Source organism: Micromonospora sp. NPDC003197, assembly GCF_053590565.1.
In genome coordinates this window covers 1-52,154 of the sequence record NZ_JBSFTE010000040.1, presented here as the reverse complement: position 1 = coordinate 52,154, position 52,154 = coordinate 1, and the positions used below count along the sequence as shown (strand labels likewise).

Genomic DNA, 52,154 nt, shown 5'->3' with positions numbered 1-52,154 from the left:
CCGGGATCTGGCACAACAACAAGACCGGAGCACCCGTCACCCGATCACTGATCGCTTACGACCACTGACCAGGTTTCGGAACTACTCGTCTAGTCCTGCGGCGGCCGTAGGCCGTCGATGACGAAGGACAGCAGCCGGTCTGCCTGCTCATCGGGAACCTGGTCGCTGACCCAGGCGACGGCGTTCAGCAGGGCAAACAGGTCTGCTGCCCGGGCATCGGCACGGACGGCACCCGCCTGCCGGGCCCGGTCGAGTAGCTGTTCGCCGGCTGCGACGAGTGCCTGGCAGCCGGCGTACAACGGTGAGGTCTCGTCCTGGTAGCTGTCCATCAGGGTGGGCGCCAGGTCACGGTAGGCGGTGACGTGGATCAACATGGCACGGGACCAGAGGGTCAGGGCCGCCACCGGGGACGGATGGTCGAGCAGTTCCCGCGCCCGGTCGGTGACCCCGGTCATGCTGTCGTGCAGTACGGCCTCCAGCAGGGCGTGCCGGGTCGGGAAATGCCGGTAGAGGGTGCCGATCGCCACTCCGGCCCGCCGGGCGATCTCCTCAAGTGACGTCCCTACGCCATGCTCGGCAAAGGCGACTCTGGCCGCACCGAGGAGCCGGTCGTAGTTTCGCCGCGCGTCGGCCCGCATCTGCCGCTGCGGCGTCGGCGTCGGCGTCCCACCTGTGGTCATACACGTCCCCTTGCTAACCGGAGGCACCCTCACTATATTTCCGGAGGCCGCCTCAGTTTATCGCCTGAGGTGGCCGCCACCTATCAGGAGGGGCCACATGAACAAGATCGTCTTGGTGTCCGGAGCGACCGGACGACAGGGCGGTGCCACCGCCCGTCACCTGCTCGCCCGCGGCTGGCAGGTGCGTGCCCTCGTACGCGATCCAAACGCCCCCGCCGCCCGGGAGCTGAGCCGAGCCGGGGCCGAGCTGGCTCTCGGTGACCTTGACGCCCCCGACACCCTCCACACCGCCGTGGCCGGCGCGTACGGCGTCTTCGGCGTCACGCCCGACAACGCGGACCCGGATCAGGAGGTACGTCGAGGCCGGAACCTGGTCGACGCCGCTGCGACGGCCAACGTCGAACACTTCGTCTTCGCCTCGGTCGGAGCGGCCGAGCGCAGCAGTGTCCCCGTCTACCGGAGCAAGTGGGCGGTCGAGAAGCACATCCGCGCTCTCGGGCTGCCCGCGACGATGCTCCGGCCGGTCCGGTTCATGGAGAACCACACGATTCCGGGGCTACCCTTCGGCGGAATCGTCGACGGGGTACTCGTTCATCTCTTCGGGCCCAACACGCCGGTGCAGCTCATCGCCGCCGACGACATTGGCGTCTTCGCCGCTGCGGCCTTCAGCGATCCGCGCCGCTACCTTGGTCAGGCCATCGAACTGGCCGGCGACGAACTGACCCCGACCGAGACGGTCGAGTTGATCGGTCGGACACTCAACCGGACGCTCACCTACCGGCAGGCCACCGCCGCCGAGGTGGGGTTCAGCGACGCCGTCGTCGCGGAGTTCACTGGCGAGCAGGGCCTCTGGCGGGCGGACATCCCCGCACTACGGGAGCAGCACCCCGGTCTGCTCGACTTCCCCACCTGGCTGGAGCGTGGCGGCGCGGCCCGGATCGAGGCGCTGTTCTGACGCCGGAAGCCCGGTCGGGGACACATTGCCCCGGCCGGGCCGCCGGCCACCGTCTGAGCCGGAGTCGCCGGCCACCGTCTGGTCAGCCGCCGACGCGGATGAGCCGGGCGGAGAGGTGTGGGGCGAGGCTGTGTCCCATGGCCGCCATCTCCTGGGCGTAGAGCAGCGCGCCCTCCACAATGCCGAAGAGCCGATGCCCGCCGGTGACCTCCTTGGCGGTGCCCGTACGCACCACCGCGTCAGTGGCCAACTCGACCCGGGTGCCGGTCAGCTTGCCCAGGTAGAGCTCCATGATGCCAGTCGGGCTGGTCATCATCGCTTCGAGATCATCGGTAGCCCGGTCACCGTTCATCACCGGCCGCCACCAGCCGACCTCCCGCGCCGACTGCCGGATCGGCTGACTCTGCTCGTCCAGCAGCCAGGCCCGCGACTCGTAGAACAGGAACGGACGCCCGTCGTGACTGATCCGGATCTCCTGCGCGTAGTCGAAGTCCTCGATGGTCGGGTAGCCGCCCCGGCCCCGCCCTCGCCACACCCCGATGTACGGCAGCAGGCCGAGCAACGCCGGATGCAGGTCCGGACCGACCCGCAGGTCGTGGGTCTCCTCGAACGGGTACGGGTCGACCGGCGGCGCGTTCAGCCACGGCGGCTGCAAAGGGTTCTCTTGCGGACTCGTACTCACCAACAAACCTTCCGTTCACTCACCACAGATCATCCGTTCGCGACTGCGAATCCGCGCCGCTCAGCAACAAACCTTCCGTTCGCGACTGCGGGGCTCACTCGCTGCGCTCGCTCACTCCTCGCGCTCACAGATGCCAACCTTCCGTTCGCGACTGCGGGGCTCGCTCGCTGCGCTCGCTCACTCCTCGCGCTCACCAACAAATCTTCCGTTCGCGACTGCGGGGCTCGCTCGCTGCGCTCGCTCACTCCTCGCGCTCACCAACGCCCCCGGGACACGCGTACCGCCAGGTAGACCAGGCCGCCGGCGAGCACGCCGAAGCCTGCCACCAGCAGGCTGACGAACCCAATCTCGGTAACCATCGTCAGATCATCCTATGCTGGCCGACATGGCACGCTCTCTCGTCGTCAAGGTCACCGCTGGCGCGGACTCTCCCGAGCGCTGTGCGCAGGCGTTCACCGTCGCCGCCACTGCGATCGCCTCCGGGGTGGACGTCTCGCTGTGGCTGACTGGCGAGTCGTCCTGGTTCGCGCTGCCCGGCCGGGCCGCCGAGTTCGAGTTGCCGCATTCGGCACCGCTGGCGGAGTTGCTGCACGTGATCCTCACCAGCGGACGGGTGACCGTCTGCACCCAGTGCGCCGCCCGCCGCGAGATCACCGAGTCCGACGTGCTGCCCGGCGTACGCATCGCCGGGGCGGCGGTGTTCGTCGAGGAGTCACTGGCCGACGGCGTCCAAGCCCTCGTCTACTGATCAAACTCGGTGGCCACCCACCTGCCCGCAGATCTTGGTTGAATGCGGCCCCTGCAGGAGCCAAATTCAACCAAGGTCTATTCTCCTGCGGCTCGCGCCGTCCGCTCCGCGCCGCCTAGCCGGCGCAGCCTGACTCGGTGACCGCCACCCGCACTTCGCCGTCGAGGGCCTCCACCATGAGGCTGCGCGACCCGCTGCGATAGGCGTACCGGTCGGTCTGATCGATGACCACGACGGCGTCGGCACCGGCAAACGGGCGCAGCGCCGTGGCCAGCGGCGTGGACACCGCCCCCCGGCCGACCGCCCACACGGTGCGCACCAGGCCACTGCCCGGACACGGCGCGCTGGCCCGATCGACCGGAGCAGGTGACGACACCCCGAGCGCGGCGAGCACCCGACCCGGCTCGTCGTCGATCGGCTGCCCCGGCATCAGCTCGGCGATCTCATATCCGGTCGGCAGCGGACGACATCCGGTGCCGGTGGTCAGCTTGACCGTGCCCGGCTCGGTCAGGCCGCCCTTGATGCCGACGAACTCTCCCGCGTCGGCCCGAAGCGTGCCCTTGCTCGGCCGGATTCGAGCCCGATAGTCCGCAGGCAGCCCCTGGGCGATCCGGTCGAGCAGGGCCTGCTCCTGCGCTTCGACGGTACGGAAGACGACGTCCCGCTCCAGGGTCGCGCCGTCCCGGATCAGGCTGAGCCGGCAGCCCTGCACCAGCCGGGGAGCGGTGAGTTCGACGGCGACGTCCGGGCCGGCGGCTACGACGAGTTCCCCGAGTGCCCGGTCGACTACCTTGCTGGCCTGCGCGATGTCGCGCTGCTCGCGCACGGTGGGCTCGTCCCAGCGTACGGAGAGATAGGTGACCACAAGCAGCAGCGCGGCCCAGGCGGCAACGGCGGCGATCAGCCAGGTCCGCCGCTTCCGGTTCGGTGGCGGGGCCGGGTGACCGCCCGCCCAGGGCTGCGCCCCCTGACCAGCCATCCAAGGCTGCGCCGGCGAACCATCCGGCCACGGCTGCGCGCTCTGACCAGCCGGCCACGGCTGAGCCGGCGGTCCGGTGATCGGTGGGGGTGGCGGTGGGTCCTGGCCCGGCTGGCCGGCTCGCTCACTGGGCTCGGTCACGCCGCCATGGTGACACGTACCGGAAGCGGTCAGCGCGCGAGGGCGAGCCGGTAGCCGACTCCCCGTACGGTGTGCACCTGTGGCCCGTCCTCGACGGCCCGCAGCTTGCGGCGCAGTCGCTTCACCGCGGAGTGCAGGATTGCCGTGTCGCCGAGGTAGGCACCGCCCCAGACCGACCCGAAGAGCCGCTCGTACGTCCAGACGCCGACCGGTGGGCTGGCCAGCCGGGCGAGCAGTTCGCGCTCCAGCCGGGTCAGGGCCAGTGGCTCGCCGCGCCAGGTGACGAGATGGTCGGCCGGGTCGACGGAGAGATCGCCGAGACTCACCGGTACGGACGACGAGTGCGTCCCGTCCGGTTTGGGCGGGAACAGCATGGCTCGTAACTCGGTCAGGTCAGCACAGATCAGAACCGGGCCGAAGTCATTCAACCGTTGTACGACCCGCTCGCGCACCTTGGCGTCGTTCGACACACAGACGACGAGCGGCATATCGACACTGGTCACCGCGCTCTCCCCCCGTTGCCAACGAGCACAAGCCAACGCTCTTAGATCAAGGTAGTCAACAGCGATGTGGACCAATTTCCGACAGCAGACCGAATTACGCCCAGTTACTGATCGGATACTGATCGACCACATCCATTGATCAGCTCCACTGCGCTGCCCGAGCATGACTCCAGGCTGATGTGGGGGCCACCAGCTGTTACCCGAGAGCGCTTCCACATGGGCTGGCAGCGTCCGGACATCCCGGAGCTGCGGTCGGTGCCCCGATTCGGGGCGCCGGAACAGTGGGGAGGAAGCATGTCAAAACCCCCAGATCCCTGGAGCGCGAAGCGCTCCAGATTCTGGCGACCATTCGCCGTGGCAGCGGCCGTGGTCCTCGGCATCTCGGCACAACCGGCCATCGCCACCGCTGCCGAACCGGGCGCATCGGCGACGGTGAGCCCGCAACTCGTCACGGAATTGTCGACCAAGGGCACCACCAGCTTCATGGTCTACCTGCGCGAGCGCGGCGACCTGAGCAAGGCAGCGACGAAGACCGGCTCGGACGCCCGGGCCACCGAGGTGTTCCAGCAGCTCACCGGCACCGCTCAGCGGAGCCAGCAGGGGCTGCGGGCCGAACTGGACGACCGGAAGAGCCCGTACACGGCCTACTGGATCGCCAACGCCCTGCGCGTCGAGGGCGACAAGGCCCTGGTCGACGCGATCGCCGCCCGGCCCGAGGTGGAGCGGATCGACCACGTCCGCAGCTACAAATTGATCAAGCCAGAACCGGCGGAGGCCGCGGCCAAGGCCGGCACCAACGCCGCCGAGTGGGGCCTGACGAACATCGAGGCGCCCCGGGTCTGGAGCGAGTTCGGCGTACGCGGTGAGGGCGTCGTCGTCGCCAACATCGACAGCGGCGTCGACTACGAGCACCCGGCGCTGGTCGGCAAGTACCGGGGCAACCTCGGCAACGGCACCTTCGACCACAACTACAACTGGTACGACCCGGCCGGCATCTGCTCCAGCGCGGCCCCCTGTGACAACAACGACCACGGCACCCACACCATGGGCACCATGGTCGGTGACGACGGTGCGGCCAACCAGATCGGCGTCGCGCCGGGCGCCAAGTGGATCGCCGCCAAGGGCTGCGAGACCAACAGCTGCTCCGAGTCGTCGCTGCTCGCCTCCGGCCAGTGGGTGCTCGCGCCCACCGACCTCAACGGTCAGAACCCCCGTCCTGACCTGCACGCCGACATCGTCAACAACTCGTGGGGCGGTGGCGGCGGCGACCTGTGGTACGAGCAGACCATCGCTGCCTGGCGGGCTGCCGGGATGTTCCCGAGCTTCTCCAACGGCAACAGTGGCCCGGCCTGTGGTACCGCCGGCTCCCCCGGTGACAACCCCAACGCGTACGGGGTTGGCGCGTACGACGTGAACAACAACATTGCCAGCTTCTCCAGCCGGGGCGCGTCCAGCGTCGACGGCTCGATCAAGCCGAACATCTCCGCACCGGGTGCCGGTGTCCGGTCGAGCGTTCCCGATGGCGGGTACGCATCGTTCAGCGGCACCTCGATGGCGGCCCCGCACGTTTCCGGCACGGTAGCGCTGATCTGGTCGGCGGCACCGAGCCTGCGCGGTGACATCGCCGCCACGGAGACGCTGCTCGACGACACCGCCACCGATGTCAACGCCCTGACCTGCGGTGGCACCGTCGACGACAACAACGTCTTCGGCGAGGGCCGGCTCAACGCGTACCAGGCGGTCAACACCGCCCCGCGCGGAGCTGTCGGTCAGCTCACCGGTGCCGTCACCAACGCCGCCGGTGGCGCTGTCATCGCTGGCGCCACGGTGACTGTGGACACCCGTAGCGCCACCACCGGTGTCGACGGCCGGTACCGGCTGACCGTGCCGGCGGGCGAGCACGAGGTGGTCGCCAGCGCGTACGGCTTCGCCACCCAGACCGTCACGGTGACTGTCCCCGAGGGCGGTGCCGTCGACCAGAACTTCGCTCTGGTCGAGTCGCCGACCGTCACGGTCACCGGCAAGGTGACCGACGGCTCCGGGCACGGCTGGCCGCTGTACGCCAAGATCGAGGTGGCCGGTCGACCGGGCGCACCGGTCTACACCAACCCGGCGACCGGCAAGTACTCCTTCACGGTTCCCGGTAACAGCAGCTACAAGCTCACCACCACGGCCAACCTGCCGGGCTACCAGACGGTCACCAGTGACCTGGTAGCCGGCGCGACGGCCAAGACCGTCAACGTCGCGGTGCCGATCGACGCGGGCTGCACCGCGCCCGGCTACCAGGCCACTCTGAGCGACCCGCTGCTGTCGGAGACCTTCGACGGCACGGAAGCTCCGGCTGGCTGGTCGGTGGTGAACCGGACCACCGGCGGTGGTTGGGGCTTCGAGGACATCGGTAGCCGGGGCAACCTGACCGGCGGCACCGGCGGCTTCGCCAACATCGACAGTGACGAGTTGGGCACCGGCAAGACCCAGGACACCGACCTGGTCACTCCGGCACTCGACTTCACCGGTGTGAACGCGCCGCTGTTGCGGTTCAACAGCGACTACCGGGCGCTCAGCAGCCCCGCCGACATCGACGTCACCGTCGACGGCGGTGCGAACTGGACCAACGTCTGGCACCAGACCGCCAACCGGCGCGGTCCGGTCGTCGAAGAGGTCGCGCTGACCCCGGCCGCCGGAGCGGCGAGCGCGCAGGTGCGCTTCCGCTACAAGGGCTCCTACGCCTGGTGGTGGCAGGTCGACAACGTGCAGGTCGTCAACCGGCTCTGCACCCTGGTCGGCGGCGGTCTGGTCACCGGCTTCACCACTGACAAGAACACCGGCGCGGCGCTCAACGGCGTGACGGTGACCAGTGGGGACGCCCCGACCGAGAAGGGCACGTCCGTCGCCACGCCGGACGACCCAAACATCGCCGACGGCTTCTACTGGTTGTTCTCCAGCCAGATCGGGGCGCACCCGTTCACCGCCACCAAGTCGCCGTACCAGGCGCTGACCAAGTCGGTGACGGTCGTCGCGAACGGCACCAAGAAGGCGGACTTCGCCCTCAAGGCGGGTCGACTGACGGTCACCCCGGCCTCGGTCGAGTCGCACCAGCCGTATGGCAGCACCCGCAGCACGAAGGTGACCATCAAGAACACCGGTAGCGCCCCGGCCACCGTCGAGATGCTGGAGAAGACCGGCCAGTTCGGCCCGCTCTTCACCCGCAAGGGTGCGCCGCTGGTCGAGCACACCGTGAAGGGGATCAGCAAGACCCAGCACGGGACGGCGTACGGCGCTGCGGGCAACGTCGCCCAGGCCGCGCCGCTGGCCGACGACTCCTGGACCCGGGTCGCCGACCTCCCGGCGGCGGTCTTCGACAACGCGGCCGTGGCCCTCGATGGCAAGGTCTACTCCATCGGTGGCGGTAGCACCAGCGGCAACGAGAAGAAGATCTGGGTGTACGACCCGGACGCCAACGCGTGGAGTGCCCTGCCGGACATGCCGTCGGCGCGGGCGAAGCCGTCCGCGGCAGCGGTGAACGGCAAGATCTACGTGTTCGGTGGTTGGGCCAGCGGCGGTACGCCGGTCGCCACGGTCGACGTGTTCGACCCGGCGGCGGGCAGCTGGAGCACCCTGAGCGGGGTCACCAACCCCTCGCCCACCTCGGCGGCGGGTACGGCCGTGGTCGACGGGAAGGTCTACCTGACCGGCGGCTGCCTGGACGGCAACTGCACCGACTCCAACAAGCTGGTCATCTTCGACCCGGCCGCCGGCTCGTTCAGCACCGGTGCGAACTACCCGCACCCGGTGTCCTGGATCGCCTGTGGTGGCATCGGCCAGAACGTCTACTGCGCCGGTGGCACGGGTGAGACCGAGTACACCGACGGCTACGTCTACTCGCCGGCTTCCAACGAGTGGACGGCGCTGCCGGCGATGCCGGCCGAGCTGTGGGGCTCGCAGTACGCCGCCGCAGGTGGCCTGCTGGTGCTCGCCGGTGGGGTCACCGCCGGTTCGTCGGCGGTCTCCAACCGCTCGATGGCGTACGACCCGGCCGCGGGAGCCTGGCGGGACCTGCCGAACGCCCAGTTCAGCCGGTACCGGGGTGCCGCCGCTTGCGGCGCGTACAAGATCGGTGGTTCGCCGTCGTCGTTCGTGGGCTCCAAGGAGACGGAACTCCTCGGTGGCCTTGAGCAGTGTGACGACGCCGGTGGTGCCGACGTGGCGTGGCTCTCCACCAACCCGACCTCGTTCACCCTGGCCCCGGGGGCCAGCAAGACGGTGACCGTCAGCCTGACGGCCACCGCCGAGAACGGGGTCTTCCAGCCCGGTGCCTACACGGCCGAGCTGGGGATCCGGTCGGACAGCCCGTACCAGGCGCCGACGGTAGCGGTGAAGATGAACGTCCAGCCGCCCGCCACCTGGGGCAAGATCCAGGGCACCGTGGTCGGCGAGACCTGCGCCGGTGCCACGGTGGGGGTCAAGGCGACGGTACGCCTCAACTCGGGGGCCAACGGTTACACGCTGACCGCTGACGCCCAGGGTCGGTACTCCTACTGGGTGCCGAAGGGTAACTACGAGGTGATCGTCGCCAAGGATGGCTGGATCCCCGAGGTCCAGCGGGTGCAGCTCGACGCCGGCTTCGTGTCGACCGTCGACTTCACCCTCGAACCGGTCTCCCCGTGCGGGAACCGGGTGGGCGGGATCTGATCTGAACTGATCGGATCTGCTGCCTGAACCAGACTGGTGGCCGTCGGACCTGCCCCCAGGGTCCGGCGGCCACCACCTGTCTTGTCGGTACGACTTGAATCATCAAAACAGCTGGTTGTCGCGCCGGAGGCGGTGTAATCGGAGTGAATCTCGTCTCGCGGGAACAGGGCATTGAATGCACGGATCTTCGGGGTGTTGTCCGTACTCTGCGAATCATGACCGAGCGGCCTGCGACACCGTCCCACGCCATCGCCGAGCTACGCGCCGGCAACCAACGCTTCGTCACGGGTACGGCGATGCACCCGAACCAGGACGCCGACCATCGCGCTGCCCTGGCCAGCGCGCAAACCCCGTTCGCGGCGATCTTCGGCTGCTCGGACTCCCGACTGGCCGCCGAGATCATCTTCGATCAGGGTCTGGGTGACATGTTCGTGGTCCGCACCGCGGGGCACACCGTCGGCGCCGAGGTGCTGGGCAGCATCGAGTACGCCGTCACCGTCCTGAATACGCCGCTGGTGGTGGTTCTCGGCCACAACTCCTGCGGGGCGGTACGGGCCGCCTGCGATGCTGTCGCCACCGGGAGCAGTCCCTCGGGGTTCCTGGGGACCGTCGTGGACGCCGTCGTCCCCAGCGTCCAGCACGCGGCGAGCCAGCAGGTCCACGACGTGGACCGGATCGTGGACATCCACATCCAGCGCACCGTCGGGCAGCTGGTACGCCTCTCCGACAAACTCGCCAAGGCGGTCGCCGACGGTGAATGCGCCGTGGTCGGCATGTCCTATCAGCTCAGTGACGGCAAGGCCCGCATCGTCACCGCTGCCAGCTGACCGAATCAGGACAACCGGCTAACCCCCGCAGAAGTCGAGGGATTCCAGCGTGGGCCCGACCACCGGGGTCGCCTTGTTGCCCGCCGCGTCGGTGGCGTGCACGGTGAACGTGGCGTCTCCCTTGGGAATGTCGGGGGCGCCGGGGAGCCGAACCTCGAACCGGCCGGTTGACGAGTTGTAACTCATCGCTATCGTCCCGCTTGCCGTGCTCACCTTGCTGCGCCAGGCTGCGGTCACCTTGAGCCGGCCGGGGGCATCGGTGGCGTCGGTGACCTCGGCCGACAGCAGGGCGCTCTTGAACCTGCACCCGGTCTTCCAAATGTACGTGGCGCTTGAGGTGACTGACTTGGCAATGACCGGGGCCGTACGGTCGGCTGGCTTGGTCGACGTGGGCGGTGCGGTGGTCTTCGCCGGGGTCGGCGTGGGCGGCGACTTGGTGGTGGGGCTATTGGTGGGGTCGGCCGGCGAGGTGGTCGTGGTTCCGCCGGACGGCACCGCCGCTGATGGGGTGGCCAGCGGATCGTTGGAAGGCGTCAACGACGGGTCGGCTGAACCGCCGACAACCATGGACGGCGTGGCGGCGGACTGCTCCTCTGCACCGCAGGCACTTGTCCCGATAAGTGTCACGACGCTGGCAACCACCACAGCGACGCGGCCAGTTCTGATCGCCACCCGATGCCCCCCGGTTCGGATTGGACCTGCCCGCCTAGCCCAGCAGCGCCATCGGCGCCACCGGCCCAACCGCCACAGAAATATCGAATTTTATGGCCGTCAGAACGGATCACCAAAACGCCAGGTAGACAGCCCTGTACACCACTTCGGAGAAGTCGCACGTTCACATCCGGCACGGAGCCGTCACCGGCAGCTGACATGATCTATGTGTGACGACGACCTCCAGCGACACCGAGACGCAGCCCCGCCCGACGGCCCATCGGATCGCCTCGGTCATCACCGAGGCGTTCGCGCCGGCCGTACTGGCTGGGCTGCTGCCCCTGGTCATCGCCCTGCACGCCAGCACCAACCTGCTGGCCGGGCTCGGCTGGGCGGCCCTGGCGGTGTTCTTCTCCGCCGTGATCCCCTACGGCATCATCTGGCTCGGCGTACGGCGGGGCCAGCTCACCGACCACCACATCGGCGTACGGGAACAGCGCCGCAAGCCCCTGCTCCTCGGCCTCGTCTCGGTGCTCGTCGGGCTGGCCCTGTTGCTCGTCCTCGGTGCACCCCGCCCGCTCATCGCCATGATCGTGGTGATCTTCGGAGTGGTGCTGATCCTGGCCGTGGTCAACATGTTCTGGAAACTCAGCGGCCACACGGCGGTGGCCTCCGGCTCGGCCACCGTGCTGGTGATCGCCTTCGGTCCCGCATTGCTCGCCGCGTTCGTGATCGTCGTGGCTGTCGGCTGGTCCCGCGTCCAGCTACGGGCCCATACCCCCACGCAGGTCGTCACCGGCTTCATCGCCGGCATCCTGATCGCCGCACCGACGTACCTGCTGGTGGCGTGACGGCCCGCCCACTGTGCTTGGTGATCCTCGACGGCATCATTTTCACGATAGAGAAATCGAATTGCGGCCCCCCGCCTTGTATTGTCCGAGCAACGCAGTTGAATGCGTCGACGAGCTGGGGTTTTCCAATCTTTCACCAGCCGTCGCCACATGTTGCGAAAGACAACCAGCCGACGTTAAAAATCGAGGCTGGAGTGATCAGATGACCGATGAAACGGGTTCGACGGCGCCCCGGCGACAACTGGGCCGGATGCTACGAGCGCTCCGGGACGAATCGTGTGTCACGCTCGACGGCGCAGCGGCCACGTTGGAGTGCCCCCGGCAGAAGGTGTGACGGATCGAGCGGGGCCTCGGGGCGGTCCGTACGCCCGACGTGAAGGCATTGTGCGAGCTGTACGACGCCTCGCCCGAACTGACCGCCGCCCTGACCGCCCTGGCTACCGAGACAAAGGCCAAGGGCTGGTGGCACGCGTACGGCGACGTCATCCCCGAATGGTTCGAGCTGTACGTCGGCCTGGAATCCTCCGCATCGCTAGTACGGAGCTACGACGAGTCGTTGGTGCCCGGTCTGTTTCAGACAAAGCGCTATGCGGAGGGCATCTACCGGTTAGATCAGCCGGGCATGAGCGTTGAGGAGATGGCTCGACTCGTCGCGGTCCGACTGCGTCGACAGAGGCTGCTCACCCGCCGACTACCGCCACCACCCCAACTGGCATTCATCCTGTCCGAGGCCGTCCTGCTCCGGTCGGTCGGTGGCTCGGCGACGATGACCGAACAACTCCACCACCTGCTCAAGGCGGCCCGCCTGCCCAACGTCTCGCTCCGGGTGTTGTCGCTGGCCGCCAGGCAACACGGTGGGGCGGTGGCCGGCTCGTACGCGACAGCAAGGACCAGGCCGGCCCCATCCTCACCTTCACCCCCGCCGCCTGGTCGACCTTCCTCCACCACCTCCCCACCCCCTCTCATTGATCCACCCATCCCGTTGATCAAGAGGTTTGCGTCAGATCGGGGCGGCCCGGTGACGCAAACCTCTTGATCAACGGGGCGGGGGCGGGGACATGGGCGGGGACGCGGACAGAAACGGGACGTCGCCCGGACCTGGCTTGGTCCGGGCGACGTCCACTGTCGACAGAGAAATGTCCTAGGCGACGGTCACGCCGACCTCGTTGAAGCCGCGGCCAGCGGTGACCGACAGGTCGCCGTTGCCATGCCGGGACAGGGCGCGCAGCGTCCAGGTGCCCGGAGCGGCAAAGAACCGGAACTGGCCGGCCGGCGAGGTGACCACCTCGGCGGTGAACTCACCGGTGGAGTCGAGCAGCCGGACGTACGCGCCCGGCACCGGCTCGCCGGAGTCGATGCGTACGACGCCGGTGATGACGGTCTCCTTTGCCAGGTCCAGGCCGGCGGGCAGCGGCGCGGCCTGGTCCGGAGCCGCGCAACCGGCGGCGGTGCTGGTAGCGGAAACTGGTGCAGTCATGATCAGGCCTCCCCGGGCTCGTCGCCGAGTACGACCGGCACGCCGACCAGCGAGCCGTACTCGGTCCAGGATCCGTCGTAGTTCTTCACGTTCTGGTGGCCGAGCAGTTCCTTGAGCACGAACCAGGTGTGCGAGGAACGCTCACCGATCCGGCAGTACGCGATGGTGTCCTTGCTGTCATCCAGCCCGGCCGCTGCGTAGATTGCCCGCAGCTCGTCGTCGGACTTGAAGGTGCCGTCCTCGTTGGCCGCCTTGGACCACGGCACGCTGACCGCGGTCGGGATGTGCCCCGCCCGCTGGGCCTGCTCCTGCGGCAGGTGTGCCGGGGCAAGCAGCCGGCCGGCGTACTCGTCGGGCGAGCGCACGTCGACCAGGTTCTGCACACCGATCGCGGCGACCGTCTCGTCGCGGAACGCCCGGATGGACGTGTCCGGTTCCTGCGCGACGTACTGGGTGGCGGGGCGGGAGACCGGGTCGCTGACCAGCGGCCGGGCGTCCAGCTCCCACTTCTTGCGGCCACCGTCGAGCAGCCGTACGTCACCATGCCCGTAGAGCTTGAAGTACCAGTACGCGTAGGCGGCGAACCAGTTGTTGTTGCCGCCGTACAGGATGACGATGTCGTCGTTGGCGATGCCCCGCTCGGAGAGCAGTGCCTCGAACTGTGCCTTGTTGACGAAGTCCCGACGTACCGGGTCCTGCAGGTCGGTCCGCCAGTCCAGCTTGACCGCACCGGCGATGTGGTTGGTGTCGTAGGCGGCGGTGTCCTCGTCGACCTCGACGAAGACGACGCCCGGGGTGTCGAGGTTCTTCTCGGCCCAGTCGGCCGAAACGAGCGCGGAGTCGCGACTCATCAGTTCACTCCCTGGTGAGGATGGGTGTGAGCCAGCGCGTGAGAAGAAGATGTGTACTGGTCGCACTTCACACGCGGGACCCAACGGAATGGATCACGGGTTGTGCGACGGCGCCGCTGCCGGGCGTGGAGAAAATTTCAGAGGGTACGCAGCACAAGCAGCTCTGCCGTCAGAAGGCAGAGCGACACAGGCAGGTGGCCACGCGACACAGGTCGACCGCGCGCCGTTTGGTGAGGTGCGTCCCCATGGCCACGGAGCTTACCAGCGGTTCAGGTCACTACCCCAGGACAGACCACCATCCGGGACGCTGCCCGCTCGTCCCGGATGGTGTATGCCTTCGTCCAGGCCCCGTTGAACGGCGCGCGCCTAGGCCCCGTTGAGCGGCACGTTCGTGGCGGTCGCTCGGACGGCCAGGCCCTCCGGCTCCGGCCGTACCTCCTGCACGTCGAGTTGGAACGGCATGGCCGGCAGCGGCAGTTTGACGGAGATCTGCCGGGCGTACGACTTGATCAGTGCCTCGGCCAGCGGATTGACGGTCAGCCCTTCGACATCGAGGGTGTCGAACCGGATCGCAACCTCTCCCTGCACGATGCTCAGGTCCGCCGTACCGCGCAGCATGCGTTCCTGGCCGAGGATCTCCAGCGGTCCGGCCACGGCGAGCTTGCCGTCCTGCTCCGAGAGGCGCAGCCCGGGCTTGCCCATGAACTGGGCAACGGTGTCGTACGAGACGGTCCCGGTGCCCACCACCGTCTTGGCGGTAATCGTCCCCTGCCCGGAGCGCAGGCTGTCCAGGGGCGCATGGACGTCACGCGCGTCGATGTTGATCTCGGGCAGTCGCACGCTCTGTCCCTGGACCGGTCCTTCGGCGTCCCGAACCTTGATGGTGATCGACTCGTACTGGCCGTTGGCCACCTGGGTCAGGAACGGGAAGCCGTTCACGCTGACGTCCGGTTGGGACGAGGTGATCTGCTGCCGGGTGAGTTCCCGCTCGGCCTGGTCGGCGATGGCCCGCTCAGCGACCCCGACGGCCAACCGGTCGGCCACCGCCAGCACACCGGCCAGCACAATCAACAGAACGATCAATGTGATCAGCAGCCGGCGACCCCGCCGCCGCCGGACCGGCTGCTCCGGGTACGTCTGATAGCTGTCTGCCACGCCGCCTCCTGACTCGTCCGGTGCCACCGATCGCGACACCGTCATGTACCCGACTTCCCCGCTCCGCAACCGGTACGGATCAGAGGAAGAGCACGCTCATCGCGTACGCGGCCGGTGCCGCCAGCGCGAACCCGCCCAGTGGGCCCTGCATGTGCCGGGCGACCCACATGGTCGGCGGGTCGCCGGCCATGAGACGACCCGCCTCGGCATAGCCGACCGCCAGGTCGGTCAGGGCGGCAGCGGCTGCGGTGACCAGGCCGACCACAGCGGCACTGGTCGGGCTGAAGCCGATCAGGTATATCCCGATGATCCCGGCGGCGAGCGTGCCTGCCATCGAACCGATGACCACACCGGCCGCCCCTCGGGGCACCTGCGGCGCCAACCTGGGCACCGGCAGCACCGCGTCGGTCAGCCGGGCCAGGGTCAGGGAGACCCCGGCCGCAGTGAGGCACACGAAGATCGCTTGGGTACCGATCGGCACCCGGGTAAGCACGATGAGCGTCCCCAGCGCGACAACGCCGACCACGATGAGCAGCGTGGAGCCGAGCGAGTCGGTGACGCGGGCCCGGTCGGCGGGCCGAATGAGTTGGCCGAGCACTCCTGCGACGAAACCGCCCACCGCCACATAGCCAAGCGGGGCCAGGCCGGCGATCTCGGTCGTGACGGCGGCGATGTCGGCGATGGCCGCTGCCACGACGGCGATCCCGGCGACCAGGAACAATGCGGGTGGACGCATCGCCATGGTCCAGGCGAGAACGAAGAGGACCTGCACCCCGAAAACCACGATGGCAAACGGCACCCGCGCGCTGCCCGGGCCGGCGAGTTGGGCCCCGAAGACCAACCCGATCCCGAGCAGGGCGGCGAAACCGCCGATGGCGAGGGCCAACGAGCGGCGGACCGGAACGACCTCGATCTCTTCCTCGTCCAGCTCATCGTCGACCGGCGGCGGGCCGGGCACGAGTTCCCCCCGGGGGCGTCGCCCGACGCCGAACTCACTCCACTCGTCGTCAACCGAGTCGGATGGGTGGTCGGCCAGTCGAGGCGGACGGCCCGGCCGGGGGTCCGCTGGGCCGTGAAAGTCCGGTACGCGGCCGCGGCCGGGCGGCCCAGGCCGATCAGCAACATGCGGGCCAGGCCGGTCGCCAACATGCGGCCCGGGGCGGTCATGGCCTGGCGGTACGGGGCGATCGCCGCTAGCCGGTCCGGGCCGATCAGCAACATGCGGTCCGCGCCGGTCACCGCCAGCCGGTGCGGGTCGATTACCGAAAGGCGGTCCGGGCCGATCATGACCTGGTGGTACCGGCCGGTCCTGGCCGGGCGGTCCGAACCGGTCCTGGCCGGGCGGTCCGAACCGGTCCTGGCCGGGCGGGCCGGGCCGATCGCGACCGGGTGGTCCGGGCCGGCTGCGGTCGCCCCAAGAGTCGCGACCGGTCTCGGGGGGCATCGAGGGGTGCACGCCCTGATCGTGCCAGACCGGACGGGCAACGCGCCCGCCACGGTTTCCACGACGTAAAAACCTAGCGGACCAAATTCGCCAAAAGTGACAAGAGCGACTACTCGCCACTGGGGTGGCCTGACAATCGGTTAAGCTCAGCCCGACTTGCCCGTCAGTGACGCCGGGATCGACACCAGTCTCCAGCGGTCCCCCGCGAAGCCGGAACTCCGCTGGCCACCGTGCGGCCTCGCCGCCGGGACGGAGGTGATTGCGTGGAGCTCCTACTACTGGTTACCGCGCGGGCAGCCGAGCCTTCGGCCGTACTCCCGGCCCTTGACCTGCTTCCCCACTCGGTGCGTACCGCTCCGCGCGACGTCCGCACCCTCGTGTCCGGGCCGAGCCCGGACGCCGTACTGGTGGACGCTCGCTCGGAACTCAGCGATGCCCGCGCCACCTGCCGGATGCTGCACTCCACCGGTCTCGGCGTACCGCTGATCGCGGTGGTCACCGAGGCGGGTCTGATCGCCCTCAACGCCGACTGGGGCGTGGACGACGTGATCCTCACCGGAGCCGGGCCGGCCGAGGTCGAGGCACGGCTGCGGCTGACCGTCGGGCGGCTCAACAGTGCGACCGCCGGGGCCAGCGGGCTGATCCGGGCCAGCGAGTTGACCATCGACCCGGACACCTACGCCGCCAAACTGAAGGGCCGACCGCTCGACCTGACCTACAAGGAGTTCGAGCTGCTCAAGTTCCTCGCCCAGCATCCGGGTCGGGTCTTCACCCGCGACCAGTTGCTGCGCGAAGTCTGGGGCTACGACTACTTCGGCGGCACGCGTACGGTCGACGTGCACGTACGTCGGCTACGCGCCAAGCTCGGCTCCGAGTACGAGTCGATGATCGGCACGGTTCGCCAGGTGGGTTACAAGTTCGTCCTACCGTCGTCCCGGTCCCTGGCCGACGCCGAATCCGCAGGCAGTTCGACCTCCTCCACGCCGCGGCCCGCCAACGGGGCCCGACTGCCGATCTGAGGGCACCGCCTCGCGCAGAGCCGACCCCCACCCGTCCACACTCTGTCCCACACCAGTCAGACGCCGCTCGGGCGACCGCCCGGGTGGCGTTCTGTCGTCTGCCACCTCCCCGTCACTGGGTCGCGTTAGCGAATGGGGATGAATGCTAGAAAGCTTCCCTTATAGCCGAAATGCGCACATATCCTGGCGGCTCAGGAACGTTGCGAAGGGGGCGAAGGGGGCAATGGTGGCGTCGTCGACAACGAACGGCCCGGCTCGGTCAGAGGCAGCCAGCCGGTCAGAGGCAGCCAGCCGGTCAGAGGCAGCCAGCCGGACAGAGGTAACCGGTCGGACAGCGGTAACCAACAACAGACTGTGGGCAGTTTGATGGCGGCCAGGGTCTCCGCCGTACGCGTCCTCAGCGTCGCCACCATGCTCCTGGTCTTGATCCTGATCGGGGGCTACGCGCTCGGCCTCAACCACAGCCCGAACAACCAGCGCCAGGCCCGTACGGCGACCATCGGATCGCAGACCGAGCCGCCCGACGATGTCGTCAGCGACGACCCCCCAACCCACGACGCCGAACCGGAGTCGCCCAGCCCCACGCCGTCCCCGCAGGAGAGCCGGACCCCCTCCCCCAACCCGGACACGGCCGCCTTCGGTCTGCCACTACCGCTGGAGGAGGAGGGCCCGTTCGGTAGCCGGATGACCACCGGTACCCGGAAGGTGGCACTCACCTTCGACGACGGTCCCGACCCGCAATACACGCCAGAGGCCCTCGACCTGCTGCGCTACTACGGGGTCAAGGCGACCTTCTGCCTGGTCGGGCAGAACGCCCAAGCCCACCCCGAGCTGGTGCGCGCGATCGTCGCGGATGGACACACCCTCTGCAACCACTCGTGGAGCCACGACGTCGGTCTGGGTGCCCGTTCGCGGCAGAAGATCGAGGCGGATCTGCTCAGCACCAACGAGGCGATCCGAGCCGCCGTACCGGATGCCCGCATCGGCTACTACCGGCAACCGGGTGGGAACTGGACCTCCGGGGTGGCTCAAGTGGCCGTCGAACTCGGCATGACCCCACTGCACTGGACGGTGGATCCCCGGGACTGGACGATGCCGGGCGCCAGCAGCATCGTGAATACCGTGACCGGCAGCACCAGTGCCGGTGCCATCGTGCTGATGCACGATGCCGGTGGCGACCGTCGCGACACCATGGCCGCGCTGTACGCAATCCTGCCCAACCTGCTGCAACGCTTCTATCTCGAAGCGCTGCCCACCCAGGCCCGCGTCGTGGCGGAATAGCGGAGGTACGGCATCTCTTCGAGTCCCCACCGCCGCCGCGCTTCCAGATTGGCCGCAAATCACTGGCGAGCAGGCCATGGATACGGGCTACCGTAACGGAATGACCAGCGCAGCCGCTTCGGCAAGTGTCCAGGTTGGAGTCGTCGGAAAGCTGACCGACGACCTAGTCCGCAAGGTCCTGGCGCTGGCCGAAGCGGCTGCCGACGCCGACGGGGCGAACCCGTTCTCCGAGCACACCCTGCTCCAGCTCCGCCAGGGCCACGGCACCCATCTGCTGATCCACGGCTCGGATGACCAACTGGCCGGGTACGCCCATCTGGAACCCGCCACCATCGCCGCTGAGCCGGTTGGTACGGCCGCCGCCGAGCCGACCACCATCGCTGAGGCGGCGGCCGAGTTGGTCGTACACCCGGCGCATCGCCGTCGTGGTCTCGGCCGCGCACTGGTCACCGCAACCACCGCGCACGCTGGCGGACCGCTGTACGTCTGGGCGCACGGCGACCACCCGTCGGCCGCCGCCCTCGCACTCGACCTGGATTTCGAGCGGGTCCGCGCGCTGTGGCAGATGCGCCTGCCGCTGTCCACCCCGCTACCCGAGCCCCGGCTCTCCGAAGGAACATCGATCCGCGCCTTCCACCCCGGCGCGGATGACGAAGCTTGGGTGGCGGTCAACCGACGGGCCTTCGCCAACCACCCGGAACAGGGCCGGTGGACGCTGGCCGACCTGCACGCCCGGATGGCCGAGCCGTGGTTCGACCCGGCCGGCTTCCTGGTGGCCACCGAGAATGCCACCGGGCGGATGCTCGGTTTCCACTGGACCAAGGTGCACCGCACCGACGGGTCCGAACCAATCGGCGAGGTGTACGTGGTGGGCGTCGAGCCGGACGCGCACGGGCTGGGACTGGGCCGCGCGCTCACCACCGCCGGCCTGCTTCATCTACGCGACCGAGGGCTGACCCGGGCCATGCTCTACGTCGACGAGTCGAACACCTCGGCGGTGAGTCTCTACACCCGGCTCGGCTTCGCCCGCCGGTCGATCGACGTGGGCTACCGCAGGCCGTGACTCGCTGGCGACCGGGCCGCTGACCACTGACCACGACTCGCGGACAGCGGACAGCGGACAGCGGACAGCGAAAGATTTTTTAGTTCACGAAACGGACAACTCACCCTCAGCTGGTGGTTACCTACCCGGCTGCACCTGTTCACCCTCCGTTCACTTGTGACCGGCAAGCCGGCTACCTGGCACTCCTAACTTCCCTACTAGCCGGTTCGACAGTCGGCTCCCGGGATGCTCAGGGATCCCGGCGCTTCCGTCCATGTGAAGGGAACACCTCAGGTGAAGCTCCAGCGGCACGGCACACTCGCCTGCCTCGCTCTGACTGCGACGCTCGCCCTCAGCGCGTGCGGCTCCGACAACAACGAGCCCACCGGGTCCTCGACCACCAGCTCCGCCAACTGCGCCACCGGCACGCTCAACGCGCAGGGCTCGTCCGCGCAGAAGAACGCCGTCGCCGAATGGATCAAGGCGTACCAGCAGCAGTGCCAGGGCACCACGATCAACTACGAGGCCTCCGGCTCCGGCGCGGGCATCCAGGCGTTCATCGCGGGCACCGCAGACTTCGCCGGCTCCGACTCCGTACTCAAGGAGGATGAGCAGCCCAAGGCCGACGCGAAGTGCGTCGGTGGCAAGGCCATCCACCTGCCGATGGTGATCGGCCCGGTGGCCATCGTCTACAACCTCAACGGCGTGGACAACCTCCAGCTCAAGCCGGCCACCCTGGCGAAGATCTTCGCTGGCCAGGTCACCAAGTGGGACGACGCGGCGATCCAGGCCGACAACCCCGGTGCCAAGCTGCCGTCCACCACCATCCAGGCGGTGCACCGCTCCGACGAGTCCGGCACCACCGACAACTTCACCAACTTCCTGGCCAAGACCGCCGAGGCCGACTGGACCTTCGGCAAGGCCAAGGCGTGGAAGGCCCCCGGCGGCACCGGCGCCAAGGGCTCCGACGGTGTGGCCAGCGCGGTCAAGCAGGCCGACGGTGCCATCGGGTACGTCGAATGGTCGTACGCCGAGAACTCGGCCCTGAAGATGGCCAAGGTCGGCAACGGGGCGGGCGAGTTCGCCGCGCTGACCGCCGAGTCGGCCGGCAAGACCGTCGCCGGGGCGAAGCTGACCGGCGAGGGCGACGACCTCCAGCTGTCGATCGACTACAACACCAAGGAGGCCGGGGCCTACCCGATCGTCCTGGTGACCTACGAGATCGTGTGCAGCAAGGGCCTCCCCGCCGACAAGCTGCCGCTGGTCAAGGGCTTCCTTACGCACGCCGCCAGCACCGCCGGGCAGGCGGAGCTGACCGAGCTGGGCTACGCCCCGCTGCCCGAGTCGGTACGGGCCAAGGTCGAGACCGCGGTCAAGAACATCTCCTGAAGCGTCCCCAGCCTCGACCTCGTCGCGGCAGTCCCCGTACCCATACCTTCGTCAACCTAAGCGAGCGCAGATGGGCGACAACGCACCCGCGGCCACGATCGTGACCCCTGATCCGCCCGATGAGCCGGCTCCCAACGGGCTGGGCGGTGGTGATCCGACCCCTGGCGGGCTGGGCGGGGGCGGGGCGCTGCCCCGGCACCGGGCCTTCGGGGCCGAGCGGGCCTTCCGGATCGTCACCCTGGCCGCAGGTGCCACCGTACTGGCCATCATTGTGGCCATCGCGGTCTTCCTGGTCGCCCGAGCGGTCCCGGCGTTGCAGGCCAACACCGTCAACTTCTTCACCTTCCAGGGCTGGTTCCCCAACGACCCCGAGCCGAAGTTCGGCATCGGGGCGTTGGCCTTCGGGACGGTGCTCTCCGCCGCACTGGCCCTGCTGATGGCCGTACCGGTGGCGCTGGGCATCGCGCTCTACCTCACCCACTACGCCCCCCGCCGGATCGGCATCAGCCTCGGGTTCCTGATCGACCTGCTGGCCGCCGTACCGAGCGTGGTCTTCGGCCTGTGGGGCCGGGAGGTCCTCTACCAGCCGGTACGCGACCTCTCGGCCTGGTTGAACCAGCACTTCGGCTGGCTGCCGATCTTCGGTGGCGACGGCCCGTTCGGCCGGTCCGTCCTGCTCGGCTCACTGGTCCTGGCGATCATGGTGCTGCCGATCGTCACCTCCCTGTCCCGGGAGGTGTTCCTCCAGACCCCCACCGCCAACCAGGAGGCCGCGCTCGCCCTGGGGGCCACCCGGTGGGAGATGATCCGCACCGCCGTGCTGCCGTACGGGCGGCCCGGTGTGGTCGCCGCCGTGATGCTCGGGCTGGGCCGGGCGCTGGGCGAGACCATCGCCCTGGCGCTGACCCTCAACATGACCTTCGGCATCTCGGTCAACCTCATCGAGAACGGCGGCAACAGCATCGCCGCCAACATCGCCAACGCCTTCGGCGAAGCCAACGACGTCGGGCGCGGCGCACTCATCGCCTCCGGCCTGGTGCTCTTCGCCATCACGCTGATCGTCAACATCACCGCGCGGGCGATCCTCTACCGCCGCCGGGAGTTCACGGAGTCCGCCGCATGACCACCATGACCACTAGCTCTTTGCAGGCGCCGACCGCCGACCTCCGGGCCCGCCGGCTGCCCGTACCCGCCTTCCTGGGGGTCGCGGTGGCCGCACTGGCCACCTCGGCCGGCATCGTCTACGGCACCGACATCGGTGGCCCGGTGCTGGTCGTCGTCCTCGGTGCGCTGCTCTACCTGGTCGGCCTCTACGCCGCCAGCTACGCGGTCGAAGGCCGACGGCAGGCTCGCAACCGCATCTGGAGCGCGCTGATCCACTCCGCCTTCGTGCTGGCCGTCCTGCCGCTGGCCTCAGTGGTCTGGACCCTGGTCAGCCAAGGTGCCGCCCGACTCGACGCCAACTTCTTCCTCACCTCGATGAACAACATCGGGGCGCGGGATGCGAACGGCGGGGCGTACCACGCGATCGTCGGCACCCTGCAACAAGTCGCCATCGCCGCGCTGATCACCGTGCCGCTCGGCATCGCCGCCGCGATCTACATCGTCGAATACGGCCGGGGCCGGTTCGCCTCCGCTATCCGATTCTTCGTGGACGTGATGACCGGCATCCCGTCCATCGTCTCCGGGCTCTTCGTACTCGCCTTCTGGGTGCTGATCGTGACGCCCGTCTTCAACGACGGCCGGCCCGGCTACTCCGGTTTCGCCGCCGCGCTGGCGTTGAGCGTGCTGATGCTGCCAACCATCGTGCGCTCCACCGAGGAGATGCTGCGCCTGGTGCCGGCGCCGCTACGCGAAGGGGCGTACGCCCTGGGGGTGCCGAAGTGGAAGACGATCCTGCGGATCGTGCTGCCCACCGCGCTGCCCGGCATCGTCACCGGAGTGATGCTGGCCATCGCCCGCGCGGCCGGCGAGACCGCGCCCGTGCTGCTGGTCGCCGGCGGCGGCGCGGCGATCAACTTCAACCCGTTCGAGAACAACCAGTCGTCCCTGGCGCTCTTCGTCTACCAGCAGGCCGGAGACGCCTCCAAGTACGCGCCCGACCGGGCCTGGTCGGCGGCGCTCACCCTGGTCGCCCTCGTCCTCATCCTGACGATCGCGGCGAAGCTGCTGGCCCGCCGTAACCGGCTGAGCCGCTGATCATCGGAGGTAACGCAATCATGGCCAAGCGCATCGAAGCAACGAATGTGACCGCCTACTACGGCTCGTTCAAGGCGATCGAGAACATCAACCTGACCGTGGAGCCGAAGACGGTCACCGCCCTGATCGGCCCCTCGGGCTGCGGCAAGTCCACCTTCCTCCGGTCCATCAACCGGATGCACGAGGTGTTGCCCGGGGCCCGGGTCGACGGCAGCCTGACCATCGACGACCAGGACATCTACCACCGGGACGTGGACGTCACGGCGGTCCGGCGCACCATCGGCATGGTCTTCCAGCGGCCCAACCCGTTCCCCACGATGTCCATCTTCGACAACGTGGTCGCCGGGCTGCGGCTCAACGGTGTGAAGAAGAAGTCGGTGCTTTCCGAGGCGGCCGAGAAGGCGCTGCGGGCGGCCAACCTCTGGGACGAGGTGAAGGACCGGCTGGGCAAGCCGGGTGCCAGCCTCTCCGGTGGTCAGCAGCAGCGGCTCTGCATCGCCCGGACGATCGCGGTCGAGCCGCAGGTGGTCCTCATGGACGAGCCCTGCTCGGCACTCGACCCGATCTCCACCCTGGCGATCGAGGACCTGATGTTCAAGTTGAAGGACCGGTTCACGATCATCATCGTCACGCACAACATGCAGCAGGCGGCCCGGGTCTCCGACCGTACGGCGTTCTTCTCCATCGAGCGCACCGGCGACCCCGGTCGACTCATCGAGTACGACGACACCCAGAAGATCTTCAGCAACCCGAGCGTCAAGAAGACCGAGGACTACATCACCGGCCGCTTCGGCTGAGGTGTAAGGAAGGGCCCCTTCTTATCGCTTTTTGTAGAGGAAGGGCCCCTTCCTAACACCCCAAAGCCGGGGCGGCTCAGCGGGGCGGCTCAGCGGGGCAGCCGCCGGGTACACGGCCCATCATGGTCGGGGCGGAGCAGACAGCGTCGACCGGTGGGCAACTGGCGCGGACAGAACGCGGGATGCCGTACCGCCGGATCCTCGACGGTGACGACGACGGTGGCGTCGCATTCGACCAGGTTGTGGAAACTGAGCGAGCGGGCGATGACACGCGCGACGCGTACGGCGGTCGGCAGATCCTCGGCGACCACCGGAACCTGGATCAGATAGCGGTAGCCGGTCGCATCTGCGCTGGTCACCAGGGTCACCTCTCGGTTGACATCATGGCCTGGAAGGGGCGGGTCCGTCCCACCGCCGGCTGCGGACGGACCCGCCCCGCCCTGCCCTGCCACCGCAGCTTCATTCAGCGGTACGGCAACAGAGCTGGTCCGGGCACGGAATCGGCCTGCGCGGACTGCCAGCAACGGAGCGCGTCCTTGATCCGCTGGCTGTCGCGGCGAGCCTGTTGGGCTGATTCCTGGGCGTACGCCAGTTCGAGGGCGACCCGGTCGAGGAAGGCCCGCACCTCGTCAGGGTCGACGCCCCGCCGACCCAGCCGGGCCCGCCGAAACCGCCGGCTCCGCACATCGCCCGGATCCAGGGGTACGCAGAACCGCGAGCGGTACGAAGCTCCGTCGGCTCGTCGGTGCCGGGCGGGACGACAACGGCCGAAGAGCCGTTCGACGAGACGTCGCACGGGAATCTGCCTTTCGACTACGCGTGACGGGAGATAGATCGAGTCGTGTTCTATCGACGGGTCACCATCAGGTGACCGCCCTCGGCGAGAGTTCCAGGTACTCATCAGTCGTGGTCAGCGCCACTGGGTCACCTCCGTTCCACGCCGGTTCACCAGGCAGACCCCGGCTACGGATCCCTACGTCGCGCAGCCGGGGCACTTACCGCGAGGCCCCACTGGTTTGCCGACCGAAGGGCTTAACTCAAGCACCCACGGCTAGCGTTGGGTAGCCAAGAGCTGGTGGTGGGTGATTCCCTAGAAAAGCCGACCGGAGGGATCACATGCCACCGCGCTACCGATATGAAGAAATCGCTGACGACCTGGAAGAGCGCATCGCGGCGGGAGAGTTCGCGCCAGGAGCGAAGCTGCCCAGCCGTCGCGAGTTGATCAAGCACTACGCCGTAACCGAGCCGGTCATCGACCGGGCCATGCAGAATCTCCGCGCAAAAGGGCTCACGGAGACACTTCCCGGCGTCGGGGTGTACGTGAAGGAGCGTGGCTAGTCGGGCGGCGGCTGATGGGGCCCGTCCACAACTCGCCTCCTCGACGACACCGGACGCGGGACCTTAACGCGGGCTGACCAGAGCAGGCATCATGAACGCCATGAACACCTCGAATGCCGATTGGGTCACCATCGCGGCCTACGAGAACACGCCAGGCTGTCTGCGACCAATGGCCGCCGCCCGCGCTTGACTACGTGACCGGGGCATCGACTGGATGCCCTTCGAGCCGAGCGAGGTCTGCTGGAATCATGCCTGCGGCATCGGCCTCGACGGTCACTGGCACGGCTGGTTCGACGTCCGCATCCAGGCCGCCGCACTTCGCCGTCTCGGGCTACATCCCAGCCAACCGACCGCGGCCGTTACCGGGCCAACCCCGCCTGATTGGTGGCATGCCGCCGCAGAACACAACGTCAAGTGAGACATCGACGCTCGCATAGGCGGAGGTCCAGTCGGTTAGCGATGCGTCAGTTCTTGCGGCCGGTTCGAGCGGCCGACAATAGGGTGAGCGCGGCGCGTCGAGCATGGTCGCCAGCGTCGACTGTGTCGTGATGTGCGGCGACGACGGTCGCACCCTCCACCAGCATGAGCAACTGCCGCCCCAGGAGGTACGGATCGGCGGCTCCGGCGCGGCTGGCGATGCCGGTGAGGAGTTCGAGATAGCGCTCCAAGTGACGCGCGGTGATGGCACGTACCGCCTCGATATGGTGCTGGGCAGCGGCGTTCAGCATCGCGCAGCCGCGGAAGACGGGCTCGTCGTACCACTGTTGAAGCGCGTCGAAGATCGCGCCGAGTTGGTCGGCTGGGTCCTCTCCGGCTGCCGCGACGGCAATGGTCAGCCAGGTCACCACCCGGTCGCTGCGCGCCTCCAGCACGGCCTGCACGAGCGCGTCCTTGGTGCCGAAGTGTCGGTAGAGCGTTTCCTTGGATATTCCGATCCGGGTGCATAGTTCGGCGACACCGATGCCGTCGAGCCCACGCTCGTACAGCACGGGGGTGGCCGCTTCGAGGATGGTGGCGCGGGTGCGCTCCGGATCGATCGTCGAGCCCTTGGCGACTGGCATAACAGGGATGGTACCGATCAGTTCGATCAAACTGCTAACATCTGGATCGTACCGATCGGTTCGATCTCTGGAGAGCCTGTCATGCCAGACCTTCTCGTTATCGACCGATCGACCCCACTGGCGCAGAACCGATGAGGTCATTGGTCCTTCGTCAGGCGGCATGGCAGGCGGCATGGCAGGCCGCGCGACTGGCCCTGGGCACAGCCTCGGCGCTCGGGCTCGCGCGCTTCGCGTACGGACTGCTCCTACCGGCCATGCGTGACGACCTGCACTGGACTCTGGCCGAAGCTGGGGCAATGAGCACCGCCAACGGGCTCGGTTACCTTCTCGGCGCGCTGGTGACCGCCCCCATCGTCGGCCGATTGGGCACCGCCGCCGCCTTCCGCTGGGGCATGGTCCTCACCGCACTGGCGCTGGCTGCCACGGCCGGCGACAACTACCTGTTACTGCTGACCACCCGAGCCGCGGCCGGGGTTGGTGGGGCAATGGTGTTCATCACCGGCGGGGTCATCGCGGCACGGATCGCCGCCCGGGTCACCTCCGGCGTGCCCATCACCGTGTACTTCGCGGGCACCGGATTGGGCATCGTCATCAGCGGCACCACCATCCCGGCGTTCGGGGACCACTGGCGCCTCGCCTGGGTCGGCCTGGGTATCGCCGCTGGTGTGGCAACGCTGGTCAGCTGGCGCGCCGCAGGTACGGACCACGACGCGTCGGACGCCACCGCCGGACGGTCACGAGTACGCCCACTGTGGGGAATCGCGCTGGCCTACCTGGTGTTCGCCGCGGGTTACATCACCTACATCACTTTCCTGTCGGCCTACCTTGTCGACCGGCACGCCTCGACCGGGCAGGTGGTGCTCACCTGGACGGCGCTGGGTCTGGCCGTCGTGGTGGCACCCGCCCTGTGGAGCCGGCCGGCCACCCACTGGCCCAGCACCCGGGCCCTGGCCACCTTGCTCGGCGTCCTGGCCGGCGGAGCGGCGCTGGCGCTGGTGGCGCCCACACCGCCGGTCATCCTCGCCTCAGCGATCGTCTACGGGGCCACGTTCATGAGCGTTCCCGCCGCCGTCACCGCGCTTATCCGGGCCAACACCCCGCCCGCCGACTGGACCGCCACCCTGGCTACCTTCACCATGCTGTTCGCGGTCGGTCAAACCGCTGGCCCCTGGATCGCCGGCATCGTCGCCGATCACACGTCGACCGCCGCTACCGTGGCCTGGACTGCGATTCTGTGCGCTGGGGCGGCCCTGATCGCCGTGGCCGCAGGCCGTTCCCGTCACCGTGGCCGCAGGCCGTTCCCGCCCTCCGCGACTACCACGGCACACGACCCGGCCCCGCTGGCGGGCACCTGAGGCCACTGTCCCTTGATCTTTCATTCGCAATCCCCACGCGGCCCGAGACAGCTCAGCCGCGTTCGAGAAACAGTTCAACAACGACAAGGAGCACGATCGTGGCAACTTTTGTCCTCATCCCCGGCATGTGTCATGGCGGCTGGTCTTTTGCGGAACTCACCGATCAACTCCGCGCCCAGGGGCACCGGGTCTATCCGCTGACGCTGACCGGCATCAGCGAACACAGCCATCTGCTACACGCCGGAGTAAACCTCGAAACGCATGTCCAGGACGTGACTGGCGTGCTCGCGGCCGAGAGGATCGAGGATGCGGTGCTGGTCGGCCACAGCTACGGGGGAATGGTGATCACCGCAGTGGCCGACCGCATGCCCGAGCGGGTGAACTCGCTGGTGTACCTGGACGCCGTGGTGCCGGCGAACGGCGACTCCTGCTGGGCGCTGGTCTCCGACAACGAGCGGCGGTGGTACCTGGATGTCGTGGAGAACGGTTATGCGGTCCGGACGTTGCCATTCTTCGACGCGCGGGCCACACCGCACCCGCTCGCCTCGCTACTCCAACCGGTACAGCTGACCAGCGACCTCGAGCATGTCCAGCGCAAGGTCTACGTGTACGCGGCGGGATGGGCCGGCGAGTCCCCGTTCACCCCCTTCTACCAGCGACTGCGAAAAGATCCCTCGTGGACGGTGCATGCACTGGACGGTGGGCACAACCTCATGCGGGACGCAGCCGACGACCTGTTGAAGATTCTGCTTGAGGTCGCCTGACCGCACGGTGGCCCCACCGTGATGATCAGTCGAGGAGGAAGCGGGGCTCGCTGCCGTCGGCGGGGAACTCCAGGCGGGGCATGATCGGCTTGGCGGGGTCACGCTCGGCGGCTGCCGCCGGTACGGCGGACAGATCCCCGCAGGCGGCCACCTCGGCCAGGGTCAGCATGGTCGGTGGCAGCATGGCGATCTCCCCGGCGGCGGCCCGGGCCAACGCCTCCTCCGGCCTGATCCACATCGTGTGGTCGGCCTCGCCGGAGACGTCCCGGGTCCGCTGCCCCTCGGGCAGCAACGCCACGAAGAAGTACGTGTCGAAGCGGCGCGGCTCGAACTCCGGGGTGATCCACCGGCTCCACGGCACCAGCAGGTCGGAGCGGAGCGTCAACCCCCGCTCGGCGAGCAGGTCGGCGAAGTGCAGTTGCCGCTTGACCAGCGCCGAACGGGCCGCCTCCCAGTCGTCCCCGCTGACGTCGCCGACGACCGTGTCGGCTGCTGGGCCGGCCAGCAGGACGCCCGCCTCCTCGAAGACCTCCCGGGCTGCCGCGCAGACCACCGCCTGGGCCGCGCTGGGCTCCAACGCCAACCGCTCACCCCAGGCTGCCGGCGAAGGCCCGGACCAGTCGAGGCGTACCTGCGAGTCGGACGGGTCCACCCCGCCACCCGGGAACGCGTACATGCCTCCGAAGACCATCGCGGCGACCCGGCGGATGACGTACACCTCGAAGCCGGTGGTGGCGGCGGGCCGCAGCAGCAGGACGGTGGCGGCCACCTTCGCGGGTGCTGGCACACCACCCTCGGCACGGAAACGGCGGGCGTGCTCGATCAGCGGCGCCGGGGCCCTGGCCCAGTCGAGCGCTGTGGCCCAGTCGCGGATCGTCATCCCGCGAGTTTAGTTCGCCGTAGCGCCCGCTAGCGCGTGGGCGCGAGCTTGGTTCGCACTCGCCCGGCTCAGTCGCCCTAGTGTCTTGGGAGCGCTCTCGGCTAGCGTGCCGGCATGACACGTTGGGGCATCCTGGCCACCGGCAACATCGCCGCGCGCTTCGTTGAAGATCTCCGCCTGCTCCCGGACGCCGAGGTCGTCGCGGTCGGCTCCCGGTCCGCCGAGGCGGCGCGGGCGTTCGCCGACCGGCACGACATCCCCCGGGCGTACGGATCGTGGGCCGAGCTGGCCGCCGACCCGGACCTCGACGTCGTGTACGTCGCCACCCCGCACATCGCCCACCACGATGCGGCTCTGACCTGCCTGATGGCCGGCAAGGCGGTGCTGTGCGAAAAGCCGATGACCCTGGACCGGGCGAGCAGCATGGAGTTGGTCGAGGCGGCCCGCGTCCACGACGTCTTCCTGATGGAGGCGATGTGGATGCGCTGCAACCCGGTCATCCTGCGCATGCTGGAGTTGATCGCAGACGGCGCGATCGGCGAGGTGACCACCGTCGCCGCCGACTTCAGCCTGGCCGGGCCGTTCCCGCCGGAACATCGGCTGCGGAGCCGGACGCTGGGCGGCGGCGCGCTGCTGGACCTCGGCATCTATCCGGTCAGCCTGGCCCACCTGCTGCTCGGCGTACCCGACCAGGTGCGGGCCTGGGCAAAGCTCAGCCCCGAGGGGATCGACGAGAACACCGCGATCATCCTCGGGTACGACTCGGGCGCGCTCGCCTCGCTGACCTGCGGCATGCTCGGCGCGACGCCGCAGGTCGCCACGATCACCGGCACCCGGGGCCGGATCGAACTGCCCAGCCTGTTCTTCCGGCCCGCAGAGTTAACCCTGCACCGAGCCGACACCGAGCCGGAGATCTTCGCTGACCCGCTGGTCGGCGGGGGCTACCAGTACGAGGCGGCCGAGGTGCAGCGCTGCCTCGCGGCGGGGCTACAGGAGAGTCCGCTGGTGCCGCACGCGGCCACCCTGGAGGTGATGGGGCTGCTGGACGCTATACGCGAGCAGGTCGGCGTCACCTACCCCTAGCGAGAGGCTCCGCCTTAGCCAAGGTGCCACTTCTGGTGGTCGCGGCCGTTGCAGTCCACGATCTGCAGCCAGACACCGTTGCCCGGGTTGCCGTCAGTCGGTTCGACACACTTGATCGGGCCGAGGCTGACCAGGTCGCTGGCGGTGTTCAGGGTGAACTTCTGAATGTCGCTGCCCGTACAGGTGGCGATCCGCAGTTTGGATCCGTTGCTGGTGCCTCTGAGTTCGAGGCACTTGCCCAGCACTCGCACACTATGGTTCGCGCCGAGAGTGAACTTCTCGCCATCAACGCCGTGACAGTCCCACATCTGGATCTCGGCGGTGGTGTTCGGATTGCTGTCGGGCACATCGATGCACTTGCCGCTGCCATTGTTGATGATGGGTCGGCCGGTGTACCGGGGCGATGCCAGCGTGCTGCCCTTGGTGGTGCTCGGCGTCTTGGTCGGAGCGCTCTTGGTCGGTCCGGCGAGGGTCGATCCTGCGCTCGGTGACACCGGTGCCTGCTGCACGCGGAAGCCATCCAGGATCAGTGCGAGATCATGCTGCCCGGCTGCCCACGCGCCGTCCGGCGTGATCCACTGGATCTTGTATGCCTGGCCGTTCTCGGCGACGAAGGTGCGACTGAGGGCGTGCATCCGGGTCCCACCGGAATCGGCGTACGTCCATTCGCGGTCCACCGCCCGCGTCCGGTAGTTCACCTCGCGGAGGTGGACCCGTTCGTACGTTGGATATTTCCCGGACTCGCGGTCCGCTGCCTCTGCGGACCGGGCGTCCGCGAGGAGATCAGCTTTGGGTGCGCCGAGTGCCTCGACGGTTAACACCCGACGGCCGTCCAGTTCGCGGAACTCGACGCGCCTACCGTCGCGAAGCTGCTGCCAGCCATCCGGGACCGGCACCGAGAAGCTGGGATCCTGGGTGTAGTAGTGCCAACCAGGCCTCGCCATGGAGGTCGTCGACATCGACGTGTTGAACACCGGATCCTGCTTGACGTCGTCGGCCCCGGCTTTGTTGATGAGCGGTTGCACCGCGATGACACCGACAAGGCCCACCGCCACGACGGCGGCGGCGATCAGCCAGCCGTACTTCCGCTTCTTCGCGGTGGCGTTGGCGGTGGCTGCGGCGGCGTTGGCGGCCGGGGTCCGGGCTGGCTCCTGAGCCGGCGAGGCCGGGCCAACGGGCCGCCCCTGTGTCGACTCTTCCTGCGACGCCCTTACCGCGGCCGCACTCTGCGGCACCGCACTCCGCGCCGGCACGCCCTCCGGTGCTGCGCCTGCCAGTCCCGCGCTTGATGGCACTGCGCTTCCCGGTGCCGCGCTTCCCGGTGCCGCGCTTCCCGGTGCCGCGCTTCCCGGTGCCGATGCGGACGCCGGGGACGGTTGCTCGGTGATCGCCTGACGCAGAAGTCGTTCGGCCTCGTCGGCATCGATCCGCTGGCTCGGGTCCTTGCGCAGCAGCCCCGCCAGCACCGGGGTCAACGCGCCCGCGTGCTTCGGCGGGGGCGGCAGTTCGGTTGCGATGGCGGTCACCGTCGCCACCGCCGACGACCGCGCGTACGGCGGTTTGCCCTCCACGGCGTCGTACAACGTCGCGCCGAGCGACCACAGGTCGGATGCGGGGCCGATGACGTAGTCGGTGAGCCGCTCCGGCGCCAGGTACGAGGGTGAGCCGAGCACGACCCCGGTTCGGGTCATGCTCGGGTCGTCGGGCGCGGTGGCCAGCCCGAAGTCGGTCAGCACCACCCGGCCATCATTGGCGAGCAGCACGTTACCCGGCTTGACATCCCGGTGCAGCAGTCCGGCCCGGTGGGCGGCGCGCAGCGCGGCGAGCACGGCCAGGCCGATCTTTGCCACCTCGGCCGGCGGCAGCGGGCCGTTCTCGGTCAGCACCGCCTGCAGCGATCGGGATGGGACGAACTCCATCACGATCCATGGCTCACCGTCGGCATGCAGCACGTCGAAGATCCGCACCACGTTGCTCTGGTCGAGCCGTGCGATCGCCCGCGCCTCGCGCAGGGAGCGTTCGCGCATCTCACGCCGCTCGTCGTCAGTCAGACCTGGTGGCGGCACCAGTTCCTTGATCGCTACATCCCGGCGGAGCATCTCGTCGCGGGCCAGCCAGACCCGTCCCATGCCACCCTGTCCGAGGGGACTAACCAGCCGGTACCGACCGGCGACCAAGCTTTGTGGACCGTTGGACACAGCGAGTACGGTACCTGCGCGCCAATCAACCTCATGCCTCGGCAGCTAGCGGAAACGCGACAATCGGACGCGGAAAGGCCGCTGGCGTTCGGCCGCAGGGGCGCGTACGACGGTCCCTGCGGCAGTGAGAGCGGCCACCCGCAGGTCCCGCCCCACGACGCGCCTCCCGCAACGCTAGGAGCGGCCACCCTCAGCCAGGCGCGCCTCCCGCAACGCTAAGAGCGGCCACCCTCAGCAGGGATGGCCGCTCTTAGCGTGGATCGGATGCGGTTGAGGGAAAAACGCTCAGCCGAAGATCGGGCGGACGATGAAGTAGGCGATACAGGAGATCAGGGCCGCCGCCGGGAACGTGGTGATCCAGGCGATCAGGATGTTGCCAGCCACGTTCCAGCGCACCGCCGACAGCCGCTTGGTCGCCCCGACACCCATGATCGCGGAGGTGATCGTGTGGGTGGTCGAGATCGGCGCCTTCAGCACCAGGGCGTTGAAGTAGAGGACCGCGCTGGCCACGGTCTCGGCCGCGAAGCCCTCGGCCGGCCCGAGGTCGATGATCTTCCGACCCAGGGTACGGATGATCCGCCAACCACCGGCGTACGTCCCGAGCGCGAGCGCCGCAGCCGAGGTCCAGAACACCCATTCCGGGATGTGACCCTTGTCGCTCTGGTAGCCACCGGTGTACAGGGCCAGCACGACGATGCCCATGGTCTTGGCGGCGTCCTGCATACCGTGCCCGACCGCCATGGCGGCGGCTGAGGCGGTCTGCGCCCAGCGGAAGCCCCGACCGAGCTTGCCCGGGTTCCCCTTTCGGAACAGCCACAGGATGGCGAGCATCACCAGGTAGCCCAGGACCAGGCCGACCACCGGCGAGACCACCATCGGGAGGATGACCTTCTCGACGATGTTCATCCACTGGATGACGCCACCAGCGGCGAAGAGGGTCGCTCCGACGAGGCCACCGAAGAGGGCGTGGGAGGACGACGAGGGCAGACCGAAGTACCAGGTGATCAGGTTCCAGGTGATGGCACCGACGACTCCGGCGAAGACCACGCCCAGGCTCTCCACCCCGGTGGGCAGGGTCACCAGACCGTCGCCGACGGTCTTGGCTACTCCGGCGCCGAAGTGCGCGCCGATGAAGTTACCGACGGCAGCGAGGAGGAGCGCGCGGCGCGGGGTGAGGGCTCGGGTCGACACGCTGGTGGCGATGGCGTTCGCCGCATCGTGGAAGCCGTTGGTGTAGTCGAACACCATCGCCGCGATGATCACCGCGATGACGGCGATGAGAGTGGCGTCCACGAACTCAGGACTCCTTGACCGCGATGGTCTCGACCGTGTTGGCCACGTGCTCGAAGGCGTCGCAGGCGGCCTCCAGCTCGTCGGCGACCTCCTTCATCTTCAGCACGGTGAGCGCGTCGTACTCGCCGGAGAAGAGCCGGACCAGCAACATCCGGTAGGCCTGGTCGCCCTCGTTCTCCAGCCGGTTGCACTCGATCCAGTAGTCCTCAAGATCCTTCATCGACTTCAACCGGGGCATCGCCTCGGCAGTGAGTCGCGCCTGCTGGTCCAGTACGTTGACCAGCTCGTGCATCTCCCGGGGCAGGGAGGGCAGCTTGGTGAGGCCGTAGAGGTAGAGCAGGTTGCCGACCGCCTCCAGGTGGTCCATCACGTCGTCGAGCAGCGAGCCGAGCCGGTAGATGTCCTCCCGGTCGAACGGCGTGATGAAGGTGGAGTTGATCTTCTTGTAGAGCTCGTGGGTGATCTGGTCGCTGTCGTGCTCGACCTCGGTCAGCCGCTCGCTCACCGACTGCACGTCGACTCCGGGCAGGGCCAGCTCGTTGAGCAGCTCGGTACCCCGCACCAGGTTCTTCGCGGCCCTGGTGAAGAGCTCGTAGAAGGCGCCCTCGGTGGGGCGGAAGGAAAACTTCACGGGTCGGACCTCGTTGCGTCGGTGGACGGGGGACGGGCCATATGAGGAGCCTGCCTCGGGTGATGCTAGGGAACGCAAAAACTGCGATTCCTGCGGCCTACCCCTGGTCAAAACCGATTAACCCATCGTTCACCTAACGTTCATCTAAGCCTGCCGACCCGGTCCGCGGGACGGAAGCCGAAGATCCGACTGCCCGAATTTAAGATCATTTGAGGACGCGGCGGGGTGACTGCAGACCGGATCGCCCGCCGACGGTCAGACGGAAGGTCATAGGTCAGACAGTCGGTAGATCTGGTGCCGGTCAGGCAACCAGGGCAAGCCACTTCCGGTAGGCGCTGGCGAACGGCTCGGTGCCATCGCCCAGCGCGCCGTGCAGCCAGGCTGCTGCCGCCTCGGCCTTCTCAACGAGATCATCTGGGTAGCCGAACCGAACCCGATTCTCGGCGAACTCGTCCTCGTCGCGCAGCTCCACCACGCCGGTGTTCCGACGCCGTACCACGTCAAGATCGAGGTCGACCAGGTGGACGGTGTCCCCCTCCCACCGGGCCGGGCTGGCGATGTCGCAGTAGACCTCACTGGTCCTCGGCGGCGGGTTGAACATCCCGGTCCACCAGGCGTCGTGTGGCACCAGCAACACGAACGGGATCATCTCCACCGACGGTCGACCGTGATAGATCGACTCCGTCCCCTTGGCGACTCCGAGCCAGACGCCCAGATCGTCCTCGGCGAGTCGGCGGGCCGGGTAGTCCCGGTGCTGGGTGCCGTCGTATTTGCGGTAGACGACTCGCACCACATCACTCGGCATTCCCGCACCCTAACCGATCCCCGCCACTCCTGGCCGCCCTGAAGGAAGGGCCCCTTGTTATCGGATTCTGTATAGGAAGGGCCCCCTCCTAACGGATGAGCGCGGCCCTGTCAGGACGGCCCGGTACCGTCGCAGGGTGACCGCGCCGACCACCGCCACCAGCACCGTCAACCAGCCCCGGCCCGGGGCCGCCAAGGGTGCCCGCCGCCGCCGCGCAGACCGCCCCACCAGCAGCGAGCTGCTCACCGCCGCCGTCGGTGCGGTCCCCGGTGGCGCGGCCCGGCCAGGACAGCAGCAGATGGCCACGGCGATCGAGGAGTGCATCGCCTCCGGCGACCATCTCCTAGTACAGGCCGGCACCGGCACCGGAAAGTCCCTCGCCTACTTGGCGCCGGCACTCACCGTGGACGGCCCGGTGGTGATCTCCACCGCCACGCTGGCCCTCCAGTCGCAGCTCGTCGAGCACGACCTGCCCCGGCTGGCCGACGCCGTCGAGCCGGTACTGGGCCGCCGCCCCACGTTCGCGGTCCTGAAGGGTCGTCACCACTATCTGTGCCTGGCCCGGCTGGACAATTCCACAGAGGATGAGCCAGCGGACACCCTCTTCGAGACATCGTCACAAGGTGGTACGAAATGGCTCGGTGAGGCGGGGCGGCTGGGCAAGCAGATCCAGCGACTGCGGGACTGGGCCCTGGAGACCGAGACCGGCGACCGTGACGAACTCGACCCGGGGGTGGACGAACAGGCCTGGCGGCTGGCGTCGATGCCGGCCCGCGAGTGCGTCGGCGCGGCCCGCTGCCCGTACGGCGACGAATGCTTCGCCGAGGCGTCCCGAGCGCGCGCCCGAGAGGCGGACATCGTGGTGACCAACCACAGTCTGCTCGCCGTGGACATGCTCGCCGGCCGGCACATCGTGCCGCCGCACAAGCTGCTGGTGGTCGACGAGGCCCACGAACTGGCCGACCGGGTCTCCTCGGCCGCCCAGGCCGAACTCACCCCGGAGGCGATCGACCGGGCGGCGCGTCGGGCCCGCCCGGTGCTGCGGCCCGAGACCGCCGAGCTGCTGACCGAGGCCGGGGACGCGCTCTCGGTCGGGCTGACCGAGGCGACCGCTGGCCGGCTCGTCACCGGGCTACCGACCCCGTTGCAGGAGGCCTGCACGCTGCTCGACGCCGCCACCCGGACCGCACTCGACGAGATCGGCGACATCAAGTCCGACGACCCGGACCCGGTACGCAAGCAGCAGGCCAAGGCGGTGCTGGACGAGCTGTCCAGCACTGCCCAACGCCTACTGGAGGAGGCCGAGCACGACGTGGCCTGGGTCGAGAAGACCGAGATCGGCGGCACCGGGCGCCGGGCCCTGGTGGTCGCCCCGCTCTCCGTCGCGGGCACGCTCGCCACCCACCTGTACGACGAGCGCACCGTCGTCGCCACCTCCGCCACGCTCACCCTCGGCGGCCGGTTCGACACGGTGGCGCGGGCACTCGGGCTGGAGGCACCACCTGCGCCCGACCCGTCCCCGGCTGCGGCGGCGCTGGCCGCCTCGACCGCTGTAGGCAAAGCCGCCTCGACCGCTGCTGGCGGAGCCGCCTCGCGTACGACGAAGGCGACCCCGTCCGGGAAGGCAGCCACACGGGAGAAGGAGGCCGACCCGGGGGCCGACGAGGGGCCGGGGTGGCGGTCGCTGGATGTGGGGTCGCCGTTCGACTACGGCCGGCAGGGCATCCTGTACGTGGCGGCGCATCTGCCCCGGCCGGCCGCGTCCGGCCTGCCCGAGCCGGCCGGTGAGGAGTTGCTGGCGCTGGTCGAAGCGCTCGGTGGCCGTACCCTCGGGCTCTTCTCCTCAAGACGGGCCGCGCAGCAGGCGGCGGAGTTGCTCCGCGCCCGTACCGACCTGCCCGTGCTGCTTCAGGGTGAGGAGGCGCTGCCGTTGCTCGTCCGTCGGTTCCGGGAGGAGCGGTCGAGTTGCCTGTTCGGGGTGATGTCGCTCTGGCAGGGGGTGGATGTGCCGGGTGACTCCTGCCAACTGGTGGTCATCGACCGACTGCCCTTCCCGCGCCCGGACGAGCCGCTGGCGGCGGCGCGCTCGGCGGCGGTCGACTCGGCCGGCGGGTCCGGGTTCGCAGCGATCAGCGTGCCGATCGCCGCGATCCGACTGGCCCAGGGCGTCGGCCGGCTCATCCGTGCCACCAGCGACAAGGGTGTGGTGGCGGTACTCGACTCCCGGCTGGAGACCGCGCGCGGCTACGGGGCGTTCCTGCGCCGCTCGTTGCCGCCGTTCTGGTACACGACCCGGCCGGAGGTCGCGCGCGGCGCCCTGGAGCGGCTGGGCCGCGAGTGATCGTCACCCCCGGCGGCGACGTTCAGCTGCCGGGGGCTTTCGCAGCCACCACCACGGCGTCCGGTGGCAGGGTGGGCCGTTCCTGACCGGCGAGCCGCCGGATGGCGGTGTTGAGCACGGCGAGCAGTGGTACGGACACCAGCGCGCCGACGACTCCGGCCAGCACCACGCCCGCGGTGATCGTGATGACCACGGCGAGCGGGTGCAGTGCCACCGCGCGCCCCATGATCAGCGGCTGGAGGACGTGGCCCTCGATCTGCTGCACGCCGACCACCACGCCGAGAATGATCAGGGCGGTGACCCAACCGCTGTCGACCAACGCCACCAGTACCGCCACCGCGCCCGAGAGGGTGGCCCCGACGATCGGGATGAATGCGCCGAGGAAGACCAGCGCGGCGAGCGGAAGGGCGAATGGAATGTCGAAGGCGACCAGGAAGACGCCGATTCCGACCGCGTCGATGAAGGCGACGAGCACGGTGGCTCGGACGTAGGCGACCAGGGTCTCCCAGGACGCCTTGCCCGCCTCGTGCACCCGCCAGCGGGCGACGGAGGGAAGCAGTCGGACCAGGAAGCTCCAGATCCGGCCGCCGTCACGCAGGAAGAAGAAGGTGGCGAAGAGCACCAGCAGCGAGCCGGTGAGCACCTCGAAGACGGTGGTGGCGGTGGAGACGGCCCCGCTGGTCAATGACTGGGTGTTCTCGTCCACCCACTTCTGCCCCTGGTCGATGTACTGGTTCAGCTGCCCGTCCGACAGGTGCAGGGGGCCGGTCTTGAGCCAGTCCTGGATCTGCCGTACGCCCGTGGTGGCGTCCTTGCTCAGCGCCGGGACGCCCCGGATGAACTCGTTGACCACGAGGGTGAGCGTGCCGATCACTGCGGCGAGCCCGGTGACCAGCACCAGCGCCGTGGCCAGTGACCGGGGGAAGCGGGCGCGCAGCAGCCAACCCACCGCCGGGGCGAGCAGGGCGGAGAGAAGCATGGCGATGGCCAGCGGGATCACGACGATCCGAATGGTCCCGATCACCTCGATCAGCGCCCAGCCGACGACACCGATCACCCCCACCCGCCAGGCCCAGGCGGCTGCGATACGCAGGCCGTGGGGCACGTCGGCGTCGTCCCGGCTGGACGTGGAGGGGTGGACCTCGGCCGGCGGCTCCGCATCGACGGGCGATGTCTCCGCTGCCCCGAGGGTGGCCGGCAACGGACCATCGGTGGAAGATGCACCGATTTGGCGGCGGGACTGGGCGGCATTCTGCACTGAGCCGCGACTCGACTGGTACGCGCGGCGGACTTTCGCCCACAGCTGTGCGAAGCGGCTCAAGTGCACCTCCTGGCTGATAGCGGCCTTCCTACGTTAACTGGGCAGCGCCAATCCGACCGGAATTGGCCAACCCTGACTTCTCCCCGACATTGCCCCCCGGGGTGCCGACGTAATCGCTCCCGTTTGACGGATGTGGGTAACCACCGCATCGACCCGTACCGCAGGTGGGGTAACCGCCGCTTGATCGGACCGCGATCGGACCATCATCGGGGCCACACGGTAGCGTCTCGGGACGTGACCGCCGATTCAAGCCATGACGCTGGCCTGCCCATCCGCATGTTGCACGACCGTGTCCTGGTCCAGCTCGAAGGTAACGAGGGCGAGCGTCGCTCCACCGCAGGCATCGTCATTCCGGCAACCGCATCGATGGGTCGCCGGCTGTCCTGGGCATCGGCGGTCGGGGTGGGCCCGAACGTACGCTCCATCGTGGTCGGCGACCGGGTGCTCTTCGACCCGGACGACCGCTCGGAGGTCGAGCTGCACGGTCGGGCGTACGTCATGCTTCGGGAGCGGGACGTGCACGCGGTGGCCGCCGCCCGCGTCGAGCCGGACTCCACCGGCCTGTACCTCTGACCGGCCGCTACCGCTGACCGGTTTACCTACCGGCCACCTACTGGCCCCGCTCGTCAGCGGCCGGACTGGTTGGCGGGGGCGCGCCGTGGTACGGCGGACCGTACGCCCCGGCCGGCGGCTGGTAACCACCCGGGGAGACCGGGGGCTGGTAGCCACCCGAGAAGGCCGGTGGCCGGTAACCGCCTGGGAAGGCCGGCATGGGCTGTGGTGCCAGCACCACCGGCACCGGGACCACCGGCTCCTCCGGGGCGTTCACCGGACGCCTGACGCCATCCGGAAAGACCAGGTGGTAACGGACACCGTCCCAGATGCCGGCCGGCGTCTGCGGGTCACGCCCGACGAAGACCTGTCGACAGGCGGAGATCTCGGTCAGCAACTGCCGCTCCTCCTGAAGGCTCCGGGCAAGCGCGGTCGGGTTGCTGTCCAGCCCTCGTCGTAGCCCGTCGCGGAGCAGGGCCAGTCGGGTCGCGGCAAGCTGGTAACTCTGCATCGCCTTCTCGCCGGCGTCCCCGGCGACCCGGCGGGCCCACCGTCGAGCCGAGTACCGCCGACCGAGGCTGGCCAGCGAGGCGACCTCAGGTGGGGTGAGCCAGCCGGCCTGGACGTAGTCGGGCAGGGTGCGTTCGACGAGTCGTCCCTCCCAACCGCGCAGCCAGATGGCCAGCCCGACCATGCCGAAGAAGATCGGCACCATCACCCCGATGTATCCGTAGAGCAGGATCAGCGCCTCGCCGGTCGCCTGGACCAGCGACGGCACGAGGTTCCAGGTGCCGTGCAGCATCATCGCCAGCAGCAGCCCGGCCACCGGGGCGAGGATCCGGACCCGGCGGTCGGCCGACCGGGCGGCGATGCCCAGTCCGACCCCGGCCATCGAGGTGAAGAGCGGATGGGCAAAACCGGACAACAGGATCCGCATGATGAAGATGAGGAAGACCTGTTGCGCTCCGCTGGCCGGACCGTACTGTTCGGCACCGGCTGCGTAACCGTGGCCGCCGAGGTAGAGGATGTTCTCCACCATCGCGAACCCGACCGCCGAAAGTCCACAGTAGACGAGCCCGTCGGTGATGCCGGACCATTCGCGCCGCCGGAAGATCAGCAGCAGAATCGGGCCGAGGGTCTTGGTCAGCTCCTCGATGAACGGGGCGACCAGCACCGCCACCAGCGCGTCCGGCAGTCCCCAGTCGGAGAAGAGACTCGCCGCCCAGCCGTTGACGTTCAACGACGCGGCGGTGGAGACGAACGCACCCCACGCGAAGCAGAAGACGAGGTACTTCATCGGCTCGGGTTCGTACCGGTCGAGCCAGAGGAAACAGGCCACCAGCACCGGAACCGGGAGAATCGCCGCAGCCAGGCCGACCAGCAGCGCGGTGGCCCCGAGGCTCTCGCCAAGCTCGAAGAGCATGTAGACGGCACAACCGGCGATGAACAGGATCGCGCCGACCATGACCAGGACCCGCCGCCAGTTCAGCCCACTTTGGGGTGCCTTCACCACCACCGGGCCGGTCGCCGGCTGTGGTGCGGCCGGCGGATACGTCAGACCGGCGGGTGACGGTGGCGGCGACGACGGGTGCGAGGCACCGCCGGGCGGGGTGTCGGCCATGCGGTCAGCGTAGCCACCCACAACCGGGTTTCTGGCGCGCATCCATGCCCGCTATGCTCCGAGACAGGTCACGAGTGCCAGCGACCAACGACCACCGCCCCTAGGCCCATCGCCTATCGGCCGGTGGCCGAAGCCCCGGCTTGCTGGCCGGCAACCCTCCTAGAGGTTCGCGGTGGGGTGCCCCGGGTGATGACCGGGCCCAGCCCGATCCGTGTGCTGGGCAAGCGCGGACCCCGTCCCCTGTGCACCCGGGGTCCCTGGATTGCCGAAGGGTCACCCCGATGCGTACTTCTCGTTCCCCACTGCCCGCTGTGTCCGTACCGTGGACGGCACCGCGCCGCCGCCCCGGCCGAACCGGCCCGAAGGCCCCCGCCCGACCCGGCGCGCTCGGCGTCCTCGGGGTAGCCGGTCAGATCAACCTCGACTACGCGGCCACCGCGCCGTGCGCGCAGGTCGCGGCCGATGCGGTGACCGAACTGCTCCCCTGGTACGCCAGCGTGCATCGGGGCGCTGGTGCGCTGTCGCAACGCTGCACCCTGGCCTACGAGCGGGCCCGGCAGACCGTGGCCGACTTTCTCGGTGCCCGCCCCGACGACCACGTCGTCTTCACCCGTAACACCACCGACGCGCTGAACCTGCTGGCCCGGGCGCTGCCCGCCGGGACCCGCGTGGTCACCTTCGATGGCGAGCACCACGCCAACCTGCTGCCCTGGCCCACCGGCACGGTACGGCTACCGGTGCCCGCGTCCCGGGGAGCCGCCGTACGGGCGCTGGACGCCGCACTGCGCGAACTGCGCCGGGGCACGGACGGCAAGACGCCGATCCTGGTCGCGGTGACCGGGGCCAGCAACGTCACCGGAGAATGCTGGCCGGTGACCGACCTGGCCCTGGTCGCCCGGCGACACGGGGCGCGGATCGCGGTGGACGCGGCCCAACTCGCCCCACACGTACCGGTGAGTGTCAGTGACCTCGAAGTGGACTACCTAGCGATATCCGGACACAAGCTCTACGCACCGTTCGGTGCCGGTGTACTGGTGGGACGGGCGGACTGGTTGGACACCGCGCCGCCGTACCTGGCTGGTGGTGGGGCCACGGCACACGTCGGTGCCGCGACCCACGACGTACGGTGGACCACCGGTCCGGGCCGGCACGAAGCCGGCACCCCCAACCTGCTCGGCGCGGTCGCCCTGGCCGCCGTCTGCGCTGCCCTCGACACGGCGGACCGGGCGGCGCTCTGCGCCAACGAGCAGGCCCTGCTCAGCCGGCTGCGCAGTGGTCTCAGTGTCCTGCCCGGTGTGGTGGAGTTGAGCACCTTCGCCCCCGACTCGCCCCGGGTGGGCATCGTGTCCTTCGTGGTCGCCGGTCGGGACTCCGCCAAGGTGGCCGCCGTGCTCGCCAACAAGCACGGCATCGGGGTACGGGACGGCCTCTTCTGCGCCCACCCGCTGGCCCGGCGACTCCTGGCCGAAGCGTCGGCCCGGAGCGGTCGCAGCGACCTGCCACCGACCGCGCTGCGGGCCAGCATCGGCCTGGGCAGCACCATCGAAGACGTCGACCGGCTGCTCGACGCGCTGCCCACGGTCGGCTGATCCGCACCGCGCAACTGGTGGTCGGCAACGTTGCCGGGGCAGGACTCTCAGATGTCCTCGGCGTGGCTGTGCGGGGACATTTCCGCTGTCGTCCGGGAAGCGTTGCCGATCGCCTGGCGCACCAACTGGTTGGCCTCGGACCGCTCCAGGCCGGTAGCCCGGAGCAGGTCACTGGCGGTGGTTCGGACCTGCGCCACCACCACGCTGCCGGAGAAGCCGACCCCGTCGTCATAGGCCCGGCCCGCCTCGCTGACGGCGCGTAGCGCCAACTCCCGGGTCGCCTCGGGTCTGGCGCCCCGTCCCAACTCCTTGATCAGTTGATGCACGGTGTCGGCGAGGTTGGACACCGCCAGCGGCAAGGTCGGCGGCACCGGTTCGCCGTCCTCCAGCACGGTGACCGCCCGCCGCACCAGGGTGCCGCTGTTGTGCACCGCGTGGTTGAGAAACTCGGCACTCTCCACGTATCGCACCAGGGCACTGCGCCGGTGCCAGCGGATCGGGGAAAGGAGTACGGTCTCCCGACCGCCTTCCAGTGCGTCCTGCAACTCGTCCATCCGTTCCTCGACCTCATGGAGGCAGTCCAGGGCGTGCTGTGCCTGCTTGGCATCCCCGGCGGAGAGCGCATCCGCCGTCGACGAGAGCTGTTTGGTCAGGATGTCGAGAGCGCGCCGCGCGGTCTTGTCCACCAGCCGTAACGGATTGGTCGGCAGTAACACCGCCACCACCAGCAACCCGACGATCCCGCCCACCAGGGCGTCGATGACCCGGGGAAACTCCAGGTTCCGGACGGTCGGGCTGAGCGTGGCGATCAGCACGCCGGTGGCCGCCGCCTGGGTCACCACGGCGGGACCGCCACCGAGGGCGATCGAGACGATGATGGAGAGCCCGACGATGAGGCCAAGTTGCCACGGCCCGGTACCGATGGCGATCAGCAGTCCGTCCCCGATGGCGATGCCCAGCGCCACCCCGACGATCAGTTCGAAGGTCCGGCGCAGCCGCTGGCCGAGTGAGGAGGCGATGGTGCCGACCGCCGCGATCGGGGCGAAGACCGGTTCCGGATTGCCCAGCAGCTCATGGGCGACGGTCCAGGCGAGTGCAGCGGCGAGGGCTGCCTGCGCGGCGAGGCCCAGGTTGATCCGTACCCGGTAGACCCGGTCCTCCATTGTCAGCTTGGACCTGTGACGCAGCTGCGTCACGGCCTCGGAGATCCGGTGAGCGTCGGTGTCGAGCGCCACTCCGTCTATGTGCAGTTTGCTCGACTTATCCTTCCGCTCGGCCATGACCGGGACTACCCGCCCTAAGCCGGCTGAATCGTCATCCACGCCTACCCCGCCTCACCAGCGGGACCGCATCGGCGATGGCCGACGCGGAATCTGCCGGATAGCCTCTTCAGGCGTGACTGGTACCCCTCTGCTCGACGATCTCCGGGCCGCCCTCGGCGACGGCGGCGTGCTGACCGATCCTGACCTGCTCCGCGGCCACCAGCGGGACGAGGCCGACCTCTGCGCGGCCGGAATGCCGGCCGTGGTCACCCGCCCCCGCAACACCGCCGAGGTCGTCGCCGTGGTCCAGGCCGCCGCCCGGTACGGGGTTCCGGTGGTGCCGCAGGGGGCCCGGACCGGGTTGGCTGGTGCCGCCAACGCCGTCGACGGGGCGGTGATCATCTCCACCGCCGCGATGGCCGAGATCCTGGAGATCGACCCGGTCAACCGGATCGCTGTAGTACAGCCGGGCGTGGTCAACGCCGTACTGGCGGCCGAGGTGGGCAAGCTCGGTCTGCGCTACCCGCCCGACCCGGGCTCCTGGGAGTCGTCCACCATCGGCGGGAACGTCTCCACCAACGCGGGTGGTATGTGCTGCGTCAAGTACGGCGTGACCACCGAGTACGTGCTCGGGCTGGAGGTGGTGCTCGCCTCCGGTGAGGTGCTGCGCACCGGCCGTCGTACCGCCAAGGGGGTCGCCGGCTACGACCTGACCCGGCTCTTCGTCGGCTCGGAGGGCACCCTCGGGGTGATCACCGAGATCACCGTCGCCCTGCGGCCCGCCCCGGAGGAGTCACTGACCCTGGTCGCGGTCTTCCCGTCCACGGCGGCGGCTGGGGCGGCGGTGGCCGAGATCTCTGCCCAGGGCCTCACCCCCAGTCTGCTGGAGTTGCTGGACCAGACCCACCTGCAGGCCATCGAGGCACACCAGCCGATGGGGCTGCGTACGGATGCCCGTGCGCTGCTGCTCGCCGCGTCCGACACCGGCCCCCGGGCCGCGGCCGACCTGGAACGACTGGCCGAGGTGTGCACGGCGGCCGGGGCGGACGAGGTGTTCGCGGCAACCGACCAGATCGAGGCCGCCGCGTTGTTGCAGGCCCGGCGGATGGCCCATCCGGCGATGGAGCGGTTCGCCGCCGAGGCGTTCCCTGCCGGCAACGGCGGACTGATCATCGACGATGTGGCGGTTCCTCGGGGCTCGCTGGCCGCGCTGCTCGACGGGGTGGAGCGCATCGCCGAGGAGTGCGGCGTGGCGATCGGGGTGGTGGGGCACGCCGGGGACGGCAACATGCACCCGAACATCGTGGTGGACAGGGCCGACCCGGCCAGCGTCGAGCGAGGTCGGCGGGCCTTCGACGAGATCATGGGCCTCGCGCTCGCGATGGGCGGCACCTGCACCGGCGAGCACGGGGTGGGCCTGCTCAAGCGGGAGTGGTTGGCCCAGGAGATCGGCCCGGTGGGGGTACGCGTGCACCAGGCGATCAAGGCGGCGCTGGATCCGACCGGCCTGTTCAACCCGGGCAAGATTCTCTAATCGGCGCTGGCCGGGCTGGGCTCGGTCCGGGCTGGGCTGGGCTCGTCGAACGGCTACAGGGCGGTGGCGTCCTCCAGCAGCCGGACCACCGAGCCGGCGGTCTTTGGGGCGTCGCCGCAATCCAGCCAGGAGACCGTCGACGACCCAGTGGTCAGGGTGTAGGAGAAGCCGTCCGCGCAGGCGGGTGGGCCGGGCTTGCGGGCCGCCTCGGCGGCCAGGGCCGGGTCGCCGAGCAGCGTACGCAGTTGTGTCTGTTGCGCGGCGGTGAGCGTACCGGTCTCCACGTCCCGGTCGTTCGGGCGATCGTGATAGGTCCACCTACCGTCGCTGCCCACGGTCAGGGACTGCCAGACTCCGGCGAAGCCGCCGGTACGGACGATGGTGACCGCACCGCCACCGGCCGGTGGCTGCCCTGGCGACGCCCCGGCCGGTGGCTGGCCGGGTGAGGTCCCGGCCGGCCCGGACGGGGACCCCGTTGACGGCTCAGGGGTCAGGGTGGAACCACCCGGCATCGGCAACCCCTGCCCCGGCGGGGTCGGTGTCTGGCCTGCCGTGCACCCCGCCGCGGCAAGCGCCACCAGCGTTCCAGTGACGAACAGGGGCAGGACGTATCGCCCACGATGAATACCCATCCGCCCACCGTACGGCAATCCACGGACAACGCGGTGCCGGAGCAGCGGTTGGCGGAGCGGCCTCAGTGCCGCTGCCCCTCGGTCGCCCCCTCCTCGGCCCCCCGGTCGGCGGCGAAGCCCCGGACATCCTGGGCACCGAGTCGAGCTGCATCCGCAGTGGCATCGTCGGGCATCTGCTGCGACTGCCGTTCCGCCGCCACCCGAGCCAGGTAGTGCTCAACCTCCCGGGCCCGTACGGCGTCGTCCCAGCCCAGCACCGCACCCATGATCTCGGCTGCGTGTTCGGCCGACTCGGCGCCCCGGTGCGTGGTCTCGAACGAGATCCGGGTACGCCGGGTCAGCACGTCGTCCAGGTGCAGCGCCCCTTCGGCCCGGGCCGCGTACGCGATCTCGGCGGCCAGGTATTCCGGTGCGCCGGCCAGCGGCGATGCCAGCAGCGGTTCGGCCGCGATCAGGTCCAGCAACTCCACGGTGAGGGTGCCGTAGCGTTCCAGCAGGTGTTCCACCACGCCGACCGGCGTGCCGTGCCGGCGGGCCAGGTCGGCCCGGTCCCGCCACATCGTGGCGTAGCCGTCCGCCCCCAGCAGCGGCAGGTCGGCGGTACGCGACGGGCGGCCCCCGCCGAGCCGCCGCACCGCCTGGTCCACCACGTCGGCGGCCATCACCCGATAGGTGGTGTACTTTCCGCCGGCCACCAGCAGCAGGCCGAGCATCGGCTCGAAGACGGCGTGCTCACGGGAGAGCTTGGAGGTCGAGTCGGCCTCACCGGCGAGCAGTGGACGCAGGCCGGCGTACACCCCCTCGATGTCCGATGTGGACAACGGCCGTTCGAGGACCGGGTTGACCTGGTTCAACAGGTATTCGATGTCCTGGGCCGAGGCCGCCGGATGGGACCGGTCGAGCTGCCAGTCGGTGTCCGTAGTGCCGATGATCCAGTGCCCGCCCCACGGAATGACGAAGAGCACCGACGTCGGCGTACGCAGGATCAGCCCCGCCTCGCCACTGATCGCCGAGCGGGGCACCACCAGGTGCACCCCCTTGGACGCCCGTACCCGCAGGCCGGGGCGGAGCCCCACGTCGTTGAGCATCCGCGACATGTCGTCGGTCCAGACACCGGTGGCGGCGATCACCGTACGGGCGCGTACCTCGAACTCGGCGTCGGGCGAGCCCGGACGGGCCTCCATGTCGCGGACCCGTACCCCGGTCACCTCGCGGGCCTGGCGCAGCAGGCCGACCGCGCGGGCGCTGGTCACCACGGTCGCGCCGAGGCTCGCCGCGGTACGCGCCAGGGTCACCACCAGCCGAGCGTCGTCGACCTGACCGTCGTAGTAGCGGATCGCCCCGGCAAGCGCGTCCGGCCGCAGACCCGGGAAGACGCGCCGAGTCCCCTCACGGCTCAGGTGGCGATGCAGCGGCATGCCCCGCCCACCGCCGAAGACCCCGGCGAACGCGTCGTACGCCGCCACCCCGGCACCGTAGTAGGAACGCTGCCAGGCCCGGGCCGCCAACCCGGACGCCCCGGCGTGGGCGGGCAACGGCACCAGGATCGGCACCGGGCGGACCAGGTGCGGGGCGAGCCGGGTGGCCAGCAGACCACGCTCGGTGAGCGCCTCGTGCACCAGCCCAAGCTCCAACTGCTCCAGATAGCGCAGCCCGCCATGGATCAGTTTGCTGGACCGGCTGGACGTACCAGCGGCGTAGTCACGTGCCTCGACCAGGGCAACCTTCAGGCCCCGCGAGGCGGCGTCCAGAGCTGCACCGGCACCGGTAACCCCGCCGCCGATGACGAGCACGTCGAAGCGCTCGCTGCGCAGCCGCCGTAGATCGGCTGTGCGTCGGGTCGGGGAAAGCTGGCCAGCGACGTACCGGGAGACGTTGGGGTCACGCACCCCTCCACGGTAGCCCGCCGGGCATCCGATGGTGCAGCGTGCTCCGGACGTCGGCAGCTCCACGCCCCCGGTCCCGACCCAGTCGAGCCGGTGCCGCCACCCGTTTCACATATATTCTCGTCAGTGGCGCGGACGTGGCACCATACCCGTGTCGTCCACAGCTTGGCAGGCCTGGCCGACGGAGACATTCACCTGGATGGCCGGGCGGACAGGGGTGGCGATGCCGGATATCACACCGCTGAGTTCGCACGATCCCCGGTCGGTCGGGCCATATCGGCTGCTCGGCCGGTTGGGTGTGGGGGGACAGGGCGTCGTCTACCTGGGGCAGGACGGTACGGGGCAGCGCGTCGCGGTCAAGGTAATCAACAACCTGAGCCCGGACCCCCGAGCCAAGTCACGGTTCGCCAGGGAGATCGCCGCCGCCCGGCGGGTCGCGTCCTTCTGCACCGCGCAGATCCTCTTCGCCGAGGTGGACGGGGACTCGCCCTATGTGGTCAGCGAGTTCATCCAGGGCCCCACCCTGCATCGGCACGTCCGGGAGCAGGGCCCCATCGCCGGGAACGCATTGCACCGATTGGCCGTCGGCATCGCCACCGCACTCACCACGATCCACCGGTCGGACGTGATCCACTGCGATCTGAAACCGGACAACGTCATTCTCGGCGCGGACGGTCCACGGGTCATCGACTTCGGCATCGCCCGGGCTCTCGACCTCACCGAGACGATGACCAAGCAGATCATGGGCACTGCGGCCTACATGGCTCCGGAGCGGTTCCGCAACCACGACGTCGGCCCCGCGAGTGACGTGTTCGCCTGGGCGGCGACCATCGCGTACGCGGCATCCGGCCGACCGCCATTCGGCAACGACTCGATCAGTGCCGTGATGCAACGGGTGCTCTACGATCCGCCCGACCTGCCCGGGCTACCCGATTCGCTCCACGAACTGATCCGGGAGTGCCTGCACAAGGACCAGGGGGCCCGCCCCACCGCCGAGCAGGTTCTGCTGCGGCTGCTCGGATACACCGCCCGGCCCGCGACGGCCATGCCACTTGAGGCTGTCCTACGGGAAGGCAACGTACGGGCCACCGCGCCGGTGCCCGCCTACCCGCCGGCCGACCAACCGGCGCACACCACCCCAGCCCCGACCGCGCCAGCCTCGATGCCGGCGCACACCACCCCAGCCTCGACCGCGCCAGCCTCGGCGCAGACCGTACCGACCCCGAGCGGCCCAGCCCCGACCCTGATGCCACCCAGCTGGACCCAACCGGAGCCCGTACGACGAAACACCTGGTCCCGGCGGTTGCGCCGGGAGTACGCGGACGGCTGGGGCATCTCGACCGCGATCTTCCTCGGCATGGTCGGGACGGCGGCCGGCTACGCCGCCTCCGTTGAGGTCGGCACCGCAGCGATCGCCGGTGTCGTGACGTTCGTCGTCGTCTACGGGGTGCGTGTCCTGGTCGCCACCGCGTTGGGAGACCGACCCGAAGCAGATCCCGGGGTCCGGCCCGAAGCGGGTTCCACCGGTACCCCTTCGACCACCCAGCGAACCACCTCCACGCCGCCGTCCACCTCACGCCCCTGATTCGCGGCAGGGATGACCGTGTCCGTTTTCCCGACGCCTACCTAGTGGAGGTTCGATGGTTTTTGGCGGAGTAGCCACCCGATCCTGGCTGCCGTACACGGTGGCTGTGGTCGCCGGGCTCGGAGTCATCGCCGCGACCTATCTGGTCGTCCGGCCGGATGCGCCCGGATGCGTTCCGCTGGTGGTCAGTTCTTCCTCGGAGAAGAGCTCACTGATCAGCGAGATCGCCGAGGACTACAACAGCCAGGACCGACGCTTCGGGGGGCATTGCGCCGCCGTGACAGTGCGGGGCCTCAACTCGGGCGAGGCGATGGAGGCGCTGGCGGCCGGGTGGAAGAAGGACGGCACGGAGTTGGAAGGCAGACCGCAGGTCTGGCTGCCGACCTCCACCCTCTGGACCGAGCAGTTGACCCTGCGGAACCCGGACGCCCTTCCGCTCGGCAGTCATCCGTCGATCGCGAACAGCCCGCTGGTCATCGCCATCCCGAAGGAACAGGGTGCCGCTCTCCAGAAACACAACGGCGAGTTCGGGTGGGGAGACATCCTTGGCATGTCCCACCAGGAGGGCTGGGCCACCTTCGGGCACCCCGAGTGGGGAAAGTTCGCCTTCAGCAAGGACAACCCGACCCTGTCCACCTCTGGGCTGGCAGCCACCATCGCGACCTACTACGCGGCGACCAAGAAGACCCGTGGCCTGACCGAGATCGACCTGAACAGACCTGAGGTCACCCAGTTCGTCCGGGGCATCGAGGCCAACGTCTCGCACTACACCGACGACGTGGTCGACCTGCTCAGGCGTCGCGCCGAGGCGGACCTGTCGCGCGGCGACGACACCACCGGGGCCGACATCAGCGCCATGGTGATGCAGGAGTCGCTGGTCTACCTGTACAACAAGGGAAAACTGAGCCCGGAGGGGGTGCCGCCCAGGATGCCGCTGGCCGTACTCCACCCCCGGGAGGGCACATACCAGCTCAACCACCCGTACGTGGTGCTGCCAGGGCTCAGCGAGGAGCAGCGGCTGGCCGCTGGCGATTTCCTGAAGTTCCTACAGGAGGAACGGCAGCAGAAGGTTGTCCGCGACAGCGGACTCCGTGATCGGAACGGCAACGCTTCGGCGGATGTCATCAAATCGATGGAAGCGTACGGTGCCCCGGCGCGGGCCTACTTCGCCGAGCCGGACCCCGCCGTGGTGAACGCGATCCTGGAAAACTGGAAGAAGCTCAGCAAGAAGGCGAACATCATCTTCGCCATCGACACCTCTGGTTCGATGAAGGACCCCAACAACCCGTACCGGTTGCAGAAGGCGACCGAAGCCGCAGCGAAGGGACTCGCCCTGTTGGGTGCCGAGGACCGGGTCGCACTGTGGTCGTTCTCGTCCAGCCAGCACCCGAGGGCAAGGGCACCGTACAGCGAGCGGATACCGCTCTCGAAGTTCGACCACGGGATCTTCTCCGGCAAACTCGCTGAGCTGCGGGCCGAGGGCGATACCGCGCTCTACACGACGGTGCGAGCCGCCCACCAGCAGCTGCTCAAAAAGTACGATCCCAATCGGATCAACGCGGTTGTGGTGTTGACCGACGGCGAGAACACGGACCCGGTCGACAACAACCTTGCCGCATTGCTCCGGGACATCAGGCTGGACCCGGAGCGGCCAGTGAAGGTCTTTTGCATCGCCTTCGACAAGGACTCCGATCTAGCCGCTTTGGACAAGATCGCGAAGGCATCGGGAGGCAAGGCGTTCAACGCTCAGAACCCGGACAAAATCGACGAGGTGTTCGAGTTGGTGGTCCGCAGCTTCGGCGCCGGCTAACCGCCGTCCTGCTTCTTGACGAGAACAGCTGACCATCCTCCGGGTCTGCCGAATCGCACCATCCGGGATAAGGAGTTGCAGCCGGCCGGGCCAGATCCGGGCTGGATCGATGGCGGGATGCGGTGCTCCGGCGCTCCCCAGCGCTCCGCCGCTGGCTAGACGAGTAGTTCCGATGTCAGGGGTCGATGTCTGGGCATGAAGAGAGGGCGTCCAAGATCGTGTTGTGACGCAAGACCTGGACACCCTCTTG

Annotated in this window: 49 protein-coding genes and 1 riboswitch; of the genes, 25 read left to right on the top strand and 24 right to left on the bottom strand. The window is 69.0% G+C overall.

The window, feature by feature from the left end; all coding sequences use genetic code 11:
* Positions 1-89: 89 nt before the first annotated feature.
* Complete coding sequence (locus ACWDV4_RS29280) at positions 90-680, bottom strand: TetR/AcrR family transcriptional regulator (RefSeq protein ID WP_449985303.1); 591 nt, start codon at positions 678-680, stop codon at positions 90-92.
* Between the two features lie 97 nt (positions 681-777).
* On the opposite strand from ACWDV4_RS29280, the gene ACWDV4_RS29275 reads away from it, so the two are divergent.
* Positions 778-1,635 carry an NmrA/HSCARG family protein gene (locus tag ACWDV4_RS29275; RefSeq protein WP_449985301.1) on the top strand — a complete coding sequence of 286 codons (858 nt, stop codon included), beginning with the start codon at positions 778-780 and terminating at the stop codon, positions 1,633-1,635.
* An 82-nt stretch (positions 1,636-1,717) separates the two neighbouring features.
* Here ACWDV4_RS29275 and ACWDV4_RS29270 read toward each other — a convergent pair whose 3' ends face one another.
* Both ACWDV4_RS29270 and mtfM read right to left on the bottom strand, forming a co-directional pair.
* Positions 1,718-2,317: an FABP family protein gene (locus tag ACWDV4_RS29270; RefSeq protein WP_449985298.1), complete on the bottom strand. Its 600-nt coding sequence runs from the start codon at positions 2,315-2,317 to the stop codon at positions 1,718-1,720.
* 254 nt (positions 2,318-2,571) lie between these two features.
* Positions 2,572-2,676 (bottom strand): small membrane protein MtfM, encoded by a 105-nt coding sequence (gene mtfM, locus ACWDV4_RS29265; protein ID WP_275412949.1) that lies wholly within the window; start codon positions 2,674-2,676, stop codon positions 2,572-2,574.
* 14 nt (positions 2,677-2,690) lie between these two features.
* Between mtfM and ACWDV4_RS29260 the strand changes: the two genes are divergently transcribed.
* On the top strand, positions 2,691-3,065 hold the full coding sequence (locus ACWDV4_RS29260) for a DsrE family protein (RefSeq protein WP_449985295.1): 375 nt from the start codon (positions 2,691-2,693) through the stop codon (positions 3,063-3,065).
* Positions 3,066-3,180: 115 nt separating this feature from the next.
* Here the strand turns inward: ACWDV4_RS29260 and ACWDV4_RS29255 are convergent, their stop codons facing one another.
* Both ACWDV4_RS29255 and ACWDV4_RS29250 read right to left on the bottom strand, forming a co-directional pair.
* Positions 3,181-4,185, bottom strand: a complete 1,005-nt coding sequence (locus ACWDV4_RS29255) for a hypothetical protein (protein WP_449985293.1) — start codon at positions 4,183-4,185, stop codon at positions 3,181-3,183.
* A gap of 29 nt (positions 4,186-4,214) precedes the next feature.
* Positions 4,215-4,673, bottom strand: a complete 459-nt coding sequence (locus tag ACWDV4_RS29250) for a winged helix-turn-helix domain-containing protein (protein WP_449985324.1) — start codon at positions 4,671-4,673, stop codon at positions 4,215-4,217.
* A gap of 309 nt (positions 4,674-4,982) precedes the next feature.
* On the opposite strand from ACWDV4_RS29250, the gene ACWDV4_RS29245 reads away from it, so the two are divergent.
* Both ACWDV4_RS29245 and ACWDV4_RS29240 read left to right on the top strand, forming a co-directional pair.
* Entirely contained in the window at positions 4,983-9,380 is a 4,398-nt protein-coding gene (locus ACWDV4_RS29245; protein WP_449985289.1) for a S8 family serine peptidase, read from the top strand.
* A gap of 215 nt (positions 9,381-9,595) precedes the next feature.
* Positions 9,596-10,207 (top strand): carbonic anhydrase, encoded by a 612-nt coding sequence (locus ACWDV4_RS29240; RefSeq protein ID WP_449985286.1) that lies wholly within the window; start codon positions 9,596-9,598, stop codon positions 10,205-10,207.
* Between the two features lie 18 nt (positions 10,208-10,225).
* Here the strand turns inward: ACWDV4_RS29240 and ACWDV4_RS29235 are convergent, their stop codons facing one another.
* The gene (locus ACWDV4_RS29235; RefSeq protein ID WP_449985284.1) at positions 10,226-10,879 is read right to left on the bottom strand and encodes a hypothetical protein; all 654 of its coding nucleotides are present in this window, start codon (positions 10,877-10,879) and stop codon (positions 10,226-10,228) included.
* Between the two features lie 209 nt (positions 10,880-11,088).
* Here ACWDV4_RS29235 and ACWDV4_RS29230 point away from each other — a divergent pair, with 209 nt between their 5' ends.
* The 3 genes from ACWDV4_RS29230 (at position 11,089) to ACWDV4_RS29220 (ending at position 12,745) form a co-directional block, all read left to right on the top strand.
* Complete coding sequence (locus ACWDV4_RS29230) at positions 11,089-11,709, top strand: phosphatase PAP2 family protein (protein ID WP_449985281.1); 621 nt, start codon at positions 11,089-11,091, stop codon at positions 11,707-11,709.
* A 202-nt stretch (positions 11,710-11,911) separates the two neighbouring features.
* On the top strand, positions 11,912-12,043 hold the full coding sequence (locus ACWDV4_RS29225; RefSeq protein WP_449985279.1) for a hypothetical protein: 132 nt from the start codon (positions 11,912-11,914) through the stop codon (positions 12,041-12,043).
* A 39-nt stretch (positions 12,044-12,082) separates the two neighbouring features.
* Positions 12,083-12,745, top strand: coding sequence for a DUF5753 domain-containing protein (locus ACWDV4_RS29220; RefSeq protein WP_449985276.1), 663 nt, complete (start codon positions 12,083-12,085; stop codon positions 12,743-12,745).
* 105 nt (positions 12,746-12,850) lie between these two features.
* Here ACWDV4_RS29220 and ACWDV4_RS29215 read toward each other — a convergent pair whose 3' ends face one another.
* From ACWDV4_RS29215 to ACWDV4_RS29195, 5 genes are all read right to left on the bottom strand, one after another.
* Positions 12,851-13,186: a DUF1416 domain-containing protein gene (locus ACWDV4_RS29215; protein WP_449985273.1), complete on the bottom strand. Its 336-nt coding sequence runs from the start codon at positions 13,184-13,186 to the stop codon at positions 12,851-12,853.
* A 2-nt stretch (positions 13,187-13,188) separates the two neighbouring features.
* Positions 13,189-14,037, bottom strand: a complete 849-nt coding sequence (locus tag ACWDV4_RS29210) for a sulfurtransferase (RefSeq protein WP_449985270.1) — start codon at positions 14,035-14,037, stop codon at positions 13,189-13,191.
* A gap of 169 nt (positions 14,038-14,206) precedes the next feature.
* Positions 14,207-14,284, bottom strand: coding sequence for an Ms5788A family Cys-rich leader peptide (locus ACWDV4_RS29205; protein ID WP_449985322.1), 78 nt, complete (start codon positions 14,282-14,284; stop codon positions 14,207-14,209).
* A gap of 119 nt (positions 14,285-14,403) precedes the next feature.
* The gene (locus ACWDV4_RS29200; protein WP_449985267.1) at positions 14,404-15,192 is read right to left on the bottom strand and encodes an LmeA family phospholipid-binding protein; all 789 of its coding nucleotides are present in this window, start codon (positions 15,190-15,192) and stop codon (positions 14,404-14,406) included.
* Positions 15,193-15,271: 79 nt separating this feature from the next.
* Positions 15,272-16,228 carry a hypothetical protein gene (locus ACWDV4_RS29195; protein ID WP_449985320.1) on the bottom strand — a complete coding sequence of 319 codons (957 nt, stop codon included), beginning with the start codon at positions 16,226-16,228 and terminating at the stop codon, positions 15,272-15,274.
* Between the two features lie 87 nt (positions 16,229-16,315).
* On the opposite strand from ACWDV4_RS29195, the gene ACWDV4_RS29190 reads away from it, so the two are divergent.
* The 8 genes from ACWDV4_RS29190 (at position 16,316) to pstB (ending at position 24,363) form a co-directional block, all read left to right on the top strand.
* Complete coding sequence (locus ACWDV4_RS29190; protein WP_449985325.1) at positions 16,316-16,705, top strand: hypothetical protein; 390 nt, start codon at positions 16,316-16,318, stop codon at positions 16,703-16,705.
* Between the two features lie 194 nt (positions 16,706-16,899).
* On the top strand, positions 16,900-17,655 hold the full coding sequence (locus ACWDV4_RS29185) for a winged helix-turn-helix transcriptional regulator (protein ID WP_449985265.1): 756 nt from the start codon (positions 16,900-16,902) through the stop codon (positions 17,653-17,655).
* 366 nt (positions 17,656-18,021) lie between these two features.
* Positions 18,022-18,936, top strand: coding sequence for a polysaccharide deacetylase family protein (locus tag ACWDV4_RS29180; RefSeq protein ID WP_449985317.1), 915 nt, complete (start codon positions 18,022-18,024; stop codon positions 18,934-18,936).
* A 100-nt stretch (positions 18,937-19,036) separates the two neighbouring features.
* Positions 19,037-19,999: a mycothiol synthase gene (gene mshD, locus ACWDV4_RS29175; protein WP_449985263.1), complete on the top strand. Its 963-nt coding sequence runs from the start codon at positions 19,037-19,039 to the stop codon at positions 19,997-19,999.
* Positions 20,000-20,272: 273 nt separating this feature from the next.
* Positions 20,273-21,367, top strand: coding sequence for a phosphate ABC transporter substrate-binding protein PstS (gene pstS, locus ACWDV4_RS29170; protein WP_449985260.1), 1,095 nt, complete (start codon positions 20,273-20,275; stop codon positions 21,365-21,367).
* Between the two features lie 70 nt (positions 21,368-21,437).
* Positions 21,438-22,490 carry a phosphate ABC transporter permease subunit PstC gene (gene pstC / locus ACWDV4_RS29165; RefSeq protein ID WP_449985257.1) on the top strand — a complete coding sequence of 351 codons (1,053 nt, stop codon included), beginning with the start codon at positions 21,438-21,440 and terminating at the stop codon, positions 22,488-22,490.
* A 5-nt stretch (positions 22,491-22,495) separates the two neighbouring features.
* The gene (gene pstA / locus ACWDV4_RS29160) at positions 22,496-23,566 is read left to right on the top strand and encodes a phosphate ABC transporter permease PstA (protein WP_449985254.1); all 1,071 of its coding nucleotides are present in this window, start codon (positions 22,496-22,498) and stop codon (positions 23,564-23,566) included.
* Between the two features lie 20 nt (positions 23,567-23,586).
* Positions 23,587-24,363, top strand: a complete 777-nt coding sequence (pstB, locus tag ACWDV4_RS29155; protein WP_449985252.1) for a phosphate ABC transporter ATP-binding protein PstB — start codon at positions 23,587-23,589, stop codon at positions 24,361-24,363.
* Between the two features lie 89 nt (positions 24,364-24,452).
* Here the strand turns inward: pstB and ACWDV4_RS29150 are convergent, their stop codons facing one another.
* Both ACWDV4_RS29150 and ACWDV4_RS29145 read right to left on the bottom strand, forming a co-directional pair.
* The gene (locus ACWDV4_RS29150; RefSeq protein WP_449985250.1) at positions 24,453-24,722 is read right to left on the bottom strand and encodes a hypothetical protein; all 270 of its coding nucleotides are present in this window, start codon (positions 24,720-24,722) and stop codon (positions 24,453-24,455) included.
* Between the two features lie 104 nt (positions 24,723-24,826).
* Positions 24,827-25,159 carry a DivIVA domain-containing protein gene (locus ACWDV4_RS29145; protein ID WP_449985247.1) on the bottom strand — a complete coding sequence of 111 codons (333 nt, stop codon included), beginning with the start codon at positions 25,157-25,159 and terminating at the stop codon, positions 24,827-24,829.
* 320 nt (positions 25,160-25,479) lie between these two features.
* Between ACWDV4_RS29145 and ACWDV4_RS29140 the strand changes: the two genes are divergently transcribed.
* Positions 25,480-25,701 carry a winged helix-turn-helix domain-containing protein gene (locus ACWDV4_RS29140; protein ID WP_449985244.1) on the top strand — a complete coding sequence of 74 codons (222 nt, stop codon included), beginning with the start codon at positions 25,480-25,482 and terminating at the stop codon, positions 25,699-25,701.
* A gap of 464 nt (positions 25,702-26,165) precedes the next feature.
* Here the strand turns inward: ACWDV4_RS29140 and ACWDV4_RS29135 are convergent, their stop codons facing one another.
* A complete protein-coding gene (locus ACWDV4_RS29135) occupies positions 26,166-26,903 on the bottom strand; it encodes a TetR/AcrR family transcriptional regulator (RefSeq protein WP_449985242.1) in 738 nt (245 codons plus the stop codon).
* On the opposite strand from ACWDV4_RS29135, the gene ACWDV4_RS29130 reads away from it, so the two are divergent.
* Complete coding sequence (locus ACWDV4_RS29130) at positions 26,894-28,117, top strand: YbfB/YjiJ family MFS transporter (protein ID WP_449985241.1); 1,224 nt, start codon at positions 26,894-26,896, stop codon at positions 28,115-28,117. The genes ACWDV4_RS29135 and ACWDV4_RS29130 overlap by 10 nt on opposite strands.
* A 98-nt stretch (positions 28,118-28,215) precedes the next feature.
* Complete coding sequence (locus ACWDV4_RS29125; RefSeq protein WP_449985238.1) at positions 28,216-28,881, top strand: alpha/beta fold hydrolase; 666 nt, start codon at positions 28,216-28,218, stop codon at positions 28,879-28,881.
* A gap of 25 nt (positions 28,882-28,906) precedes the next feature.
* Here the strand turns inward: ACWDV4_RS29125 and ACWDV4_RS29120 are convergent, their stop codons facing one another.
* A complete protein-coding gene (locus tag ACWDV4_RS29120) occupies positions 28,907-29,704 on the bottom strand; it encodes an NUDIX hydrolase (RefSeq protein WP_449985313.1) in 798 nt (265 codons plus the stop codon).
* Positions 29,705-29,875: 171 nt separating this feature from the next.
* Between ACWDV4_RS29120 and ACWDV4_RS29115 the strand changes: the two genes are divergently transcribed.
* Complete coding sequence (locus ACWDV4_RS29115; RefSeq protein WP_449985235.1) at positions 29,876-30,844, top strand: Gfo/Idh/MocA family protein; 969 nt, start codon at positions 29,876-29,878, stop codon at positions 30,842-30,844.
* Between the two features lie 14 nt (positions 30,845-30,858).
* Here ACWDV4_RS29115 and ACWDV4_RS29110 read toward each other — a convergent pair whose 3' ends face one another.
* The 4 genes from ACWDV4_RS29110 to ACWDV4_RS29095 all read right to left on the bottom strand — a co-directional run bounded on the left by ACWDV4_RS29110 (position 30,859) and on the right by ACWDV4_RS29095 (position 35,771).
* Positions 30,859-33,042, bottom strand: coding sequence for a protein kinase domain-containing protein (locus ACWDV4_RS29110; RefSeq protein ID WP_449985234.1), 2,184 nt, complete (start codon positions 33,040-33,042; stop codon positions 30,859-30,861).
* 285 nt (positions 33,043-33,327) lie between these two features.
* A complete protein-coding gene (locus ACWDV4_RS29105; RefSeq protein ID WP_449985231.1) occupies positions 33,328-34,335 on the bottom strand; it encodes an anion permease in 1,008 nt (335 codons plus the stop codon).
* A 4-nt stretch (positions 34,336-34,339) separates the two neighbouring features.
* Positions 34,340-34,966 (bottom strand): DUF47 domain-containing protein, encoded by a 627-nt coding sequence (locus tag ACWDV4_RS29100; protein ID WP_184535536.1) that lies wholly within the window; start codon positions 34,964-34,966, stop codon positions 34,340-34,342.
* Between the two features lie 301 nt (positions 34,967-35,267).
* On the bottom strand, positions 35,268-35,771 hold the full coding sequence (locus ACWDV4_RS29095; RefSeq protein ID WP_449985227.1) for a DUF402 domain-containing protein: 504 nt from the start codon (positions 35,769-35,771) through the stop codon (positions 35,268-35,270).
* 238 nt (positions 35,772-36,009) lie between these two features.
* Between ACWDV4_RS29095 and ACWDV4_RS29090 the strand changes: the two genes are divergently transcribed.
* Positions 36,010-38,112: an ATP-dependent DNA helicase gene (locus ACWDV4_RS29090; protein WP_449985310.1), complete on the top strand. Its 2,103-nt coding sequence runs from the start codon at positions 36,010-36,012 to the stop codon at positions 38,110-38,112.
* Between the two features lie 22 nt (positions 38,113-38,134).
* Here ACWDV4_RS29090 and ACWDV4_RS29085 read toward each other — a convergent pair whose 3' ends face one another.
* Positions 38,135-39,451, bottom strand: coding sequence for an AI-2E family transporter (locus ACWDV4_RS29085; protein WP_449985308.1), 1,317 nt, complete (start codon positions 39,449-39,451; stop codon positions 38,135-38,137).
* Positions 39,452-39,709: 258 nt separating this feature from the next.
* Between ACWDV4_RS29085 and ACWDV4_RS29080 the strand changes: the two genes are divergently transcribed.
* Positions 39,710-40,006 carry a GroES family chaperonin gene (locus tag ACWDV4_RS29080; protein ID WP_449985305.1) on the top strand — a complete coding sequence of 99 codons (297 nt, stop codon included), beginning with the start codon at positions 39,710-39,712 and terminating at the stop codon, positions 40,004-40,006.
* Between the two features lie 37 nt (positions 40,007-40,043).
* Here the strand turns inward: ACWDV4_RS29080 and ACWDV4_RS29075 are convergent, their stop codons facing one another.
* Positions 40,044-41,648 carry a PrsW family glutamic-type intramembrane protease gene (locus tag ACWDV4_RS29075; protein ID WP_449985224.1) on the bottom strand — a complete coding sequence of 535 codons (1,605 nt, stop codon included), beginning with the start codon at positions 41,646-41,648 and terminating at the stop codon, positions 40,044-40,046.
* Positions 41,649-41,672: 24 nt separating this feature from the next.
* Positions 41,673-41,839: riboswitch (SAM riboswitch) on the top strand.
* Positions 41,840-41,887: 48 nt separating this feature from the next.
* On the opposite strand from ACWDV4_RS29075, the gene ACWDV4_RS29070 reads away from it, so the two are divergent.
* Positions 41,888-43,195: an aminotransferase class V-fold PLP-dependent enzyme gene (locus tag ACWDV4_RS29070; RefSeq protein ID WP_449985221.1), complete on the top strand. Its 1,308-nt coding sequence runs from the start codon at positions 41,888-41,890 to the stop codon at positions 43,193-43,195.
* 47 nt (positions 43,196-43,242) lie between these two features.
* Here ACWDV4_RS29070 and ACWDV4_RS29065 read toward each other — a convergent pair whose 3' ends face one another.
* Positions 43,243-44,475, bottom strand: a complete 1,233-nt coding sequence (locus ACWDV4_RS29065) for an FUSC family protein (protein WP_449985218.1) — start codon at positions 44,473-44,475, stop codon at positions 43,243-43,245.
* Between the two features lie 115 nt (positions 44,476-44,590).
* On the opposite strand from ACWDV4_RS29065, the gene ACWDV4_RS29060 reads away from it, so the two are divergent.
* Entirely contained in the window at positions 44,591-45,991 is a 1,401-nt protein-coding gene (locus ACWDV4_RS29060) for an FAD-binding oxidoreductase (RefSeq protein WP_449985216.1), read from the top strand.
* Between the two features lie 53 nt (positions 45,992-46,044).
* Here the strand turns inward: ACWDV4_RS29060 and ACWDV4_RS29055 are convergent, their stop codons facing one another.
* On the bottom strand, positions 46,045-46,623 hold the full coding sequence (locus ACWDV4_RS29055; RefSeq protein WP_449985213.1) for a protealysin inhibitor emfourin: 579 nt from the start codon (positions 46,621-46,623) through the stop codon (positions 46,045-46,047).
* Between the two features lie 62 nt (positions 46,624-46,685).
* Positions 46,686-48,512, bottom strand: coding sequence for a glycerol-3-phosphate dehydrogenase/oxidase (locus ACWDV4_RS29050; RefSeq protein WP_449985211.1), 1,827 nt, complete (start codon positions 48,510-48,512; stop codon positions 46,686-46,688).
* 196 nt (positions 48,513-48,708) lie between these two features.
* Between ACWDV4_RS29050 and ACWDV4_RS29045 the strand changes: the two genes are divergently transcribed.
* Together ACWDV4_RS29045 and ACWDV4_RS29040 are read left to right on the top strand one after the other, a co-directional pair.
* On the top strand, positions 48,709-50,094 hold the full coding sequence (locus ACWDV4_RS29045) for a protein kinase domain-containing protein (protein ID WP_449985209.1): 1,386 nt from the start codon (positions 48,709-48,711) through the stop codon (positions 50,092-50,094).
* Positions 50,095-50,149: 55 nt separating this feature from the next.
* Entirely contained in the window at positions 50,150-51,904 is a 1,755-nt protein-coding gene (locus ACWDV4_RS29040) for a VWA domain-containing protein (protein WP_449985206.1), read from the top strand.
* The last annotated feature ends 250 nt before the right edge of the window (positions 51,905-52,154 follow it).

Excerpts from the sequence above, each read along its gene's own strand:
- ACWDV4_RS29260 (WP_449985295.1), top strand. The coding sequence starts at position 2,691 with ATGCTGGCCGACATGGCACGCTCTCTCGTCGTCAAGGTCACCGCTGGC.
- ACWDV4_RS29115 (WP_449985235.1), top strand. The coding sequence starts at position 29,876 with ATGACACGTTGGGGCATCCTGGCCACCGGCAACATCGCCGCGCGCTTC.
- ACWDV4_RS29130 (WP_449985241.1), top strand. The coding sequence starts at position 26,894 with ATGAGGTCATTGGTCCTTCGTCAGGCGGCATGGCAGGCGGCATGGCAG.
- ACWDV4_RS29205 (WP_449985322.1), bottom strand. The coding sequence starts at position 14,284 with ATGGGGACGCACCTCACCAAACGGCGCGCGGTCGACCTGTGTCGCGTG.
- ACWDV4_RS29280 (WP_449985303.1), bottom strand. The coding sequence starts at position 680 with ATGACCACAGGTGGGACGCCGACGCCGACGCCGCAGCGGCAGATGCGG.
- ACWDV4_RS29075 (WP_449985224.1), bottom strand. The coding sequence starts at position 41,648 with ATGCGCGCCAGAAACCCGGTTGTGGGTGGCTACGCTGACCGCATGGCC.
- pstC (WP_449985257.1), top strand. The coding sequence starts at position 21,438 with ATGGGCGACAACGCACCCGCGGCCACGATCGTGACCCCTGATCCGCCC.
- ACWDV4_RS29065 (WP_449985218.1), bottom strand. The coding sequence starts at position 44,475 with ATGGCCGAGCGGAAGGATAAGTCGAGCAAACTGCACATAGACGGAGTG.
- ACWDV4_RS29215 (WP_449985273.1), bottom strand. The coding sequence starts at position 13,186 with ATGACTGCACCAGTTTCCGCTACCAGCACCGCCGCCGGTTGCGCGGCT.
- pstB (WP_449985252.1), top strand. The coding sequence starts at position 23,587 with ATGGCCAAGCGCATCGAAGCAACGAATGTGACCGCCTACTACGGCTCG.
- ACWDV4_RS29240 (WP_449985286.1), top strand. The coding sequence starts at position 9,596 with ATGACCGAGCGGCCTGCGACACCGTCCCACGCCATCGCCGAGCTACGC.
- ACWDV4_RS29140 (WP_449985244.1), top strand. The coding sequence starts at position 25,480 with ATGCCACCGCGCTACCGATATGAAGAAATCGCTGACGACCTGGAAGAG.
- ACWDV4_RS29210 (WP_449985270.1), bottom strand. The coding sequence starts at position 14,037 with ATGAGTCGCGACTCCGCGCTCGTTTCGGCCGACTGGGCCGAGAAGAAC.
- ACWDV4_RS29135 (WP_449985242.1), bottom strand. The coding sequence starts at position 26,903 with ATGACCTCATCGGTTCTGCGCCAGTGGGGTCGATCGGTCGATAACGAG.
- ACWDV4_RS29180 (WP_449985317.1), top strand. The coding sequence starts at position 18,022 with ATGGCGGCCAGGGTCTCCGCCGTACGCGTCCTCAGCGTCGCCACCATG.
- ACWDV4_RS29040 (WP_449985206.1), top strand. The coding sequence starts at position 50,150 with ATGGTTTTTGGCGGAGTAGCCACCCGATCCTGGCTGCCGTACACGGTG.
- ACWDV4_RS29190 (WP_449985325.1), top strand. The coding sequence starts at position 16,316 with ATGCGGGCCAGGCCGGTCGCCAACATGCGGCCCGGGGCGGTCATGGCC.
- ACWDV4_RS29225 (WP_449985279.1), top strand. The coding sequence starts at position 11,912 with ATGACCGATGAAACGGGTTCGACGGCGCCCCGGCGACAACTGGGCCGG.
- mtfM (WP_275412949.1), bottom strand. The coding sequence starts at position 2,676 with ATGGTTACCGAGATTGGGTTCGTCAGCCTGCTGGTGGCAGGCTTCGGC.
- ACWDV4_RS29245 (WP_449985289.1), top strand. The coding sequence starts at position 4,983 with ATGTCAAAACCCCCAGATCCCTGGAGCGCGAAGCGCTCCAGATTCTGG.
- ACWDV4_RS29095 (WP_449985227.1), bottom strand. The coding sequence starts at position 35,771 with ATGCCGAGTGATGTGGTGCGAGTCGTCTACCGCAAATACGACGGCACC.
- ACWDV4_RS29250 (WP_449985324.1), bottom strand. The coding sequence starts at position 4,673 with ATGCCGCTCGTCGTCTGTGTGTCGAACGACGCCAAGGTGCGCGAGCGG.
- ACWDV4_RS29070 (WP_449985221.1), top strand. The coding sequence starts at position 41,888 with ATGCGTACTTCTCGTTCCCCACTGCCCGCTGTGTCCGTACCGTGGACG.
- ACWDV4_RS29055 (WP_449985213.1), bottom strand. The coding sequence starts at position 46,623 with ATGGGTATTCATCGTGGGCGATACGTCCTGCCCCTGTTCGTCACTGGA.
- mshD (WP_449985263.1), top strand. The coding sequence starts at position 19,037 with ATGACCAGCGCAGCCGCTTCGGCAAGTGTCCAGGTTGGAGTCGTCGGA.
- ACWDV4_RS29045 (WP_449985209.1), top strand. The coding sequence starts at position 48,709 with ATGGCCGGGCGGACAGGGGTGGCGATGCCGGATATCACACCGCTGAGT.
- pstA (WP_449985254.1), top strand. The coding sequence starts at position 22,496 with ATGACCACTAGCTCTTTGCAGGCGCCGACCGCCGACCTCCGGGCCCGC.
- ACWDV4_RS29275 (WP_449985301.1), top strand. The coding sequence starts at position 778 with ATGAACAAGATCGTCTTGGTGTCCGGAGCGACCGGACGACAGGGCGGT.
- ACWDV4_RS29080 (WP_449985305.1), top strand. The coding sequence starts at position 39,710 with ATGTTGCACGACCGTGTCCTGGTCCAGCTCGAAGGTAACGAGGGCGAG.